Below are 57,671 nucleotides of genomic sequence, written 5' to 3'. Positions count from 1 at the left end.
GCGGTCGTGATGATCGCCGGAACGCGCGGCTCGTACGCCCTCGCCGGTGCCGTCACCGCGACCGGCCTCGCGGCGATGGCGCTGACGGCGCCGTGGATCGCGCGGCTCGTCGACCGGTACGGGCAGGCCCGGATCGCGGTCCCCGCCACGCTGTGCGCGGCCCTCGGGTCCCTGGCGCTGGTGCTGTGCGTGCGGACGGGCGCCCCGGACTGGACCCTGTTCGCCGCGTACGCCGCCACCGCCACGACGCCGAACACCGGCGGGATGTCACGGGCCCGCTGGAACCATCTGCTGAAGGGCGACCCGGAGCGGCTGCACACGGCGAACTCCTTCGAGCAGGCCGTGGACGAGCTGTGCTTCATGGTCGGGCCGGTCCTCGCGGCTTTCCTGTGCGGCACGCTCTTCCCGGAGGCGGGCACCCTCGTCGCGACGTTCCTGCTGGTGAGCGGGGTGCTGATCTTCACGGCGCAGCGTTCGACCGAGCCGCCGCCGCACCCGCGCACGGCCGCCGCGTCCCCGCTGCGCGCGCCCGGGGTGCCGCCGTTGCTGTTCTGCTGTCTGGCGCTGGGCGCGGTGTTCGGGGCGATGGAGGTGACGACGATCGCGTTCGCCGACGCGCGCGGGCACGCCTCGGCGGCGGGGCTGGTGCTCGCGCTCCAGGCCGCCGGTTCCTGCGCGGCCGGTCTGGTCTACGGGGCGGTGCGGCCGTCGGGCCCGGCCGCGCGCCGCCATCCCCGTACGGTCGCCGCGATGACCGTGCTGCTGATGTTGCCGCTGCTCGCGGCGGGCGCGGTCGGCTCGCTGCCGCTGCTGGCGGGCGCGCTGCTGGTGGCGGGGATGGCGACGGCCCCGACCATGGTCACGACGATGGCGCTGGTGCAGGAGCGCACCCCGGTGGGGCGTCTCAACGAGGGGATGACGCTGGCGGTGACGGGGCTGCTCGGCGGGATCGCCGTGGGCAGCGCGTCCGCGGGCTGGATCGCCGAGCACGTCTCCCCCACGGCCGGGTATCTGGTGCCCCCGGCCGCCGCGGCGACGGCGCTGCTGGTCTCGGCGGCGGCCACGGCACGCGCGGCGGGGGCGGCGGCGCGGACCGGCGGGCGGGACGCGGCGGCCCTGTCGGGGGCGGACTGAACGCGGACACCCCCTGGCGGACCGTGCCCGGAACGAGGGACCGGGCGCGGAAGGACGGACCGGGCCCGGAACGCAGCGAGCCCCACCCCTCGGAAGGGGTGGGGCTCGCTGTTCACATGGGGTGGTGGAGATGGCGGGAATCGAACCCGCGTCCAACGGTGCGGAACCAGGGCTTCTCCGTGTGCAGTTCGCTGTGATTTTCTCGGCCCCGGCGATCACGCGAACAAGTCGCCGACGGGCCCAGTCACTGTTTGGTTTCCCTCTTCACCCCGTGACCGGGATCAAGGTTTAGTCCCCTAGCTGATGCCAGGATCCGGGTCGGGAACAGCCCCGGGCTGACACTCCCCTAGTAAGGGGCAGTCGCCTCGTTTACCTGAATCAGGCAGCGAGGGCGAACTGCGTCGCCTTGGGAGAATCGCTCTTAACAGTGGCGATTATTTTTTTCGGCCTGTGGTTTACGAGATCATGGCCGCTTTCTCGACACGCTTCCCCTGCCTCGACATCCGCTGTCGAAACCGATCATCCCCATGTTGATTTTTCAAACCGCGCACCCTGCGAGGGGTGCTGTCGTGCTCCGCCATCCTACGGGAACACGGCGGGCCGATGCCAACGAGTTCCCGCGCCGCCGCCTTCCGTACCGCTACGCGCCGCGCTGGCGCCGCTTCGCCGCGGCGACCGCCCGGTCGGACTCCCGGCGGTCCTGCTGCTCGCGCAGGGTCTGCCGCTTGTCGTACTCCTTCTTGCCGCGCGCGAGCGCGATCTCGGCCTTGGCGCGGCCGTCCTTGAAGTACAGGGCGAGGGGCACGATGGTGTGGCCCGTCTCCTCCGACTTCACGGCCAGCTTGTCGATCTCCTCGCGGTGCAGCAGCAGCTTGCGCTTGCGGCGCGCGGAGTGGTTGGTCCAGCTGCCCTGGCTGTACTCCGGGATGTGGGCGTTGTGCAGCCACGCCTCGCCCCGGTCGATCTGCACGAAGCCGTCGGCCAGCGAGGAGCGGCCCTGGCGCAGCGACTTGACCTCGGTGCCGGTCAGGACGAGCCCGGCCTCGTAGACGTCGATGATCGCGTAGTCGTGCCGGGCCTTCTTGTTCTGCGCGATGATCTTGCGCTGGCCCTTGGTCTTGTCCGCCGCCGGCTTGCCCTGCTTCGGCTGGGACTCCTTGGGTACGTACATTCCCTTGCTCATAGTCCGGCCATTTTCGCACCTGAGGGGGCCGGAAGGGAAAGGCGATTACGGAGGCGGGCGCGCGGGCCCCCGCCCCGGCCGCTCAGCGGGCGTCCCCGCCGGTCCCCGCGTCCCCGGAACCCTCGGACGCGCCCTCGGAGGCGTCGCCGTTCCGGGCGTCCCCGGCGGCCTCGGCACTGTCCCCGTTCCTGTCCCCGTTCTCCGTGGCCGTGGTGTCCCCGAGCCCGCTCAGCACGGTCTCGGCGCGGTCCAGGGCGCCCGCGTCGGCCGTGACGTCGGCCTCCAGGTCGGGGGTGAGTCCGGTGCCGTCGACGCTGCGGCCGGAGGGGGTGCGGTAGTGGCCGACGGTGAGTTCGGCGACCGGGCCGCCGGGCAGCCGGCTCGGCATCTGGACGGAGCCCTTGCCGAAGGTGCGGGCGCCCACGACGACCGCGCGGCCCCGGTCCTGGAGGGCGCCGGTGAGCAGTTCGGCGGCGCTCATGGTGGAGCCGTCGACGAGCGCGACGAGCGGGCGTTCGGTGTCGCCGCCGGGGTCGGCGTGCAGGGCGCGCTGCTCGCCCCCGACGTCGTACGTGGCGACGAGGCCGCCGTCGAGGAAGGCGGAGGCGGTGGAGACGGCCTCGGTGACCAGGCCGCCGGAGTTGCCGCGCAGGTCCAGCACGATCCCGGCGTCGGCGGGGGCGGCGCGGACCGCGCCGCGGACGGCGTCGCCGACGCCCTTGGTGAAGGCGTCGACGCGGATGACGGTGACCCCGTCGGCGAGGGAGCGCACGGAGACGGAGTCGGCGGTGAGGCGGGCCCGGCGCAGGGTCTCGGTCCACGCGCGCGTGCCGCGTTCCAGGCCGAGGCGGACGGTGCTCCCGGCCCCGGCGTCCGTGGCGTCGCCGCGGAGTAAGGAGACGACGTCGGTGACGGGCCGGCCGTCGACGACGTGTCCGTCGACGCTGCGCAGGCGGTCCCCGGCGCGGACGCCGGCGCGCGCGGCGGGCGAGCCCTCGCGGACCTCCGTGACCTCGATCCGGCCGTCGCGCTCACGGCGCGCCTCCAGGCCGACGCCGGTGTAGCGGCCGTCGAGGGACTCGGAGAACTCCTCGTACTCCTCGGGGGAGTAGACCGCGGCCCAGCGGTCGCCGCTGCGGCTGACGGCCCGTTCGGCGGCCTCCAGCGGGGACGTGCCGTCGGCCAGCGCCTCCTCGGCGGCCCGGCTCACCGCCTCGGGCGGGGTGACGGGCGCCGTCGCGCGCGCGGTGTCGGCGGTGTCGCCGGTGTCGTCGCCGGGGAGCGATCCGGTGGCCGCGCCCGCGACCAGCACACTGGCGAACACCAAGGTCAGGGCGGCCCCGCGGCCGAAGCGGCGGGACGTACAGAGCGGGTCACTGCCTGACATGGCGGTGAGTCTAGGGGAACGCGAAGGGGCCGTACGGTGGCTTCACCGTACGGCCCCCTTGGCATGTCTCACACCTTCAGGTACTTGCGCAGCGCGAAGAAGGCCGCCAGGGCGGGCATCAGGAGGCTGGTCGCGAGGATGAGGGGGAGCTTCGTCAACACGGCGTCCCAGCCGATGAAGTTGATCAGGTTCAGCTTCTCGGAGAGGGCCAGGCCGTTGTCGATGATGAAGTACCGGGCCAGCACCAGGAATCCGCAGGCGACGGTGCCGCCGATGAGACCGGCGACGGCGGCCTCCGCGATGAACGGGGCCTGGATGTAGAAGCCGGAGGCGCCGACCAGGCGCATGATGCCGGTCTCGCGGCGGCGGCTGAACGCCGAGACGCGGACGGTGTTCACGATCAGCATCAGCGCGACCACCAGCATCAGCGCCATCACCGCGCGCGCCGCCCAGTTCATGCCGTTGAGAAGTCCGAAGAGGTTGTCCAGGATGCCCTTCTGGTCCTGCACGGACTGCACGCCGTCCCGCCCGTCGAAGGCGGTCGCGATCACCTGGTACTTCTCCGGGTCCTTCAGCTTGATCCGGTACGACTCCTGCATCTGGTCCGGCGTGAGGGAGCTGGCGAGCGGGGAGTCGCCGAACTGCTCCTTGTAGTGCTTGTAGGCGTCGTCCTGCGACTCGTACGTCACCTGGTCGACGACGCCCATCTTGCCGAGGTCGGTCTTGATCTGCTTCTTCTGGTCGTCGGTCACCGCGCCCTTGGCGCAGTTGGGGTCCGACTCGGCGTCGCTCTTGTTGCAGAGGAAGATCGAGACGTTGACCTTGTCGTACCAGTAGCCCTTCATCGTGGTGACCTGGTCGCTCATCAGGAGCGACCCGCCGAACAGGGCGAGCGACAGGGCGACGGAGACGACGACCGCGAAGGTCATCGTCAGGTTGCGGCGGAGACCGACACCGATCTCGGAGAGTACGAACTGGGCGCGCATGGCGTCTTCTTGAGGCCTTTCCGTGGACGGTGGCGGTCAGTGCTGGTAGCCGTAGACGCCGCGCGCCTGGTCGCGGACGAGGCGGCCCTGCTCCAGCTCGATGACGCGCTTGCGCATCTGGTCCACGATGTTCTGGTCGTGCGTGGCCATCACGACGGTGGTGCCGGTCCGGTTGATCCGGTCCAGCAGCTTCATGATGCCCACGGAGGTCTGCGGGTCGAGGTTGCCGGTCGGTTCGTCGGCGATCAGCAGCTTCGGCCGGTTCACGAAGGCGCGCGCGATGGCGACGCGCTGCTGCTCACCGCCGGACAGCTCGCCGGGCCTGCGCTCCTCCTTGCCGCCGAGGCCGACCAGGTCGAGCACCTGCGGCACCGACTTGCGGATCTCGCCACGGGACTTGCCGATCACCTCCTGCGCGAAGGCGACGTTCTCGGCGACGGTCTTGTTCGGCAGCAGCCGGAAGTCCTGGAAGACGGTGCCCAACTGGCGGCGCATCTGCGGCACCTTCCAGTTGGAGAGACGGGCGAGGTCCTTGCCCAGCACGTGCACCTGGCCGTGGCTGCACCGCTCCTCGCGCAGCACGAGCCGCAGGAACGTGGACTTGCCCGAACCCGAGGAGCCCACGAGGAAGACGAACTCGCCCTTCTCCACTTCGAGGGAGACATCCCTGAGTGCGGGGCGGGTCTGCTTGGGGTAGACCTTGGAGACGTTGTCGAATCGGATCACGGATGCACCACGGGTCGCCGGGGGTAGATGTGCGTGACCATACGCGAAGCGGGGAGCCGTCCGCAGGCATCGGTTGCGGTTGCGGGCGGCTTGTGCGTTTTTGTACGGCCGCGGTCTGTGAGACAGCTCCTGCCCGGACCCCGCGCTGAATCCGGCGGAACCTGGCAGAGTGGAGGGGAACGTTTGCGTTTCCACGGGCGTTGTGTACGTGGAACCGGTGCAAGGAGGGCGAGCGCATGACGTACGACCGGCTGGTGTGCGCTAACTGCGCCGCGCCCGTGAGTGAGGGCCGGTGCCCCGTGTGCCGCGCGAACCGTGAGCGGTTGCAGCAGGAGAACCACTTCGGGGGGCTGAACCCGATGGCCCTGATCGCGCTCCTGGCGGTGCTGGTGGCGGCGCTCGCGCTGCTCGCCCACCAGACCGCCTAGCCCGCGGGGGCCGAAGGACTGACCGTACGGCGTCGAAGGGGCCCGGAGCCGATCGGCTCCGGGCCCCTTCACGCGTCCCTGGACGGGCCGGCCGGGGTGGTCGCCGTCAGGCGGCCGCGCCGCCGCGGCCCTCGACCAGACGCGGCAGCACACGGAAGCCGACGCCGCCGACGATCATGGTGGCGGCGCCGATGATCAGGAAGGTGGTCTGTCCGGCGCCGGTCTCGGCCAGCTCCTTGCCGCCGCCCTGGGCGACGGTGTCCGAGGTGTCGGTCAGCGCGGAGCTGCCGGCCTCCTGGACGGAGGTGCCGTCGGGGGTGGTGCCGGTACCGCCGGTGACCGAGCCACCACCGGTCGCGGAGCCGCCCGTGGAACCGCCCGAGGCGGAACCGCCGGTGGAGCCGCCCGAGGTGGAACCGCCGGAGGTGCCGGTGCCGCCGGTGGTGGAGCCGCCCGAGGTGGAGCCGCCGGTGCTGCTGGACCCGCCCGTGGTGCCGGTGGAGCCACCGGTGCTGTTCGAGCCGCCCGTGGTCGAGGTGTCCCCGGTCGTGGAGGTCCCGCCCGAGGTGGTCGTGTCACCCGTGGTGGAGGTGTCGCCCGTGGTGGACGTGTCACCGGTCGTGGAGGTGTCCCCGGTCGTGGACGTGTCGCCCGTGGTCGAGGTGTCGCCCGTGGTCGAGGTCTCCCCGGTGGTCTCACCCGGGTCGTCGCAGTCGGGGTCCGCCACGATGTCGCAGGGGTCCGTCGGGTCGTCGGGGCTCTTGACGTTCGCGGTCGCCGTCTCGACGAGGCCGCTCTTGCCGCCCTGGTCGCCGGTGGCCGAGGCGACGCCGGCCACGGTGAGCGAGGCACCCGCGGCGATCACGGCGCCCGCGGCGATGCGCGCGACACGCACGCGCGTCTTCTTGGTCATAAGGTTGCTACCCCCAGTAGCCGGTTCGTCGGTGAGGGCCGCGTCCGGGGCCGTGGTCAACGGGGGTGGCAGACCTGCGCCGAGCCCCCCGGTCCACATGCGCCCCGGTGCTACGCATGCCGCGCATCACCCTTCCCACTTTTCGACGAAGCGTCAAGGTCATTGCGCGCGCAATGTCCAAGTCAGCACGCTTTGCCGGGCGTTGAAGCCGCGACTGTGACAGAGAACGCGGCGGGACCCTGGCACGACAAAGGCAACCACCCCCGCACCGGGGGCAGTTGCCTTGTCGACAAACTTACTTCTCCTGCTGCTTGCGCCAGCGAATTCCGGCCTCCAGGAACCCGTCGATCTCGCCGTTGAACACGGCCTCCGGGTTGCCGACCTCGAACTCGGTCCGCAGGTCCTTCACCATCTGGTAGGGGTGCAGGACGTACGAACGCATCTGGTTGCCCCAGGAGTTGCCGCCGTCGCCCTTGAGGGCGTCCATCTTGGCCTGCTCCTCCTGGCGGCGCCGCTCCAGCAGCTTGGCCTGGAGGACGTTCATGGCGGTGGCCTTGTTCTGGATCTGCGAGCGCTCGTTCTGGCAGGAGACGACGATGCCGGTGGGGATGTGGGTGAGGCGCACCGCGGAGTCGGTGGTGTTGACGCCCTGGCCGCCGGGACCGGAGGAGCGGTAGACGTCCACGCGCAGCTCGGACTCGTCGATCTCGACGTGGTCGGTCTGCTCGACCACGGGCAGCACCTCGACCCCGGCGAAGGAGGTCTGGCGGCGGCCCTGGTTGTCGAAGGGCGAGATCCGCACCAGGCGGTGGGTGCCCTGTTCCACGGAGAGCGTGCCGTAGGCGTACGGCACCTGCACGGCGAAGGTGGTCGACTTGATGCCGGCCTCCTCCGCGTACGAGGTCTCGTAGATCTCGGTCTTGTAGCCCTTCTGCTCCGCCCACCGCAGGTACATCCGCTGAAGCTTCTCGGCGAAGTCGGCGGCGTCGACGCCACCGGCCTCGGCGCGGATGTTGACCAGCGCCTCGCGGGAGTCGTACTCGCCGCTGAGGAGGGTGCGGACCTCCATCTCGTCCAGCGCCTTCTTCACGGCGGCCAGCTCGGACTCGGCCTCGGCGCGGGTGTCGGGGTCGTCCTCCTCCTCGGCCATCTCGAAGAGGACGGAGAGGTCGTCGATCCGGCCGCGCAGGGTGTCGGCCTTCCTGACCTCGGCCTGGAGGTGGGACAGCTTGCTGGTGATCTTCTGCGCCTCGTCCGGGTTGTCCCACAGGGACGGCGCGGCCGCCTGCTCCTCGAGCACGGCGATGTCGGCCCTCAGCCTGTCGAGGTCCAGAACGGCCTCGATCGACTCCATGGTCGAGGAGAGGGACTTGAGCTCTTCGGAAACATCGACGACTGCCACCCCTCCAGCGTAACGGCTCCACCGAGCGGCCCGGTCCCGCCGGTCCCGCCGGGGGTGCAGGGGGGGTGCGGCGGGTTGTGGGGGTCCAGGGGCGAGGCGTGCCCCGGCCGGGGAACGGCCCTCCGGCGTCAGGGGGGCGCCGGAGCCAGGGTCACGGGGACAGGGTCAAGGGGTCACGGTCACGGGGTCACGGGGTCACAGGGGACGAGTTCTTCGTGTCCTGGGGTGGGGTGTCCGGGGTGTCGTCCGAGGTCGCCGCCCAGGCGCCGATGCCGACCGCCGCGGCGACCGCGACCGCGGCGGCACCGAGGGTGATCCGGCGGCGGCGGGTGACGGCGCGGTTGCGGGCCGAGCCGGGGCGGGGGGCGCCCGTCGCGCGGGGGACGCGGGCGGTGCCGTGGGCGCCGCCCGCCAGTTCGTCGGGGGCGGGCACCCGCATCGAGGTGTGGGTGTCGCGGTTGGAGTCGGGCTTGGCGCCCGGCACCAGCGGCACCGACCCCCGCCGGGCGCGCCCCGCGGCCCGGTCCGGCCCGGCGGGCTCGCCCCGGTCGCCGCGTCCGGCCGTACCGTCCGACCCGGCGTCGGCCGTCTGGCCGGACACCTCGGCGTCGGGCTCGCCGACGTCCAGCGGGGGCATCCCGGCGAGCGTCGGGAGCTGCTCCCGCAGCCGGGCGGCCACCTCGGAGGCGCGCAGCCGGGAGGCGGGCGCCTTGGCCAGGCACTGCACGACGAGCTGCCACAGCTCGTCCGGGATGCCGGGCAGCGGGGCGACCGTCTCGGTGACGTGCCGCCGCAGCACCGCGCCGGGGTGGCCGCCGCCGAACGGGGTGAACCCGGCCAGCAGCTCGTACAGGACGGTGGCGAGGGCGTAGATGTCCACCGAGGCGCGCGGCGGGAGGCCCTCGACGATCTCGGGGGCGAGGTAGTCCGGCGTACCGATGATCTTGGTGGCGCGGGTCCGCTTCGGGGTGTCGATCAGCTTGGCGACCCCGAAGTCGGTGAGCAGCGCGCGGTGGGAGCCGCCGGGGCCGAGCGGGCCCCGCATGTCGAGGAGGATGTTCTCGGGCTTGACGTCCCGGTGCACGATCCCGGCCGCGTGGGCGGCGGCGAGGCCCTCGGCGACGTCCGCGACGATCGCGACGGCCGCCTCGGGCGCGAGCCGCCGGTCGCGGTCGAGGCGGCTGCGCAGGTCGGTGCCGCGCACCAGGTCCATGACGAGGGCGAGGTCGTTGCCGTCGACGACGAGGTCGCGGACGGAGACCACGTTCGGGTGCTCCAGGCCGAGCAAGGCGGTGCGCTCCTGGACGAAGCGGCCGACCAGTTCCTCGTCCGACGCGAGGTCCTCGCGCAGGAGTTTCACGGCGACGGGTCCGTCCGGCCCGTCACCCAGCCACACCGTTCCGGCGCTGCCCCGTCCGAGGATCTGGTGGGCGGTGTACCGGCTGCCGATCTTGCGTGCCAAGGCTGCTCCTACAGACGCGTGTGGCGACAAAAGTACGCGTCCGAGAGGGCGACCTTCACCGCGGAGGCCGAAATCACCCGTCGGATGTCGACAAATCCCCGAACTCACGTTCCGGAACGCCCGGCTTCACCCCGTCGGGCTCGGCTGTCCGTCTCAGGTGCCGGAGGTGCCCGAGCCGCCGCCCAGGTCGCCGATCCAGTCGCTGATGTTCTCGATCCAGCCGCCGACCGTGCTGAACATGTCGCCGAGCTGGCTCCAGTACCCCTTGCCGGTGCCGATCCAGTCCTGGAGCGGGGTCAGTTCCCAGACCAGCCAGCTCGCCACGAACAGGATGACGAGGGTGAACAGGCAGCCCTTGAGGCAGCCGAGGCCGGGGATCTTCATCGGGTTGGCGCTGCGCGGGCGCGGCTCGCGGCGCTGCCGGGGCTCGGGCGCGGGGCGCTGCGGCGGCTGCTGGGGCTGGGGCGCGTACCGCTGGGGCTGGGGCTGCGGCGGGGCGTACTGCTGCTGCGGCTGCTGCGCGGGATACCCGTAGCCCTGCTGGGGCTGGGGCTGCTGCTGCGGGGCGGGCCGCTGCGGCGGCTGCTGGGGGCGCGCGACCTGCCGCTGGGGGCGGCGGCGCAGCGGGTCCTCGTTCGGGTCGAGGTACTGGACCTGGGTCTGCTCGTTGCGGTCGCGGGCGGCGCGCAGCTGGTTCTGCCAGGGGTGCGGTTCCTCGGGGCGCGGCCCCTGCCCGCCGTCACCGGGCTGGTGGGCGGGGACGGGCGGCAGGACGGCCGTCGGGTCGGCGGCGCCCGAGGGGCCGCCGGTGTGCGGGAGGACAGCGGTGGGGTCGGCGGCGCCGGGCGGGCCGCCGGGTCCGGCGGTGTGCGGGAGCACGCTGGTCGCGGCGTTCGGGTCGTACGCGCCGGCGGGCGCCGCCGCGGGCGCGCCGGGGACGGGCGCGGGCGCCGGGTCGGGCGCGAGGAGGTGGGTGACGCCCTCGGCGGCGGCGATCTGCATCGAGTTGGCGTGCACGCCGATGCCCTCGGCGACGACGCGCAGGGCGCGCGCGAGGTTCTCGGCGCCGGGCCGCTCGTCGGGGTTCTTGCGCAGGCAGCGCTCGATGACCGTCCACAGCGGGTCGGGCACGGTGGAGGGGCGGCGCGGTTCGGCGCTGAGGTGCTGGTGGAGGACTTCGAGGGCGGACCCGCCGCTGAACGGGGGACGGCCGGTGACCAGCTCGTACATCAGGATGCCGGCGCCGTAGATGTCGACGGCGGAGGTCTGCGGGCGGCCCTCGGCGGACTCGGGGGCGACGTACGCGGGCGTGCCGACGAACTCGCTGGTGCGGGTGAGGCCCGGCGAGTCGGCGAGGCGCGCGATGCCGAAGTCGGTGAGCAGCGGGTGCATCTGGCCGCCGCCCTGCATGAGCAGCACGTTGGCGGGCTTGAGGTCGCGGTGGACGACGCCGTCGGCGTGGCTGGCGGCGAGCGCGTCGGAGATCTGCGCGGTGAGCAGCGCGGCGGCGACCGGGGTGAAGGGCCCGTTCTCACGGAGGTAGCGGTGCAGGTCGGGGCCCTCGACGAGGTCCATGACGAGCGCGAGCAGATCGCCCTCGACGACCAGGTCACGGACCCGGACGATGTTGGGGTGGGTCAGCCGCAGCAGCACGGAGCGCTCGCGCAGGAACCGCATCACGACGTCGGGGTCGCTCGCGAGCTCCTCCTTGAGGACCTTGATCGCGACGGTCTCGCCGGGCTGGCCGGGGACGGCCGCCTCGGCGCCCGCGGTCTCTCGCTGGCGGGCTCGCCAGACGGTGCCCGTGGCGCCGCGTCCGAGCGGCTCCTCGAGCAAGTACTTGCTGCCTACCGGCCGCACGTCATGCGCTCCCTGTTGCTTGCCTGCTGATGTCCCGCCGCCTGCCCGCGAGTGTTTCCGACCCACTGTAGTGCCGTGGCCCCGGCCTCGGGCTGTCGTCGTTCCACCGGTCGTCCGGTGCGCCCTCGTGTACGGCTACGCGTCCCGTGCCGTACATGTTCGAAGGAAAGACGCTCACCTCGGTCCGTTGGTTGCCGGAGACGGGCGTGACCGATCTCAAGCGGTCGCCGGTGCGTCACCTGTCCGGCACTTTTACGGGCAGAGCCGACCAATCAAGATCACTTGTCCTCCGGCGGCGGGCGCGTTGTCGGTGACAGGTGCGAGGATGCCTGGAGTACTGGCCGACGTGCTCGTGACGGGGTGGGGCAAGTCCGCGCCCCGGGGGCAGAAGGGACCGCTGACGGCGATGCAGATCCGGCTGACCGTCGTAGACCCGCAGGGCCCCGCCGCCGAGCCGCGCGAGCGAGCCGCGAGCCGCGACGTGCTGGTGACCGCGCCCGCGGGCACCGCGCTGGCGGCGGTGGCGTCGGCCCTGGCGGCGGCCGTCACCGGGGACGGGGGCGCTGCGCCGTCCGGGGGAGCCCAGCCCGTGCTGTACGCGGGTGCCGAGCGCCTGGACGCCCACCGCTGCACCCTCGGCGAGCCGCCGCTGACCGACGGGGCCGTGCTGTTCCTCGGCGAACCGGCCGACCCCGAGCCGCATCCGGAGGTGGACGACGCCCCGGCCCGGCTGCACGTGGTGGCGGGTCCGGACGCGGGCGGCGTCCATCTGCTGCACGGCGGGCAGGTGCGGGTGGGCCGTTCCGCCGACGCCGACGTGCCGCTGGACGACCCGGACGTGTCCCGGCTGCACTGCGCGGTGACCCTCTCCCCCGACGGCCGGGTGACCGTCGCGGACCTCGGCTCCACCAACGGCACCGTCCTGGACGGCGCCCGCGTCGGCACCCGCCCGCAGCGGCTCGCCCCGGGCGCGCTGCTGCGGGTCGGCGAGTCGGCGCTGCGGCTGGTCCCGCCCGGCAATCCGGGCGTGCGGCCCGCCACGACGCCGGACGGGGAGGGGCACGTGCGGGTGGCCTGCGCCCACACCGCCCAGACGTCCCCGGCCGCCCAGACCTCCCAGACCTCCCAGACTGCCGCGCGCGCCGACTCCGGCACCTCGGCCCCCGGCGCGCCTTCGCCGTACGGGACCCCTGCGCCGTACGACGGCGGCGGTACGGCGGGAAGGGCCGCGCCGTCCGGACCGGTGGTGGGCCCCGCGCGGCCGGAGGCGCCGCGTTCGCGGCTGCGGGTCAGCGGCGCCGGTACGCCCGCCGCGCCCACCGGCCACGCCTACGGCACCGTCGACTGGACCGGCGGCGCCGCGCCTTCCGCGCACTCCGCTCCCTCGCCCGCGGACCCGGCCTCGGATCACGCCGCCGGGTCGTCGCCGTACGTCGTCCCCGGTCAGGGCGGCGCGCCCCGGATCGAGCGGCACGGCGGCGGGCCTCCCCCGGCCGTCCCGCGCGGTGGGGCCACGGAGACCCACGGCGGCCGGTCGGGGCTCGGCTCGTTCGCGGAGCAGCAGGAGGCGCGCGGTCCGCACGTACCGCCCACCGGTGACGCCGGTGCCGCACGGGACGGTGGTGTGCCGGGCGGGCCCGACCTGCCGGCGGGCGCCCGCAGACGGGGCGGCCTGTCCGCCTGGGCGCGGCGGCTGACCGGCGGACGCGGCGGACCCCAGGAGGACTCCGGCCCGGACAGCCCGGACGAGCGCGCCCCCGACCGGGCCGCGCCCCGGACCGCCGGGGAGCCGGTCCGCTCCCCCGACACCTGGCCCGACCCGGCGGCGCTGCTGCTGACCGCGCTCGGTCCCGGGCCCCGCCTGTGGGAGCGCGGGCCGGGCCACCCGGAGGCGCTCACGGTCCGGCTGGGCACGGCCGACCGTACGGCGCCCGGCGACGCGCGCCCGCTGGCGGCCGTCCCGGTGACCGCGAGCCTGCGGGAGGCGGGCGCGCTGGGCCTGGCCGGACCGCGGCCCCGGCTCGCCGGGCTGGCCCGCGCGGTGCTGGCGCAGCTCGCCGCGCTGCACTCCCCGGAGACCCTGGAGATCGTCCTGATCAGCGTGGACCGCGCGCGGTCCGAGCGGGAGCGGGTCGCGGAGTGGGCCTGGCTCGGCTGGCTGCCCCACCTGCGCCCGGGGCACGGCCAGGACTGCCGGCTGCTGCTCGCCCTCGACCGCGACCAGGCCACCGCGCGCGCCGACGAACTGCTGCGCCGCCTGGAGGACCACCTCGCGGACACGAGGGACGCGAAGGACGCGCGGGGTGGGGAGGACACCGTGGCGGCGGCCGTCCCGGCGCCCCGCGACGGCGGCGCCCCGCGCCCCGCACGGGCCCGCGCGGACGGTCACGGCGACGGGCGTACCGGCGGCTCCGCGGGGACGCTCACGGTGGTCGTCGTCGACGGCGACCCCGGCGGCGCCGACCTGCGGGCGGCGACGGCGCGCCTGGCGGCGGCCGGTCCCCGCGCGGGCATCCATGTGCTCTGTCTGGCCGAGACGGCCGCCGCCTCCCCCTCCGCCCCGGTGGCCGACGTCTACGAGGCCGCCTGCGCGGCGGCGCCCACGTTCCGCGCGTGCGGCGCGGTCGCGCTGCTCAGCGGGGACGTGGCGACCGCGCTGCGCCTGCTGCGGGTGGCCCCGGCGGACGGACCCGACACGCTCTCCCCCGGCCAGGACCGGCCGGGTCCGGTGGGGCCGGGCACGGTCGGCTCCGTGGACGCGGTGTCCGCTGCCTGGGCCGAGCGGTTCGCGCGGGCCCTGGCGCCGCTGCGGCCCGACGGCGGCGGCGACCGCGCCCCGCGCGTCTCCGCCCCGCTGCCCCCGTCGGCGCGTCTCCTCGACGAACTCGGCCTGGCGCGGGCCACCCCCACCTCGCTGATGGCCCGGTGGGCGGACGCGGCGGACGACACCGGGGCGCTCGGCGGGCGGGCGTGCGCCGTGCTGGGCGCCGGTCCGCGCGGCCCGGTCGCCGTCGACCTCGCCGCCGAGGGCCCGCACCTGCTGGTCGAGGGACCGCCCGGCAGCGGGCGTACGGAGCTGCTGCGGGCGGTCGTCGCCTCGCTGGCCGCCGCCGAACGCCCCGACCGGCTGGGCATCGTGCTGCTGGACGGCCGCGACACGGTCGGCAAGGCGGGCGGCCCCGGCGACGGCCTGCGGGTCTGCACGGACGTCCCGCACGTCACCACCCACCTCACCGCCAACGACCCCGTCCGGATGCGGGAGTTCGCCCAGTCGCTCAGCGCGGAGCTGAAGCGGCGGGCCGAACTGCTCGGACGGTCCGACTTCACGGAGTGGCACACCGGACGGACGATGTCCGGCCGGATCGGACCGCAAAGGCAGCCGGGCGGAACGGGCGGCGGGGCAGGGGCAGGGGCAGGGGCAGGGGCAGGGCACGGGAACGGCGCGGGTCATGGCTCGGGTGCGGGTTCGGGTGCGGGTGCCGGTTTGGCCGCGGGTTCCGGAGCGGGCGCCGCCGCCGGCACGGGCACCGGCCTGGGCACCGGCTCCGGCTCTGGCTCTGGCTCCGGGGACATAGAGGCTCCGCCGAGTGCGACGCTGCGGCTGCGGCCGGATGCGGCGGCCCGGCGGGCGGCGGAGGCGCCGTCGCCGCTGCCGCGGCTCGTGGTGGTGGTCGACGACCTGGACGCCCTGGTGGCCCCCGCGCTCGGCTCGCCCGGCAGGCCCGCCGCCGGGTCGGTGACGCGGGCGCTGGAGGCGGTGGCCCGCGAGGGCGAGCGGCTCGGCGTGCACCTGGTGGCGGCGACCGGCCCCGGCGGCCGGACGGCGGAGTCGGAGGCGGTCCGGCAGGCCACGCTGCGGATCACGCTGGACGCGCCCGGCTCGGGCGCCGACGAACCGGCCCCCGGTCGCGGCCGGTTGAGCGGTCCGGACGGACGGCCGACCCCGTTCCAGGGCGGCCGGGTGACGGGCCGTATCCCGCGCACGGCGACGCTGCGGCCCACCGTGGTGCCGCTGGAGTGGCAGCGCATGGGCGACCCGCCGACCCGTCGGCCGGTCCGTGAACTGGGCAACGGCCCCACCGACCTCGCCCTCCTGGCGAGCGCCCTGGAGCGGGCGGCACGGGAGGTGTCGGCGGTGGAGGTGCCCTCCCTGCTCTGAGCCGCTGCGAGCGCCGCTGCGGGCCGCGCGGAGGAGCTACACGGAGCGGCCCGCGCTCCGTGCCGGGCAGCCCGCTGACCCCGCCGGGGGGCGCACTGTCCCCGCCGGACGGCGCGCTCCCGCTGCCGAGCAGCAGGCCCCCTCCCCCGCACGTGTCACGTCACCGTCCCGCCGCCCTCCGTTCACCCGGTGTCCCCCGAATGCCGTAGGCGAACGTAACCAATTCACTCCTTCGGCCGTTTCCGGGCCAGGTTCTGCCGCCCGCGCCGGAAGAAGGAGACATGCCCCGTTTCAGCATCGTCGTCCCGTCCCACGGGGTCGCGGGCCGTCTTCCCCTCGCCCTGGACTCCGTTCTGGCCCAGGACTTCGGGGACTTCGAGCTGATCCCGGTCTGCGACGGCCCCGGTGCCCCGGCCGCGGGGGTCGCCGCCGGGTACGCGGCACGGGACCCCAGGGTCCGCCCGGTGTTCTCGCCGCCGTCGGCGGGGCTGGCCGAGGCGCGCAACACCGGGGTGCGGGCGGCGACCGGCGCGTATCTGCTGTTCCTCGACGGCGACGACACCCTCGCTCCGGGCGCCCTGCGCGCGCTGGCCGACCGGCTGGCGGTGACGGGCGAGGTCGACGTCCTGTACGCCGAGCACGAGCGCGTCCCGTGGTGGGAGGGCGAGCCGGTCAACCCCGTTGCCGCGGGCTGGAGTTCGGCGCCGGACGGGGTGTTCACGCCGCGCGCGGCGCCCGAGGTGGCGGGGGTGCTGCTGCCCGCGTGGAGCGCGGTCTACCGCCGGGCGTTCCTCGTGGAGCGGCAACTACACTTCCCCGGCGGCCACTTCACGGATGTCGGGTTCGGCGGCCTGGTCACCCTGCACGCCGAACGGGCCGCGGTGCTGCGGGCGGTGGTCGTCCGGCACCTGCTGCGCCGCCAGGGCGACCGGCCGGCCCGGCCGGGTGCCCACCACGGCGAACTCCTCGACCAGGTCGAGCGGGTGTTAGGCGCGCGCCCTGAACAGGCGCTGCCGCACGGCCTCTTCGGTCAGCTCTTCGCCGCCGTCCTGTCGACGGCCGCCCGTCCGGCCCGGCTGCCCGCGGCCGACCGCCGCGCCTTCTTCCGCCGGGCGGGCGCCCTGTACCGGCAACACCTCCCGGCGGACCTCCCGCGCCCGCACGGCCGGACCGGCCTGCCGCACCGCCTGCTGGCGGCCGACGCGTACACCGCGTTCCGCGTGCTCGCGTACGCCCACCGGCTCGCGGCACGGGCACTCCGCCTCGCCTCCCGCCTCCCCCGCCACGTCACGGCGACCGGCCGCACCCGAGGCATCACACGGGTCGCACCAGTCGCACGGGTCGCACGGGTCGCACGGGTCGCGGCGGGTGTCGGCGGCCGTCTCCGCCGGATCGACCCGCGGCTCGCCGTCTACTGCGCGCACGGGGGCCGCGGTTACGTGTGCGGCCCGGCCGCGCTGCACGAGCGGGCCGCCGAACTCGCCCCGCGTCTGCGGTCGGTGTTCCTCGTCCGGGCGGACCACGCGCACGCCGTCCCGGAGGGCGTCGAGCACGCCGTGCTCGGCACCCGGCGCGCCCGGCGGCTGCTGACCCGCGCCAAGTACCTGGTCGGCGAAGGGGACTTCGCGCGGGACGTGGTGAAGCGGCCGGGCCAGGTACGGCTGCGGACCCCGCACGGCACCCCGTTGCGGACGACGGGCGTCGACCGGGCCGCGTACCCGGTGGCCGCCACGGCGGCCGGTGCGGGTGGCGGCCCCAGGGCGCTCCTCGGCGGCGCGGACCGCTGGGACTACGTCCTCTCCGCGAACCCGCACTCCACCCGGACCTGGGAGCGCGCCTTCCCGGGCGCCTACGAGCCGCTGGAGTACGGCTCCCCGCGCAACGACGTCTTCTACCGGGCCTGCGCCGAGGACGTGGACCGTATCCGGCGGGACCTGGGCGTGCCCGAGGGGAAGACGGCCGTGCTGTACGCCCCCGCCCACCGCGACCACCCCGTGCCCGCCGGTCCCGGCCTCGACCTGGCGGCGTTCTGCGCGGCGGCCGGTGAGGACGTGGTGGTTCTGCTGCACGCGCCCGGCGCGCACCCCCGCGCACGCAGCGTCGGCGGTCCTGGCGGGGACCGGGTCATCGACGTGTCCGCCCACCCTTGCGTCGAGGAGGTCTGCCTCGCCGCCGACGCGCTGGTCACGGACTACGCGTCGCTGATGTGCGACTACGCCCACCTGGACCGGCCGATCGTCCTGTACGCGGACGACTGGGAGGTCTGCGCGCGGACACGCGGCCTGTACGTCGACCCGCGTACGGTGCCGCCGGGCCCGGTGGCCCGCACTCCCGAGGAGCTGGCGACGGTCTTCCGCGACGGCGTGCACCGGGGTGCCCGGTCGGCGGCGCTGCGGTCCGCGTTCCGGGCCCGGTTCTGCCGGTTCGACGACGGCCGGGCCGCCGAGCGGGTGGTGCGCCGGGTGCTGCTGGGCGAGGACCGGGGGACCATCCCGCCCGTCCGTCCGCTGGGCGAGCGGATTCCGGCGCCCGCCGCCGTCCCCTTCGCAAGGAGCTGACCGCCGTGCCCCGCTTCAGCGTCGTCGTCGCCTGCCCCCGGGGGGAGCGGGGCTTCCTCCGCGCGTGCCTCGACTCGGTCCTGGACCAGCCGTACCGGGACGTCGAGGTGATCGCCGTGACCGACCGCTCCCCCGGCGGCTGCGGCCCGATCCTGGACGAGTACGTCCTGGGTGACCCGCGCGTGCGGGCCGTACGGCTGCCGCGGGACCTGGGTCCGGGCGGCCTGCGCGACGCGGGGCTCGCCCACGCGCGCGGCGAACGTCTGCTGTTCCTCGGGGCGGGCGACACCCTCACCCCGGGTGCCCTGGGCGCGCTGGCCGACCGGCTCGACGAGACCGGCGACCCGGACGTCCTGCTCTTCGACCACGCGCGGACGTCCTGGTGGGACGGCACCCGACGCGACCCCGCCGCACACCTCCTCGCCGCCCCCGGCGACAGCGACAGCGACGGCGACTTCGACGGCACCTTCACGGCGGCCGAGCACCCTGGTGTCCTCGGCCTGCCGGCGGTCGCGTGGAACAAGGCGTACCGGCGGGCGTTCGTCCTGGAGAACGGCTTCCGCTTCCCGCCCGGCGCGTACGGGCAGCTGTCCTGGACGTACGCGGTGCTGCTCGGCGCGCGCCGGATCGCCGCCCTGGAGCGGATCTGCGTGGATCACGTGGACCACCGCCCGCACCGGACGCCCGCCCCGGACCGTCCGCCGTACGGCCGCCCCGCCGCCGACGGCGACCACCCCGACCACGGCGACCCTTTCGACCTGCACGCCCAGTACGAGCGGGTCTTCGCCCTCCTCGACGCGCGCCCCGCGCTCGGGGCGTGGCGTCCCGAGGTGCACCGCCGGATGGGCGCGCACTGTCTCGCCCTGCTCGCCGACCCGGACGCGCTGCCGCGGTCCGCGCGGGCCGCGTTCTTCCGCCGCACGGCCGCACTGTCCGCCCGCCACCGTCCCCGGGGCGCACCGCTCCCGGCGGAGCTGCGGGTCCTGGAGGGGACGTACGCCGGGTTCGTCGCCCGGCGACTGGCGGCACGCGCGACGGGGGCGGCGAGGACGGTGGGGGCGGACCGGAACGGGGCGGTCCCGGACGGGGCGGGGCGGGCCGGGGCTGGGGCGCGTGCAGAGGTCGGGGAGCGCGCGCGCCGAGGCGTGCGAGCCGGTCGCACGCGGCGGGCGCCGGACCCGGACCTCGTGGTGTACGCGGCGGCCGGGTACCGGGGGGCGCTGGGCGATCCGGGGGCGGTCCACCGGGCGGCGCGCGTGATCGCCCCACGGCTGCGCGGGGTGTGGGTGGTGCGGGACGAGGCGTGTGCGGCCGGGCTGCCCGAGGGCACGGAGCACGTCCTGCTGGGCTCGCCCGAGCACCACCGGGTGGCGGCGCGGGCCGGGTTCGTCGTCACGGACCTCGACGGCGGTGACTTGGCGGGGCTGCCGGCCGTACCGGCGGGGCGGCCGGACGCCGTGCACATCCAGACGCATCGCGGCACCCCGCTGGCGTACCGGGGCGCGGACCTGCTGGAACGCCCCGGGGCGCGGCTCGGGGTGGACGTGCCGGAGCTGCTGCGGCGCGCCGACCGCTGGGACCACAGCCTGGTCGCCAACGCGCACTCGGAGCTGGTGTGGGAGCGGGCCTTTCCGTGCCGTTTCGCGGCGGCGCGCACCGGGAGCCCGCGCAACGACGTGCTGGTGAACGCGGGTCCGGAGGCGGTGCGGCGGGCCCGCGCGCGGCTCGGGGTCCCGGCCGGGAACACGGTCGTGCTGTACGCGCCGGCCCGCCGGGCGTACCGGCGCGGCGGGTATGTCGAGGCGTTCGACCCGGCCCGGCTCGCGGCCGACCTGGGCGCGGGGCACACCCTGGTGGTGCGGCTGCACCCGTCCCTGGCGGACGGTCCGGCGCGCGCGCTGGGCCTGGCCGAGCTGCACCGGCGCGGGGTGCTGGTCGACGCGACCGGCGTCGGTGACGCGGCGGAGGTGATGCTCGCCGCCGACGTCCTGGTGACGGACTACGCGTCCCTCATGTGCGACTACGTCCTGCTGGACCGGCCGGTCGTGGTGCACGCGCACGACGTGGACGCGTTCCGGGCGAGCCGGGGCCTGTACGTGGACGTGACCGCCGAGGGGCCGGGACACGTCACGCGCGCCTACGGCGAGCTGGCGGAGGTGCTGGTGTCGGGTGGCTGGCGGGACGCGGAGTCGGCGCGGCGGCGGGCGGCCTTCCGGGACCGGTTCCGCGGCCACGACGACGGCCGGGCCGCCGAGCGGGTCGTACGGACGCTGCTGCTGGGGCAGGAGATGCCCGCCGCCCCGGTCGCGGCCCCTCCGGCGGCGCCGGTCGTCGGCGGCGCGCGCGGGCTGTCTGTCCCGGTCCAGGCGAGGGCCGATCGGGCTCACTCGATGGGGTGAGAAGCGGCAAGGGCGTTGACCCGACGGGAACATACGGTCAATGCGGCCTTTCTCCCGTCCCCCGCGGACCCGTCAGGCGTCCCCGGCACACCCGGTGTGCCCGGCGCGCCTGGTGTGCCGGGCGTGCCCGGCCCGTCCGGGCCTCCCGGTCCCCGACGCCGTCGCGGCCCCATGAGCGTCGGTGTCCTGACCCGGCGTCCCGCGCGCGGCGCGACGGCGCTGTACGGCGGGCGGCTGTGGCGTCCGACGCCGTACCAGGTCTTCGGGTTCCTGTTCTGGCTGGTGATGTCGCTGGCGTACTGGCGGGTGCCGCTGTGCTGCGACGCGGGGCAGCACGCGGCGGTGGTGGAGCGGCTGCGGGCCGACCTGTTCGCGCCGCGCCACCCGACGGCCGACCTGCCGGGCGCGGGCAGTCCGTTCTACTCGCCGTACGCGTTCGCCGAGGGGGTGTTCGCCAGGCTGACCGGGTTCGGCGGCCGGGAGGTGCTGCGGGTCGCGGGGCCGGTGAACCTGCTGGTGCTGCTGACCGGCGTGGGGCGCTTCACGCGCGCGTTGACCGCCCGCCCGTGGGCGCCGGTGCTGGCGCTGGCCGCGCTGACCCTGCTGTGGGGCACCGAGCGGGTGGTGTGGAGCGGGTCGCTGGGCCTGCTGCCGCTGACCGGGACGCTCGGCGCGCCGGCGGTGTGCGCGATCGGTCTGACGTTCTGGGCGTGGGCGTGGACGGCCACGCGCGCGCGGGACGACCGCGCGGTGCGCTTCGTGGGCCCGGACGGCCTGCGCGGCTTCGCCGGGTACGTGGCCCTGGGCGCGCTGTACGGGCTGATCCTGCTCGTCCATCCGATCGTCGCCGTGTCGGCGGTCACCGGGGGCGTGGCGCTCGTGGCGGGCCGGCAGCGGGGCCGGTGCGCGGGGAAGGCGCTGCGCTGGGCGGCGACGGGCTGCACGGCGCTGCTGACGGCGGCGGTCTGGCCGTACTTCGACGTCCTCGCGCTGGTCGGCGACACCCGCCTGGACGCCTCGTACCGGCGCCTCTACGACGGTCTGGCGGGGCATGTCTGGCTGGCCGTGGCGGCCGGGCTGCCCGCGCTGTGGCTGCGGGCCCGCCGCGAGGGCGCGCGCGACCCGCTGGTGCTGATGTTCGCCCTGGACTGCCTGGTGGTGGCGTACGGCTGGGTCAGCGGCCGGTACGCGTACGGCTGGACCGTGGGGCTCGCCCTGGTGCCGCTCCAGTGGGCGGTGGCGGTGGAACTGGCGGCGCCCCGGCCGTGGCGGACGGGGCGCAAGGTGCTGGCCGCGCTCGCCGCGGGCGCGGCCTGCGCGGGCTTCCTGGTCGTGCACGCGGGGGCGGTGGTGCCGCGCTCGCTGGACCCGGTCGGTTTCGCGCAGCCGCCGCGCCCGCCCGCGTACGACTGGGCGGCGCGGCACATCGGGCCCGGCGAGGTGGTGATCGCGGACGGCTCGCGTGCCGCGCGCGCGATCGCCGGGTACGGCGCGAACCTGGTCGCGCCCGTCCGGCCGGACCCGGCGCTGGGCGAGCGGGAGCGGCTGCGGCGGGTAGCGGAGGTGCGCGCCTACCTCGCCCCGGACACGACCCGCGCCGCGCGCGCGGCGGTCGTCCACCGCCACCACGTCCGCTGGCTGCTGCTCACGCCCCGGCACGCGGTGCCCGAGGAGGCCGTGGTGGTGGCGTGGAGCAGGCGGACGGGTGAGGTGCTGGCGCGGGTCGGATGAGGACCGGATGCCGCCCGCCGCCGCCCGGCGCGGGCCGGGCGGCCGGGGCGGGCGGGTTACTCGACGACGAGGTCGACCTCGATGTTGCCGCGGGTGGCGTTGGAGTAGGGGCAGACCTGGTGGGCCTGCTCGACCAGCTTGCGGCCGGTCTCCTGGTCGACGGTGTCGGGCAGCTCGACGCGGAGGGTGACCTTGAGGCCGAAGCCCTCGCCCTGCTTGCCGATGCCGACCTCGGCGGTGACGGCGGCGTCGCTGACGTCGACCTTGGCCTGGCGGCCGACGACGCCGAGGGCGCCGCCGAAGCAGGCCGCGTACCCGGCGGCGAACAGCTGCTCGGGGTTGGTGCCCTGGCCGTCGCCGCCCAGCTCGACCGGCGGGGAGAGCTTGACGTCGACCTTGCCGTCGGAGGTGACCGCGCGGCCCTCGCGGCCGTGGGTGGCGGTGGCTACGGCGGTGTAGAGCGCGTCCATGTCTGAACCGTCCCTCTCGGAAGACTGTGTGCGGGGGGTGACCGGCCCTCGCGCTCGTCGCGTCCGGACCGCCTCACGGAGATAAGTAGAGCACACAATTCAATTGCACACAATCAAATGATGGGTGCGGAGCTACCCTGGTGGCATGACCTCGACGTCCACGCCCGCGGCCGCCTCTCCGACCGGCCCCGAGTCCGCCGCCCCGACCGGCTCCTCCGCCCCCGTGGCCGCTCCCGCCGCGCTCGGCTCCCCCGGCGGCGAGAACTGGCTGCTGCTGGACCGGCAGATCTGCTTCTCCCTGCACGCGGCCTCGCGCGCGTTCAACGGCCTGTACCGCGTGATCCTCAAGGACCTCGGGCTCACCTACCCGCAGTACCTGGTGATGCTGGTCCTGTGGGAGCAGCCGGGCGGGGAGGGCGCGGACGAGGGGGACGGCCGGAGCGCGGGGGACGTCGGAGAAGGGGTGCCGGTCAAGCGGCTGGGCGAGCGGCTGCGTCTGGACTCCGGGACCCTGTCGCCGCTGCTGAAGCGCCTGGAGGCGGCCGGTCTGGTGCGACGGGAGCGCAGCGCGCGCGACGAACGGTCGGTGCGGATCACGCTCACCGAGGAGGGGCGCGCGCTGCGCGAGCGGGCCCTGCGGGTGCCGCGCCGGATCGCCGCCGCCACCGGGTCCTCCCCGGAGGAGATCGACGCGCTGCGGGCCCGCCTGGACCAGCTGACCGACGTCCTCGACGCGGCGGCCCGCGAGGAGGAGCAGGCCGGGAGCCGGTGAGGGGGCGCGGTCGGCGGCGGGTGCGCCGGGCCGTCCGGGGCACGGCCGGACGGAGTTGTCCACAGGCCCGGCGGGGTCGGGCGGGGACTGCTTCACTGTGAGTCGGCTCCATCGCGGCCCCGGCACCGGGACCGCGCCGGGGCCGCGCACCGCCCGTGGCCCGGACCGCCGCCCACGGGCCGACCGACGAGGGGGAGGGCGGGAGATGACCTGGTTGATCACCGGGGGCGCCGGATACATCGGGGCGCACGTCGTGCGCGCGATGACCGGCGCAGGCGAGCGGACCGTGGTCTACGACGACCTCTCCACCGGGGTGGCCGCGCGGGTGCCGGACGGGGTGCCGCTGGTGCGCGGCTCGACGCTGGACGGCGAACTGCTCGCCCGCACCCTCGCCGGGCACGAGGTGACGGGCGTGGTCCACCTGGCGGCGAAGAAGCAGGTCGGCGAGTCCGTCGACCGGCCCCTGCACTACTACCGGGAGAACGTGGAGGGCCTGCGCGTCCTCCTGGACGCGGTCACCGCGGCGGGGGTCCCCTCGTTCGTGTTCTCCTCGTCCGCCGCGGTGTACGGGGCACCGGACGTCGACGTCGTCACGGAGGACACCCCGTGCGTCCCGATCTCGCCGTACGGCGAGACGAAGCTCGCCGGGGAGTGGCTGGTGCGCGCCACCGGCCGGGCCACGGGCCTGTCGACGGCCGCCCTGCGCTACTTCAACGTGGCGGGCGCGGCCCGCCCGGAGCTGGCGGACACCGGGGTCTTCAACCTCGTCCCGATGATCTTCGAGCGGCTCACCGAGGGCGCCGCGCCCCGCGTCTTCGGCGACGACTACCCCACGCCGGACGGCACCTGCGTGCGGGACTACATCCACGTGGTGGACCTGGCCGAGGCCCACGTCGCCGCCGCCCGCGCGCTGCGCTCCACGCCCGGCCGCGCCCTGACCCTGAACATCGGCCGCGGCGAGGGCGTGTCCGTACGGGAGATGATCGACCGCGTCGCCGCCGTCACCGGCCACGACCGCCCGCCCACGGTCACCGCCCGCCGCCCCGGCGACCCGGCCCGGGTGGTCGCCTCGGCCGACCGCGCCGCCACCCTCCTGGCCTGGAAGGCCACCCACGGCCTCCAGGACATGATCGCCTCGGCCTGGGAGGGCTGGCTGCGCCTCCACCCGGAGGCGGCGAGACGGTAGCCGCCCCCGCCCCCGTCTCCAGCGCCCCCGCCCCCGCCCCCGGCTACAGCGCCTTCAGCGCCTCCGCCGTCGCTCGTGCCAGCGCGGGGAGGTACCCCTTGGGCAGCTTGGGGCTGCGGATGACCACCGAGCGCCAGTAGAGCGGACCGGAGATCAGGTCGAGGGCGAGGTCGTCGTCGAGTCCGGCGCGCACCTCGCCGCGCGCCGCCGCCGCGGCGACGATCTTGAGGGCGACGCCTTCCTGCCCCTCCCGCAGCGCCTTCTGGAGGGCCTCGGCGATCTCGGGGTTGCGGGCGGCCTCGGCCTGGAGGTCGGGGATGATCTGCGAGGCCACGGGGTGCCGCAGGGCGCGGGAGGTCACCTCGTACAGCATCCGCAGGTCGGTCTCCAGGCCGCCGGTCTCCGGGGCGGGCAGTCCCTGCACGGCGATCGCGGCGACGATGTCCAGCACGAGGTGGAGCTTGGAGCGCCAGCGCCGGTAGACGGCGGTCTTGCCGACCCCGGCCCGCCGGGCGATGCCCTCGATGGACATGCGGGCGTAGCCGACGGTCGCCAGTTCCTCGAACACGGCCGCCCGGATCGCCTCGGTCACGTCCTCGCGGAGCACGGCCGCCCCGGCGGGGGCCCTACGGCGCGGACGCGTCTGGGGTCCGTCGGCGTTGGTGGTCATACGGACCAGCATAGGGCGTCACGACGATACGGTCCCGTCCCCACGCACCCACCCACATCCGCCCGCTGTCGCCCGCGCCCGCAAGCCACGGCGAGCCCTCGGAGCCCCCGCACCCCACCCCGCCCACCGTGACGACGAAACGGTTGCGTTCCGACGCCCCGACGGCCTACGCTCACGTTGCGACGATACGGTCCCGTCCCGACGTAAGAGAACGTGAAGAGAAACGTAAGAGAACGCCGGACGACGGCGGCGACGCCGGACGCGTGAACCCCCACCCCCCGAGTGAAAGCAGCGGATGTGAGCCAGGTCCTCCACACACCGCCCCCGACCCGGGCCGAGGCCCCCGAAGACCTCGCGGCGCTCGCGGCCCGGTACGGCCTCGCCGTCAGCGGCGCCCGCCCCTCCCTGCCCGACTACGTCCGGCAGCTGTGGGCGCGCCGCCACTTCATCACCGCGTTCTCCACCGCCAAGCTCACCGCGCAGTACAGCCAGGCACGGCTGGGCCAGGTGTGGCAGGTGATGACCCCGCTGCTGAACGCCGCCGTGTACTACTTCATCTTCGGCGTGCTGCTCCAGACCAAGAAGGGCGTGCCGGACTACATCCCGTTCCTGGTGACGGGCGTGTTCATCTGGACGTTCACCCAGAGTTCGATCATGGCGGGCACCCGCGCGATCTCCGGCAACATCGGCCTGGTGCGGGCGCTGCACTTCCCGCGGGCCGCGCTGCCGATCTCCTTCTGCCTCCAGCAGCTCCAGCAGCTGCTGTTCTCGATGGCCGCGCTGGTGCTGATCCTGCTCGTGGTGGGCGTGCCGCCGGCCGTGTCCTGGGTGCTGGCGGTCCCCGCGCTGACCCTCCAGTTCGTCTTCAACGCGGGCGTGTCGATGATCCTGGCCCGGATCGGCGCGAAGACCCCGGACATCGCCCAGCTGATGCCGTTCGTGCTGCGGACCTGGATGTACGTGTCGGGCGTGATGTGGAGCATCGACAACCTGCTCAGCCAGCACACGGACATGCCGCCCTGGGTGGCCGACGTGCTGCGCGCCAACCCGGCCGCCGTCTACATCGACCTGATGCGGTTCGCGCTGATCGACAGCTTCCACGCCGACCAGCTCCCGCCGCACGTGTGGGCCTGGGCCGTCGGCTGGTCGCTGCTGGCGGGCGTCGGGGGCTTCATCTACTTCTGGAAGGCTGAGGAGACCTACGGCCGTGGCTGACACCGTCCCGCCCACCGGGCCCACCGACCTGGCGCGCCTGCGCGACCAGCGGATTCCGACCGTCGTCGCCGACGGCGTCGACATCGTCTACCGGGTCAACGGCACCGGCGGCGGCCGGGGTTCGGCCACCGCCGCCCTCAACCGCATCGTGCGCCGCAAGAAGACCGAGAAGGCCTCCGGCGTCCGTACGGTGCACGCCGTGAAGAACGTGTCGTTCGTCGCGCACAAGGGCGAGGCGATCGGCCTGATCGGCACCAACGGTTCGGGCAAGTCGACGCTGCTCAAGGCGGTCGCGGGCCTGCTGCCGGTGGAGCGGGGCCGTATCTACACCGACGGCCAGCCCTCCCTCCTCGGCGTCAACGCGGCCCTGATGGGCGATCTGACCGGCGAGCGGAACGTCTACCTCGGCGGTCTGGCCATGGGGATGAGCCGGGAGCAGATCAAGGCCCGCTACCAGGAGATCGTCGACTTCTCCGGCATCAACGAGAAGGGCGACTTCATCTCGCTGCCGATGCGGACGTACTCCTCCGGCATGGGTTCGCGGCTGCGGTTCTCCATCGCCGCCGCCAAGGACCACGACGTCCTCCTCATCGACGAGGCCCTCGCCACCGGTGACGCCAAGTTCCGCCAGCGCTCCGCGGACCGTATCCGGGCCATGCGGGAGCACGCGGGCACCGTCTTCCTGGTCAGCCACAGCAACAGCTCGATCCGGGAGACCTGCGAGCGCGTCCTGTGGCTGGAGCGCGGCGAACTGCGCATGGACGGGCCGACGGAGGAGGTCATGGAGGCGTACGAGGCCTTCACCGAGCCGAAGAAGAAGCCGCGTCCGAAGACGGCGGCGAAGGACTGACGGCGCGCCGCCCCCACACGGGCACGGCCGCCCCCACAAGGGCGTCAAAGAAAAGGGGGGTGCCCCCGGCCTCGGCGGCCGGGGGCACCCCCCTTTCCTCATGTGCTCGGCGTGGCCGCTACGAGTGGGCGCGCAGCAGCGTGCGCATGGTGCGCATCGCCACCGACAGGTTCGCCAGGTCGAAGGTCTCCGAGCCCTGGATCTCGTCCAGGGTGGTGCGGGCGCGGCCGAGGAGCGCCGCGTTCTTCTCGTCCCAGGCCTTGAACCGCTGCTCGGGCGTCGCGGTGCCGTTGCCGACGGCGAGGACGTCGGCGGTGAGCGCCGCGTGGGCCGCGTACAGGTCCTCGCGGATGGAGGCGCGGGCCATCGACTGCCAGCGGTCGGCTCGCGGCAGCTCGATGATGCGGTCCATGAGCTGGGTGATGTGCAGCCGGTCGGCGAGGTCGTAGTAGACCTCGGCGACGTCCATCGGGTCGCGGCCCGTGCGGTCGGCGACCGACACGATGTCCAGCGCGGGGAACGCCGACGAGAACCCGGCCACCCGGTGGGCGAGTTCGTCGGGGACGCCCGCGGCGGTCAGCTCGTCGCAGATCTTCTGCCACCACTCCAGGTCCGCGCCGCGCAGCAGCTTCGTCAGCTGCGACCAGACGTGCCCGACGCGCTCGGAGAAGAAGTCGACCGTCTCGGCCAGCTCCAGCGGCTGCGGCCGGTTGTTCAGCAGCCAGCGCGTGCCGCGCTCGACGAGGCGGCGCGAGTGCAGGCGGATACGGGTCTGCACCTCGGCGTCGACGGTGTTGTCGAGGCCCTCGACGGCGTCCCACACCGACGCCGACCGGAAGATGGTCCGCGCGGCGGTCTGCGCCCGCACGATCTCCTCCAGCGAGGCGCCGGTCTCCTCCCGCAGCCGGTGCAGATAGGTCGTACCGCCGGTGTTGACGGTGTCGTTGACGAGGACGGTCGTGGTGATCTCGCGGCGCAGCGGGTGGTTCTCGATCTGCTCCGCGAACCGCTCGCGCAGCGCGGTCGGGAAGTAGGCGAAGAGCAGGCCGCGCAGGTAGGGGTCGTCGGGCAGCGTGGTGTGCAGCAGCTCGTCCGAGACCGTGATCTTGGTGTACGCCATGAGGACGGCCGTCTCCGGCCCGCTCAGGCCCTGGCCCGCGCCGAGCCGCTCGCGGATCTGGCGGTCGGTGGGCAGGAACTCCAGCGCCCGGTCGAGGTGCCCCTCGCGGACCAGGTGGCGCAGGAAGCGCTGCTGGGCGTGGAGCATGTCCTTGGACTGGGCGAGGGCGTTGGCGATGGCCGTGTTCTGCGCGTAGTTGTTGCGCAGGACGAGCGCGCCGACCTCATCGGTCATCTCGGCGAGCAGCTTGTTGCGCTGCTTGACCGTCATGTCGCCCTCGGTGACCAGCCCGTTGAGCAGGATCTTGATGTTCACCTCGTGGTCGGAGGTGTCGACGCCCGCGCTGTTGTCGATGGCGTCGGTGTTGATCTTGCCGCCGCCGCGGGAGTACTCGATCCGGCCGAGCTGGGTCAGGCCGAGGTTGCCGCCCTCGCCGACGACCCGGGCGCGCAGGTCGGCGCCGTCGACGCGGATGGCGTCGTTGGCCTTGTCGCCGACGTCGGCGTGCGACTCGGTGCTCGCCTTGACGTAGGTGCCGATGCCGCCGTTCCACAGCAGGTCGACCGGGGCGGCCAGGATGGCGCGCATCAGGTCGGCGGGGGTGGTCTTGGCGACGCCCGCCTCGATGCCCAGGGCCTCGCGGATGTGGGCGTTGACGGGGATCGCCTTGGCGGAGCGGGGGAAGACGCCGCCGCCCGCGGAGATCAGGCTCTCGTCGTAGTCGGCCCAGCTGGAGCGGGGCAGTTCGAACAGGCGGCGGCGTTCGGCGTAGGAGGTGGCCGCGTCGGGGTTCGGGTCGATGAAGATGTGCCGGTGGTCGAAGGCGGCGACCAGGCGGATGTGCTCGCTGAGCAGCATGCCGTTGCCGAAGACGTCGCCGGACATGTCGCCGATGCCGACGACCGTGAAGTCCTCGACCTGGGTGTCGACGCCCAGTTCGCGGAAGTGGCGCTTGACGGACTCCCAGGCGCCGCGCGCGGTGATGCCCATCGCCTTGTGGTCGTAGCCCGCGGAGCCGCCGGAGGCGAAGGCGTCGCCGAGCCAGAAGTCGTAGGACTGGGCGACCTCGTTGGCGATGTCGGAGAACGTCGCCGTGCCCTTGTCGGCGGCGACCACGAGGTAGGTGTCGTCCTCGTCGTGCCGGACGACGTCGGAGGGCGGGACGACCTCTCCGGCGACCATGTTGTCGGTGATGTCGAGGAGCGCGGAGATGAAGGTGCGGTAGCTGGCGATGCCCTCGGCGAGCCAGGCGTCGCGGTCGGCGGACGGGTCGGGCAGCTGCTTGGCGACGAACCCGCCCTTCGCGCCGACCGGCACGATCACGGTGTTCTTCACCATCTGCGCCTTGACCAGGCCGAGGATCTCGGTACGGAAGTCCTCGCGCCGGTCGGACCAGCGCAGCCCGCCGCGCGCGACCTTCCCGAACCGCAGGTGGACGCCCTCGACGCGCGGCGAGTACACCCAGATCTCGAACGCGGGGCGCGGCGCGGGCAGGTCGGGGATGGCCTGCGGGTCGAACTTCATGGAGACGTAGTCGTGCGGGGCGCCGTCGGTGGCCTTCTGGAAGAAGTTGGTCCGCAGGGTCGCCTTGATGACGGTGAGGAAGGAGCGCAGGATGCGGTCCTCGTCGAGCGAGGCGACCTGGTCGAGCGCGGCCTCCAGCTCCTCCAGCAGCGCGTCGGTGATCTCCAGCCCGGCGCGCTGCCGGTCCGGCGACATCCGCGCCTCGAAGAGGGAGACGAGCAGCCGCGTGGTGTGCACGTTGGTGCGGAGGGTGTCCTCCATGTAGTCCTGGCTGAACGTGGACCCGGCCTGCCGCAGGTACTTGGCGTACGCGCGCAGCACCATCGCCTGCCGCCAGGTCAGCCCGGCGCCCAGCACGAGGGCGTTGAAGGTGTCGTTCTCGGCCTTGCCGGTCCAGGTCGCGGCGAACGCCTCCTGGAACCGCTCGCGGGCGTCGTCGCCGAAGTGGTCGCCGCCCGCGCCGCCGAGCGGTGTGGGCATGCGCAGCCCGAAGTCGTAGATCCAGGCGACGCTGCGGTCCGCGCAGCGCAGTTCGTAGGGCCGCTCGTCGATGACCTCGACGCCGAGGCGGTTGAGGACGGGCAGGACCGCCGACAGGGAGATCGCGTCGCCCTTGCGGTAGATCTTGAAGCGGCGTTCGTCGGGGGCGGCGCCGACCGGCTCGTACAGGCTGAGGGAGAAGTTCCGTTCCTCCGAGAGCCGTTCGAGGTGGACGAGGTCGGCGACGGCGGCGCGCGGGGTGTGGTCGGCCTTGTAGCCCTCGGTGAAGGCGTTGCCGTAGCGGCGCAGGAGTTCGGCGGTGCGCTCCTCGCCGAGTTCGGCGTTGAGGGCGTCCTGGAAGGCGTCGGCCCAGGAGCGGGCGGCCTCGACGAGGCGGACCTCGAGGCGGTCGCGGTCGGTGTCGGACAGCTCCGGCAGGACGGTGCCCTGCGGGACGCGGACCACGAAGTGCAGCCGGGAGAGAATCGATTCGGTGTTCCAGGCGGTGAAGTCGACGCTGTTGCCGCCGAGTTCCTCCTTGAGGATGTCGATGATCCGCAGCCGGACGCCGGTGGTGTAGCGGTCGCGCGGGAGGTAGACGAGCGCGGAGTAGTAGCGGCCGTACTCGTCCTTGCGCAGGTACAGCCGCAGCCTGCGGCGTTCCTGGAGGTAGAGCACGGAGGTGACGATGGCCTGGAGTTCGTCGACCGGGGTCTGGAACAGCTCGTCGCGCGGGTAGGTCTCCATGATCTGGAGGAGGTCGCGGCCGTCGTGGCTGTTGCGGGAGAACCCGGCGCCCTTGAGGACGCCGTCGACCTTGCGGCGGACGACGGGCACGCGCAGCACGGACTCGGTGTAGGCGGCGGACGAGAACAGGCCGAGGAAGCGGCGCTCGCCGACGACGTTGCCCTCGGCGTCGAACTTCTTGACGCCGACGTAGTCGAGGTAGGAGGGCCGGTGCACGGTGGCGCGGCTGTTGGCCTTGGTCAGGACGAGCAGCTTGTGCTCGCGGGCCTTGGCGCGGGCGTCGGCGGGCAGCCGCTCGAAGGAGGGGGAGACGGGGTGGTCGTCGCCCTCGGTGTGGTGCGGGTCGGCGCGCAGGATGCCGAGGCCGGTGCCGGGCACGGGGGCGAGGGAGTCGTCCTCGCGGAGCTGGTACTCGCGGAAGCCGAGGAAGGTGAAGTGGTCGTCGGCGAGCCAGCGCAGCAGTTCGCGGGCCTCCTCCACCTCGGGGGCGGCGAGGTCGCCGGGGACGGGCTCGCCGGGGAGGCCGTCGGCGACCCGCAGGGCGGCCTCGCGCATCTTCTCCCAGTCCTCGACGGCCTCGCGGACGTCGGACAGCACCCGCAGCAGGTCGGCGGTGATCTGCTTGAGGTCGGCGCGGTCGGACTCGCGGTCGGTCTCGACGTGGATCCAGGACTCGACGTGCGCGTCGTGCGGGAGTTCGGCGCCGGGGGGCGTCGGCTTCAGGATCTCGATCAGCCGGCCGGCGACGTCGCGGCGGACCACGATCTGCGGGTGGATGACGAGGTGGATGCCCCGGCCCTGCCGGGTCAGCTCGTTGGTGACGGAGTCGACCAGGAACGGCATGTCGTCGGTGACGACCTCGACGACGGAGTGGCTGTTGGTCCAGCCGTTCTCCTCGACGGTCGGGGTGTGCACCCGGACGTTCGCCGTGCCCTGGGGGCGGTTCTCGGCCAGCCGGTAGTGGGAGAGGGCCGCGCCGAAGACGTCGACCGGGTCGCGGTCGCCGAGGTCCTCCTGGGCGGTGTGCAGGTAGTAGCGCTGGAGGAACGACAGCACGGACTCGTGGTCCGGGGTGCTCGGAGTGTCCGGGGTCCCCGGACCGCCCTCGCCCGTCGTCCCGGTCGGTAGATGGCCCCCGACCGGGCTGTTCTCAGCGACCCGGGCCGCCCGTTCGAGCAGCTCGGCCTTGGCTTCGTCCAGCTTGGTCTGCATTGTCCTCTGGCTCCTGTCGCGCGCCGTTGCGTGACGTAGAAAGAAGTACGGTCTCTTCCCCTGTGACGTGACGCCGAGACGCGGGGTGTCCGGTCTGTTCCGACGCTATGCCGCACGGAGAGATGAGCGGGGGGTTATCAGCCATATTCAGGGCTTTCCCGGGATGTGACGCTGCTCTCGGCGCCACCGGTGTCCCGGGGAGACACGGCCCGGATTCCGGCGGGATGCCGCCGGTGTCCTGGTGGGGCCTGGTGCCGCCCTGTCGAGGTCCGGGGTCCGGGGGGAGTCCCGTGGCCCGGTGCTGTGCGGCGTCGTGGCGACGCCCGGCGTCCTGGGGGCGTCGGTGCCCCGTCCCGCCCGCGAGGACCAGCGACCGTCGCCCGGCGGCGGATGTCGTCCGCCTGCGCCGGGCGCGGGGCAGGGGCAACCGCACCCCCGCGAGCTATCGCGCTGATCACGCCACCAGGCTATCGCCCCGCCCCCGGGCCCCGTCATGAGCCGTATGTGTACAAAACCGGGGGTGGAAGTTTGACGTTCTGCACAGATGCGGAGGCACTCTGGAGGCGTACCCGGGCGCCCGCCGCGGGGCGGGTGTACAGGGGGTGCGTCCGTGTACGGCGGGCGGGCGACGGCAGGGGCCTGTGCGGCGTACGCGGCGTGCGGGAGCGGGGGCTCGCGCGGCCCGTCCGGGTGCCCGGCACGCGCACGACGGCAGGACCGTATGGCAGTCAGGACCGCAGGACCGTAGGGCAGTACAGCACCGCAGGACAGTACGGCAGGACGTGACCGGCCCGATCAGGAGGTGCACCGGGATGACCACCAAGATCCTCATCGTCACCGGGGACGCAGCGGAGTCGCTGGAAGTCCTCTACCCCTACCAGCGGCTGCGCGAGGAGGGCTACGAGGTCCACATCGCCGCCCCCGCCCGCAAGCAGCTCCGCTTCGTCGTGCACGACTTCGAGCCCGGCTTCGACACCTACACCGAGAAGCCCGGCTACACCTGGCCCGCCGACCTCGCCTTCTCCGAGGTGGAGCCCGGCGAGTACGCCGCCGTGGTGATCCCGGGCGGGCGGGCCCCGGAGTACCTGCGCAACGACCCGGAGCTGCGCAAGATCGTGAAGTCCTTCTTCGACGCGGACAAGCCGGTCGCGCAGATCTGCCACGGCCCGCTGCTCACGGCCGCGGTGGACGGTCTGACCGGACGCCGGGTCACCGCCTATCCGGCGCTGGAGCTGGACATGCAGGGCGCGGGGGCGACCTTCCAGGACGCGGAGGCGGTCGTGGACGGCACGCTGATCTCCGCCAGGGCCTGGCCGGACCACCCGGCGTGGATGCGGGAGTTCCTGACGGTGCTGCGGGAGAAGGCGCCGGTGACGTGAGCCGAGGGCGGCGGCGGGGGGGGGTGGCGGGCGCCGGGTGTCAGGCTCCGGCCGCCATGTCCTTTGCCGTCGCCACGGCCTCCGCCAGCGTGTCGACCACGGGCACCCCGGCCCCTTCCAGGCTGGCCCGGCTGTGCGAGCCGCCGGTGTAGAGCACGGCGCGCGCCCCCACGTGCAGGGCCGCCACCGCGTCGTCGACGGCGTCGCCGATGACCACGGTGCGCGCCGGGTCGACGGCGGCGAGGGCGTTCAGGTGGCGCACCATGTGCTCGGCCTTGCTGCCGCCGGAGGGACCGGTGCGCCCGTCGACGCGGAGGAAGTGCGGTTCGATGCCGAAGCCGCGCACCAGCGGGACCAGGTCCTCGTGCCCGTACATGCTGAGCAGGGACTGGCTGCGCCCGGCCGACCGCCACCCGGCGAGCAGCTCCGCGGCGCCGTCGGTCAGCCGGCAGCGCACCCGGTGCTCGGCGTAGGCGCGGTGGAACGCCTCGTCCATGACGAGCCATTCGGCGTCGGTGGGCAGCCGGCCGAGCAGCCGCTCGTAGAACTTCGGGACCGGCACGCAGTACAGCGCGCGGTAGCGCTCCAGCGTGATCGGTTCCAGGCCCAGTTCGACGAAGGCCGCGTTCGTCGCTCCAATGATGGCGTCGTTGTCGTGGAACAGCGTGCCGTTCCAGTCCCAGACGATGTGCGCCGCTGACTGCGTCCCCATACCGGCCAACGTACCCGCCGCCACCGACAGCCCGTCCTCAGCCCCCCGCGCCCACCAGGTCGGGGATCTCCTGCGGGGCGTACCAGAGCAGTTCGCGGTCCTCGGCGCCGTCCACCACGTCCTGCGCGTCGTCGTCGCCCTCGTCCGCCGCGGCGAGCGCCCCGGCCGCGGCGGTCACGTCGGTCTCGGCGTCCCCGGCGTCGACGTGCACGGCGGCCGCCTTCGCGAGGCGTACGGCCCCCTCCGCGACCCGGACCTGGCCCAGGTCGGCGGGGTCGAGGTCCTCGCCGGCCCCGGCGGCGACGGCGCCGTCGGTCACGTCCACGGCGAGCACAACGCGCCGCCGGGGCGCGGCCGGGTCCGCCGCCAGCAGCCGCAGCGCGGCGAGCGCGGCCCGGCCGAGGGCGGCGTACTCCAGTTCCTCCAGGTCGTCGGTGCGGCACCACGCGCGCAGCGCGGGCGTCACGGCGTACGCGGTGAGCGGTCCGGACGGCCCCAACTCCCCCGTGCTGTGCGCCTCGGCGAGACCGGGGAGGGTCAGGGGGACGTAGACGCGCATGGCGGGCCGCTCCTTCGTGGTTCTCGGGGTCCGGGCGCCGGGGTGATCGGGGCCGGGTGCGGGTGCGGGTGCGGGGAACGAGGTTCAGGATACGGGCCGGGGGTCCCCTTTCGAGTCCCCGTCCGCCGCCCCGGAAGCGTCCACCCGACGCCCGGAAATTCACCCCCTGCACCGCCTCTGCCTGGGCTTTTCGCGCCACGACCATCCTGATAGGTGAATTCCCCCACCCTCGCTCAGCAACTCTCCGCTCACTTGCCATCACACAGCGCAACCCCATACAAGATCGGCAACGGAAAGTTACCGCCCGGTAGAGGCAATGGTCCGGGCCCGTCGAACGGGGACACCCATGAACAAGGTCATGACGAGGACGCAGCCCGCCCCCGGCACCCGCCCGCCGGCCCGCCGCGACACCCGCCGCCCGGCCGGCACCCCGCCCCGCGCGCCCTCCGGCGGCGCACCCCGCACCGCGTCCGGCGGCGGACGCCCGCCCGGCTCCCCGGGGACCACCCGCCCCGCCCGCACCCGCCCCTCCGACAACCGGCCCCCGACCGGCAGCGGCACCACACCCGCGGCGGCCCCTGCACGCACCGCTCCCCCCGCCCCCGTCGCCCCCATCCGGCCCGCTACGCCCGGCCCCGCGCCCAGGGTCCCCGAGCAGAGCCCCCGCCACCCCCACCGCCCCCTCGGGCCGCCGGCCCCGGACGGACAGCTCCTCCCACAGCCCCGCCTCCCCCAGCCAGGCCCTCCGCAGCCCGGCCTCCCCCAGAGCGGTCTCCCCCAGCCCGGTGGCCCCCGCCCCACCGACCTCTTCGCGGACCGTCTGCTCGCCGTCCTCAGCGGCCGCCGCCCCGTCCACTCCATGCTCCGCCACACCGTCGGCCACGCCTACGACGATCTCGCGGACCTCGCCGAGCACGGCCCGCTGCGCTGCGCGCACGGCGTCGTCCCCGTCGTCCAGGACGTCGGCTACTACGTGCCCCGCAGCGGCGCCCTGGAGGTGTTCGCCCGGATCGGCGCGGGCGACCGGCTGCGCGCGATGGCGTTCCGCCTGGAGCTCGGCCGCGACCGGCGCTGGCGCTGCACCGCCGTCGAACTCGGCGGGCCCCGAGGTCCGCGCCGCGAGAACGACTGAACCGGCCACCGCCACGCACGACAACGGGCCGGGCCACCCGAAGGTGACCCGGCCCGCGACGCCGACGCTGTGCGCGCCCCGGCTACTTCTTCCGGCGGCGGCCGGTCTTCGCCTGCTTGCGCCGCTCCGCGCGCGTCAGACCGTCCGCCTCGGACCGCACGGGCTCCTCGTCGTTGTCGAAGTCGCCCTCGATGGTGCCGCCCTCGCCGTCCACCGTCGGCGCCGAGAAGTGCAGGTTGCGCCGCTGCGGGGCGTCGAGCCCCTTGGCGCGGATCTCCGGGCGCGACTGCGCCGGGACGACGTCCTGCTTCTCCATGTCGACCGGGGTGGCGTCCTCGACCGGGACCTCCTCGACCTGCTGCTCCACCTGGACCTCCAGGTTGAACAGATAGCCGACGGACTCCTCCTTGATGCCGTCCATCATCGCGGAGAACATGTCGAAGCCCTCGCGCTGGTACTCCACGAGCGGGTCCTTCTGCGCCATCGCGCGCAGACCGATGCCCTCCTGGAGGTAGTCCATCTCGTAGAGGTGCTCACGCCACTTGCGGTCCAGGACCGACAGCACGACCCGCCGCTCCAGCTCGCGCATGATCTCGGAGCCGAGCTGCTTCTCGCGCGCCTCGTACTGGTCGTGGATGTCGTCCTTGATGGACTCGGAGACGAACTCGGCGGTCAGACCCGCGCGGTCACCCGCCGCCTCCTCCAGCTCGTCCACGGTGATCTTCACCGGGTAGAGCTGCTTGAAGGCACCCCACAGCCGGTCCAGGTCCCAGTCCTCCGCGAAGCCCTCGGCGGTCTCCGCCGACACGTACGCGTCGATGGTGTCGTCCATGAAGTGGTGGATCTGCTCCTGGAGGTCCTCGCCCTCCAGGACCCGCCGCCGCTCGCCGTAGATGACCTCGCGCTGACGGTTGAGGACCTCGTCGTACTTCAGGACGTTCTTACGGGTTTCAAAGTTCTGGGTCTCGACCTGCGACTGGGCCGACGCGATCGCGCGCGTGACCATCTTGTTCTCGATCGGGACGTCGTCCGGCACGTTCGCCATCGACATCACGCGCTCGACCATCTGCGCCTTGAACAGCCGCATCAGGTCGTCGCCCAGCGACAGGTAGAACCGGGACTCGCCCGGGTCGCCCTGACGGCCGGAACGACCGCGCAGCTGGTTGTCGATACGACGCGACTCGTGCCGCTCGGTGCCCAGCACGTAGAGACCGCCGAGGTGCTCGACCTCGTCCTTCTCGGCCTTCACGGCCTCCTCCGCGCGCTGCAACGCGGCCGGGAGGGCGGCGGCCCACTCCTCGATGTGCTCCTCCGGGTCGATGCCGCGCTGCCGCAGCTCCGCCTCCGCGAGGTCCTCGGGGTTGCCGCCGAGCTTGATGTCCGTACCACGGCCGGCCATGTTCGTCGCCACCGTCACGGCGCCCTTGCGGCCCGCCTGGGCGACGATCTGCGCCTCACGCTCGTGGTGCTTGGCGTTCAGCACCTCATGCTGCACCCCGCGCTTGCTGAGCTGCTGCGACAGGTACTCGGACTTCTCGACCGAGGTCGTGCCGACCAGGATCGGCTGGCCCTTCTCGTGCTTCTCGGCGATGTCGTCGACGACCGCCTCGAACTTCGCGACCTCGGTGCGGTAGATCAGGTCCGACTGGTCCATGCGGACCATCGGCTTGTTCGTCGGGATCGGGACGACACCGAGCTTGTAGATCTGGTGGAACTCGGCGGCCTCGGTCATCGCCGTACCGGTCATGCCGGAGAGCTTGCTGTAGAGGCGGAAGAAGTTCTGGAGGGTGATCGTGGCGAGGGTCTGGTTCTCGTCCTTGATGTCCACCCCCTCCTTCGCCTCGATCGCCTGGTGCATGCCCTCGTTGTAGCGGCGGCCCGCGAGGATACGACCGGTGTGCTCGTCGACGATCATGACCTCGCCGTCGATGACGACGTAGTCCTTGTCCTTCTTGAACAGTTCCTTCGCCTTGATGGCGTTGTTCAGATAGCCCACCAGGGGCGTGTTCACCGACTCGTACAGGTTGTCGATGCCCAGCCAGTCCTCGACCTTGGCGACACCGGACTCGTGGATCGCGACGGTGCGCTTCTTCTCGTCGACCTCGTAGTCGCCGGTCTCCTCGATGCCCTTGAGCGGGTTGCCCGGCTCACCGCGCTTGAGGCGCACGACCAGCTTCGCGAAGTCGCCGTACCACTTCGTCGCCTGGTCGGCCGGACCCGAGATGATCAGCGGCGTACGCGCCTCGTCGACCAGGATCGAGTCGACCTCGTCGACCACCGCGAAGTTGTGGCCGCGCTGCACCAGCTCGTCCTTCGACCACGCCATGTTGTCGCGCAGGTAGTCGAAACCGAACTCGTTGTTCGTGCCGTACGTGATGTCGCACTCGTACTGCTCGCGGCGCTGCGCCGGGGTCATGTTGGCCAGGATGCAACCGACCGACAGGCCCAGGAACTTGTGGACGCGGCCCATCATCTCGGAGTCGCGCTCGGCCAGGTAGTCGTTGACCGTGATCAGGTGGACGCCGTCACCGGACAGCGCGTTCAGATACGCGGGCAGGGTGCCCACCAGCGTCTTGCCCTCACCGGTCTTCATCTCGGCGACATAACCGAGGTGCAGGGCCGCGCCGCCCATGAGCTGCACGTCGTAGTGACGCTGGCCCAGGACGCGCTTGGCGGCCTCACGCACCGTGGCGAACGCCTCCGGCAGCAGGTCGTCCAGGGACTCCCCGTCGGCGTACCGCTGCTTGTACTCATCGGTGAGGGCCCGCAGCTCGGCGTCGGAGAGGTCGACGAAGTCCTCTTCGATGGAGTTGACCTGGTCCGCGATGCGGTGCAGCTTGCGCAGGATCTTGCCTTCGCCTGCACGCATGATCTTCGAGAGGACGGACACGGGGGTTGGTCTCCTTGCCGGTCGGGCCTGGGACGGTCGGGATCGGATTCGACTTGCTGAGCAACGGCCATCGTATGCGAGGACCCCGCCACGCCGGGAGGCCTGCTGTCACGCGGACCGCACACCGCTCCCGGCACCGCCGGATCTCCTCACACAGGGACAACGTCCGGGCCCCGCCGATGGTGCCGCGTCCACCCGACGAATTGCGCGAATCGTGATCACGCACTCACACACGGCAAAGACGTGGCGCCCACCCCGCCCCGCGCGCAGAATCGCCCGATGGAGCCCGTCACCCTCACCGCCGACCGCCTCGTCCTGCGCCCCTTCGGCCCCCACGACGCCGACGCCGTGCACGCCGCCGTCCAGGACCCCGACATCCAGCGCTGGACCACCATCCCCTCCCCCTACCTCCCCGAACACGCCGCCGCCTTCACCGCACACACCGCCCCCGAAGGCTGGGCCGACGGCTCCATGTTCACCTTCGGCGTCTTCCTACGGGACACGGAAACGGCCGGAACGGCACCGGAGAACGGGAGCGAGCCCGACGACGTACGTGCCGGGAGCGAACCCGTCGACGCGCGTTCCGGGAGCGAACCCGTCGGTGCGCGTGCCGGAGGCGGCACGCGCGCGAGCCACGCCACGACGGCCCCGGCGGAAGACGCCGCGCGCGCACGGAACGCCACCGACACCGCCCTGGTCGGCGCCCTCAGCCTCACCATGCGCTCCCTGGGCACCGCCGAGATCGGCTTCTGGACCGCGAAGGAGCACCGCGGCCGCGGCTACACCACCGAGGCCACCCTCACCGCCGTCCGCTGGGCCTTCACCCGCCTCGCCGTCGACCGCGTCGAATGGCGCGCCGAGGTCGGCAACACCGCCTCCCGCACGGTCGCCGCACACGCCGGCTTCACCCTGGAGGGCACCCTGCGCTCCGCCATCAACAACAAGGGCGTACGACGCGACTGCTGGATCGGCTCCCTCCTCCCCTCCGACCTCGGCCTGCCCTCCACCGCCCCCTACCTCCCCGCGACCGCCTGACACCCTGGGACGACCCGGCACGGCACCGCTCCCCGGCCGACTGTCAGACCCACCGCCTATCGTTCCCCCATGACGACCCCGCCGCCCACCGCCCAGCTCTCCGCGGACGATGCCCGCCGGATCGCCCTCCGCGCCCAGGGCTTCCTCGGCACCCCCGACCGCCGGGCCGGAGTCCGCGGCGTCCTGCGCCACCTCGGGGCCGTCCAGCTCGACACCATCTCCGTCCTCGCCCGCTCCCACGAACTGATCCCCTACGCCCGCCTCGGCGCCGTCGGCCGCGCCACCGTCGAGGACGCCTACTGGAACCCCGCCCCCACGACCGGCACCGGCCCCGCCCGCCCCCACGCCTTCGAGTACTGGTCGCACGCCGCGTGCATCCTCCCCATCGAGGAGTGGCCCCACTTCGCCTTCCGCCGCCGCGCCTACCGCGCCCGCCCGCACTGGAACCACGACCTCCCCGACGGCACCTACGACCAGGTCGTCAAGCAGCTGCGCACCGAGGGCCCCCTCACGGCGACCGAACTCGGCGGCGCCAAGAAGACCAGCGAGTGGTGGGACTGGTCGGGCACCAAGGTCGCCGTGGAACGCGCCCTGATGTACGGCGAGGTCGTCTGCGTCGAACGCCGCGGCTGGAAGCGCGTCTACGACCTGGCCGAGCGCGCCGTTCCCGCCGACCTGCTGCACGACACGCTCGACGACACCGAGTGCCTGCGCCGCCTGGTCGCGCTCGCCGGCCAGTCCCTGGGCGTCGGCACGCGCGCGGACATCGCCGACTACCACCGCCTCAAGGGCGAACAGGTCGACGCCGTCATCGCCGACTCCGGCCTCGTCCCCGTCACCGTCGAGGGCTGGTCGAAGCCCGCCTGGGCCGACCCGGCCGCCCTGGAGACCACCCCGCGCGGACGCCACCGCACGACCCTGCTGTCCCCCTTCGACTCCCTGATCTGGGAACGGGCCCGCACCGAACGCCTCTTCGGCTTCACCCACCGCCTGGAGGCCTACGTCCCCAAGCCCAAGCGCATCCACGGCTACTTCGCGATGCCCGTCCTCGCGGGCGGGCGCCTGGTCGGCCGTGTCGACCCCGCGCGCGAAGGCCGCACGCTCGTCGCCCGCCAGGTCGGCCTCGCGGGCCCCAGAGCCGTCCCCGCCGTCGCCCAGGCACTGGTCGAGGCCGCGCGCTGGGTCGACTGCACCGACGTACGGGTGGAACGCGTGGACGCCCCGGAACTACGCGAACCCCTCACCCGGGAACTCGCGCACGCCCTGGCCTGACACAGAAGGCACGTCCGACGCGACGCAACGCGGCAGGCGCGGCGCGGGCGGGCGCGGCGCGAATCGTGCACAGGGCGGGAGGGAACCTCCGGCACAGGGCGGGAGAGAACCTCAGCGAATCTCGAGAATCTTCTCCCGCATCGCATAGACCACCGCTTCCATCCGGGAGTGCAACTGCAACTTCTCCAGAATGTTCCGCACGTGGTTCTTCACGGTGTTCTCGGAGATGAACAACTCCTTGGCGATGTCGCGGTTGTTCATCCCCGTGGCGACGAGCTTCAGCACTTCCAGCTCACGGTCCGTCAACCGCGGCGCCGGAACGAGCCGCCGTTCGTCGGTCCGCTGGATCATCGACTTGAACTCGGTGAGCAGTTTCGACGCCATTGACGGACTGATCTGAGACTGCCCGTCCGCGACCGCGCGAATGGCCGTCGCCACCTCGTCCGTGGAGATCTCCTTCAGGAGATAACCCGTCGCTCCCGCCTTGATCGCGTCGTAGAGGTCGGCCTCCTCGTCGCTGATCGTCAACATGATGATCTTCGCGCTGGGGGCCACCTCCTTGATCGAGGTGCACGCCTCGATGCCCCCGCGCTTCGGCATCCGCACGTCCATCAGCACGATGTCCGGCAGCAGGTCCGCCGCCTTGTCGACGGCCTCCGCCCCGTCCCCCGCCTCACCGACGACCTGGATGTCCTCTTCCGCGGCGAGGACGATCTCCAGCCCCCGGCGGAACAGCGCGTGGTCGTCCACGACGAGCACCCTGATCGGCTCCTCGCGGGGAGCAGTGTCCGCGTCCGGGCCCATGCCGACGACACCCTCGTGGGCGCCACCGACCTGCATCGGTCCGAAGCTGTCCGCCATCGTTCCTCCCCCTGAAGGCCGCGGCCGAGGTCCCGGGCCGGCGCCAACGCAAGGCAACGACCCACCGGTTGAGCCGTTACCGCCATGATTCCATGCCCCGACGACAACCCGGTGACAACGTGATGCCGGAAGGGGCGCGCACGGGTGCCCCCGGGGGCGCACACGCGCTCCCGGGGGCACCCGTACCGCTGTCACCCGGCCTGATCAGCCGCCGAGCGCGCCGCCCGCCTCGGGGGAGTGCGCCTGCGTGACCATCGGGTCCGTGTTGAGGTGGATCACGCCGTAGTCGTACGCGTGCCGCCGGTAGACGACGCTGGGTTCCTTCGTCTCGGAGTCGACGAAGAGGTAGAAGTCGTGTCCGACCAGTTCCATCTCGTAGAGGGCCTGGTCGAGGGTCATCGGGGCGGCCACATGGGTCTTCTCGCGGACCACGAGGGGGCCGTCGCCCTGCACCTCCAGCGATCCGATCTTCTTCGTCGGGACGCCGCCGGGCTCCTGGGCCGGGACGGGCAGGCCGTTGCTGCCGTCGAGGGTCGCGACGCCCGGGACGTGGTCGGGCACCTCCGCCGCCGTGATCCGGCGCGCGCCGCGCCGGGTGTACCGCTTGTCGTGCTGCTTGCGCAGTTGCGCGTCGAGCTTCTCCGCCGCCAGGTCGAGAGCCGCATACGGGTCGTTGGCCGCCGCCTCCGCACGGATGACCGGACCGCGGGAGCGGAGGGTGATCTCCACCCGGTCGCAGCGGTCGGCCTGACGGGGGTTGGGCTCCTTGGACACCTCGACGTCGAGGCTGATCACCTTGCCGTCGAGCTTCTGGATCTTCTCCAGGTTCAGCTTCTCGGCCACGTGCTTGCGGAACCGCTCGGGCACCTCGGTCTTGCGGCCCTTGACGACGATGTCCACGCAGAACTCCGTTCCCGGATCACTCCGCATCAACGGCGGAGCATCTCCCTTTTGCACCAGGCTCCGGTGAGCTCCGGAACCTCGGACTCGGTGACGTCCACCTCCTCCTCCCCCATGGGCGAGATCTCCACCCCAGGTGCTGCGGGTGAATACCGATAAGCGCAGCACGGCATTCGGATTCGAGAGGTGTGGCCTGCGGCTTTCCCTCACAACCGAACATATCTCGCCCGGACGGATGTCGTCACCCTCTACTGCGCCGTACCTCCGTTCAGGTGAATTGACCCTCTCATTACCTGCAACGACACAAGTCCCCCGTCAGTTCCGGTTTATTTCGAAGGCGACCGGTGGAGCCGCGACCACGGCCGCGCACAGCACTCCGTCGGCCCGTCCGGCCCCTCGGAGCCCCTGCGCCGACACCCCGCCCGCACCTCCTTCCGCCGTCCGGGACACTCGTACTCCTCTGCCTTCCCGGGCGACGCCCACATACACGGGCCCGTCCACGCCATCCGCGCCATCCACGCCCTCAGCCCCCGCCGATCCCCCCGCCGCCCTCGCCGTACGCACCGCGCGCGCCGCCTCCGCGAGGGAGGCGCCCGTCGTCATCAGGTCGTCGACCAGCACCACCGCCCCACCCTCGCGCAACACGCGCACCCCGCCGGACACGACCCCGAGCGCCCCACGCAGGTTCTCCGACCGCTCCCACGCGGTCAGCCCCGCCTGATCGGCCACCGGACGCCGCTGCCGCACCACCGCCGCCACCCGAGCAGGCACCCCTGCCGCCCGCAGCTCCGCCGCGGCGGCCCGAGCGATCCGCCGCACGGGGTCATGGCCGCGGGAGCGGGTGGCTCGGGGGGTGGAGGGGACGGGGACCAGAAGGATCTCGGGGGGTGGGGGCCCCTCCCCCCTCCCCCACCCCACCCCACCCCCCGCCGCCTCCCCCCTCGAACAGGCCACCACCCCCGCCCACACCGCCCCCGCCAGCACCGCCCCCAGCGGCCTGCTCAGTGCCAGTGCCCCGCGTTCCTTGTGGGCGAGCAGGACGGCGCGCACCTCGTCGGCGTACGGTGCCGCTGCGTGGACGGCGGGCAGTCCCCGCGGTGCGGGGTCGGGCCGGACCCGGCGCGGTGCGGTGCCTCCGAGGGCGGTGTGGCAGTCGGGGCAGAGCACCGTGCGGGCGCGGCCGCAGCCCGCGCAGTCGGCGGGCAGGACCAGGCCGGAGAGGTCCTGCCACCACCGTCGAACGCTGTTCACGGGGTCTACTGTGCCGAGTTCGCGGGGGCTCCGACAGCCCTGTGGATAACTACTGGCGGCTACGGTTGACTGCGGGCGGCTACGGGCGGGCGGCTGGTCTCATCCGGGGTAGAAGGCGACGGAGGCCTTTTCCTCCAGGGTTCGCCAGCCGCTTCCTCCGGGGAGCCAGAGCAGGCCTCCCTTGGAGGTGGCGAAGAGGGGGGCGTCGGTGTCGTCGGCGGCGGCGATGCTGGTGACCTCGGTGAGGCCGGGGAGGGTGCCGGTCTCGGGGATGGAGCCGTCGCACTGGACGTACTGGACCTGTTCGACGCCTCCGGCTTGGCGGCCGACGACGACGAGGCGGCTGTCGCCGGCCCAGGACATGGTGGTGACCTGTTCGAGGTCGGGGGTGGCGGAGCGGAGTTCCTGGACGGAGACGACGGGGCGTTCGCCGGTGAGGTCGCGTTCGATGCGGCCGATGAGGAGGGACTGTTTGCCGCCCTTGTCGACGACGAGGGCGATGCGGACGCCGTCGGCGGCGACGCGAACGGCGTTGATGCGTCCGTCGAGGCTGGGGGTGAGGACTTCGAGGGGGTCGCCGCCGCCCTTCTCCAGGAGGAGCAGGCGGGGGTCGGCGGGGTCGCGGTCGGCGGTCCACAGGTCGCCCTGGCCGTCCCAGCTGGGGGTGGTGAGCCGGTCGTTCTCGGTCTTGCCCTTGCTCTGGAGGACGGGCTCGCCGAGGGAGCTGCTGGCGACGGTGGTGGTGACGTAGAGGGCCTTGCCGTCGAGGGAGACTCCGGCGGCGGTGTGTTCGTCGCGGGCGACGGCGACGGAGCGTACGGCGGTGGCGCCATCGCCGAGGGCGCCGGGGACGGGTTCGGAGCGGGCGCTGTCGCCGCTGTCGGTGGTGCGCAGGAGACGGTGGCGGCCGTCGATGAAGTACAGGTAGTCGGGGTGGGTCTCGGCGCCGCGTTCGGCGACGGCGATGGCGCGGTCGCCGGTGAGGTTGCAGAGGCGGCGGTCTCCGGCGCGGAGTTCGACCTCGTCGAGGGTGGCGTTGAGGCTCTTGAGGGTGAACAGGAGCTGGGCGGCCATCTCGTCGCACTTGCCCTGGCCGATGCCGGCGGCCTTGTCGTTGAGGGGCACGGTGAGTTTGTTCTGGTCGTCGGGGGTGAGGGAGGCGACGCCCTTGGCGAGGGCGGTGCCGGTGGGGAAGCTGGAGCGGACGACGGGGCGCAGCCAGCTGGTGGGTCCGGCGAGGAGGGAGCGGACCATCTGGGTCGTGGGGTCGACGCGTTCGCGGACGTAGATGGGGTCGGCGACGGCCATGGGCTGGCCGGACCCGGCGGAGGTGGTGTCGGACGCGAAGTAGTACTTGTTGAGCGACATGTAGTTGCGCTGGAAGTCGGACTTGCCCATGACGACGCCTTCGGGCGGTACGTCGATGCGCCACTGGCCGCTCTTCTTATCGCGCGCGAGGTGCACGCTCTGGTTGTAGTCGCCGGAGGCGGGCGTGTAGGCCTGCTGGGCGTCGACGGTGGCGACGCGGGTGCCGGTGAGGCGGAACGTGTAGTCGGTGGCCTCTTCGCGGGTGCCGGCGCGGTCGGCCTGGGTGCCGGGGCCGTCGACGAGGACGGTGGTGGCGCTCTCGGGCTGCCATTTCTGGGCGGCGTCGGGGGTGAGGTACTGGCGTGCGGTGGAGTAGCGGGGGTCGTCGCTGGTGAGGGCTTCGAGGAAGCCCTGGAGGATCTCGGAGGGGGGCGCGTCGTCGCGGGGCGGCATGGCGAAGACGCGGACCTGGGTGTCCTGGCGGGGGGTGGACTCGACGCCGCGGAGGTCGCCGCCGTCGGGCATGGAGGCGCATCCGGCGAGGAGGACGGCACCGCAGACGGCGTACGCGAGGACGTGCGCCGGAGTGCGTCCCGTCGTGCGGGCTCGGGTGCGCGCCGGGGTGTGTGGTGCCGGGGTGTGCTCCGGCGTGCGGCGGCTCGCCCGCTGGTCACCGCCCACGGAATGCCTCCCCCTGCTCCTTCGAGCCGTCCGTGCGTCCCTGGCGGGCCGCGCTGTGCTGCTCCTGCTCCTGCCGCTGCCGGTCGCCGTCGCCGGTCCGACCGTTGCTGCCGCTGCCACTGCCGCTGCTGCCGTTGCCGGCGCCGTCCGCGACATCCGTACGGGAAACCGTGTCCGTACCGGAGGCCGTGTCCGTACGCCGGCTCGTGGCGTCGTCGTCCGCGGGGCGGGGGCGGGTGCCGGAGGCGGGGCGGGGGACGACGCGGGCGCCGTTGCCGGGCAGGGCGGTGGGGTCGGCGGTGGGGGCGACGGGGTTGTGGCGGGGTGCGAGGGGCGCGCGTGCGGCCGCGCGCTGTTCGGCGGCGGGCTGTACGGGCACGGTGGCGCTCTTCTCGCCGCCCGCGCGCGGCAGTCCGGCCTCGTTGAGGCCGCGGTTGCGGCGGGAGTCCTTGGGTTCGAGGGGGATGGGTGAGCCGCGCAGGGGCTCGTCGGCGGTCCGGGGCAGGGTGAGCCGGAACTGGGAGCCGCCGCCGGGTTCGCCCCAGGCCTGGAGCCAGCCGCCGTGCAGGCGCGCGTCCTCCAGGGCGATGGAGAGGCCGAGTCCGGTGCCGCCGGTGGTGCGGGCGCGGGCGGGGTCGGCGCGCCAGAAGCGGCTGAAGACGCGGGTGGCCTCGCCGGGCTTGAGGCCTACGCCGTAGTCGCGTACGGCGACGGCGACGGCGCCGCCCGCGGAGGCGAGGCGGACGACGACGTCCTTGCCCTCGCCGTGTTCGACGGCGTTGACGACGAGGTTGCGCAGGACGCGTTCGACGCGGCGGGCGTCGGCCTCGGCGACGACGGGCTGGAGGTCGCCGCGGACGCGGACGGTGGTGCCCTTGCGTTCGGCGAGGGGCGCGGCGCCGCTGACGACGCGGCGGACGACGACGCGCAGGTCGATGGGTTCGGCTTCGAGGGCGGCGGCTCCGGCGTCGAAGCGGCTGATCTCCAGCAGGTCGGCGAGGAGGGACTCGAAGCGGTCGAGCTGGTCGGCGAGGAGTTCCGCGGAGCGGGCGGTGACGGGGTCGAAGTCCTCGCGGGCCTCGTGGATGACGTCGGCGGCCATCCGGACGGTGGTGAGCGGGGTGCGCAGTTCGTGGGAGACGTCGGAGACGAACCGGCGCTGCATGCGGGAGAGGTCCTCCAGTTGCTGGATCTTCAGCTGGAGGTTCTGCGCCATCTTGTTGAAGGCCTCGCCGAGGCGGGCGATGTCGTCCTCGCCGGTGACCTTCATCCGTTCCTGGAGGCGCCCGGCGGAGAGCCGTTCGGCGATCCCGGCGGCCATCCGGACGGGGGTGACGACCTGCCGTACGACGAGCCAGGCGATGGCGCCGAGGAGGACGACGACGAAGAGTCCGGCGGTGGCGAGGGTGCCCTTGACGAGGCTGAGGGACTTCTCCTCCTGGGTGAGGGGGAAGAGGTAGTACAGCTCGTAGGGGTCGCCGTTGGGGTCGTTGACCTGTTTGCCGATGACGAGGGCGGGCTGGGGTTCCTTGTCGTTGCTGTAGATGATGCGGCTGTAGCTCTGGGCGGCGCCGGGGTCGCTGTTGACGCGGGCGCGGAGGTCCTCGGGGACGCTCTTGTTGGGGTCGACGAAGCCGGAGGCGCGGGGTCCGCGTCCGCCGCCGCTGTCGTCGCCGGGGGGCAGGGTGACGACGTCGAAGGCGCCTTGTCCGCCGCTGGACAGCGAGGAGACGAGTTCGCTCATCCATTCGATGACGTTCTGGGTGCCGTCCGCGCCGGGGGTGCCGTCGTCGGCGGCGGTCCCGGCGAATTCGTCGGCGTTCTGCTTGGCGACGGAGAAGCCGCCGGTGGCCTGGCTCTGGGAGGCCTTGACCTTGGCGTCGAGGAGGCCGTTGCGGACCTGCCCGATGACGACGAAGCCGAGCAGCAGGACGACGCCGAGCGACATGAGCAGGGTGGTGGCGACGACCTTGAGCTGGATGTTGCGCCGCCACAGCCGCATCACGGGCAGCAGCGGCCTGCGTATCCAGCGCAGCAGGAGCCGCAGCACGGGGCTGTTGCGGACGCCGCCGTGCAGGAGTCCGCCCGCGAGGAGGTGCCCGAAGCGTGAGCCGTTCTTCCGCGGGCCGACAGGCCGCTCCGGTCGGGCCCCGGACCGGCCGGGGGCCGAAGCGGCGCTGTCCCCGGACATGTCAGCTCGGTCCGGCCTTGTAGCCGACACCTCGGACGGTCACGACGATCTCCGGCCGCTCGGGGTCCTTCTCGACCTTGGAGCGCAGCCGCTGGACGTGCACGTTGACCAGCCGGGTGTCCGCAGCGTGCCGGTAGCCCCACACCTGTTCGAGGAGGACCTCGCGGGTGAAGACCTGCCAGGGCTTGCGGGCGAGGGCGACCAGCAGGTCGAACTCCAGCGGGGTGAGGGCGATGGAGTGTCCGTCGCGCTTGACGGAGTGCCCGGCCACGTCGATGACGAGGTCGCCGATGGCGAGCTGCTCGGGGGCGGGCTCCTCCGACCTCCGCAGCCGGGCCCGGATGCGGGCGACCAGCTCCTTCGGCTTGAACGGCTTCACGATGTAGTCGTCGGCGCCGGACTCCAGGCCGACGACGACGTCGACGGTGTCGCTCTTCGCCGTGAGCATCACGATGGGTACGCCGGACTCGGCGCGGATCAGGCGGCACACCTCGATGCCGTCCCGGCCTGGCAGCATCAGGTCGAGCAGCACCAGATCGGGCTTCGCCTCGCGGAACGCGGCCAGCGCCTTGTCACCGTCGGCCACGAAAGACGGCTCAAAACCTTCACCACGCAGCACGATGCCGAGCATCTCGGCCAGTGCGGTGTCGTCGTCGACGACCAGGACTCGTCCCTTCATAAACGACATCATCCCATTCTCATAACGGTGAAGGCGGTGCAGGTGAGCAGGGTCACCAGCCCGTGACGATAGTCGTAGAGAACGGTCACTGTCTGCCCCTGCCCTCCGCCGCCGATGTCCCGACGAGACATCGGTGGCGCAGTACAGACCGACCGGTCACCTTGCGCCACGGGCACTCCGAGCGCCCGGCTCCCGGTTCCGGGCGCCCGGCTCCCGGCCTTTCGGAGGGGTCCCGGAAACCGCGGAAGGGCCCGGAAGCCTCGCGGAAGGGCCCGGAAGCCTCGCGGAAGGGCCCGCAAGCCTCGCGGAAGGGCCCGGAAGGCCTCTCGACCCGATCACCACGACATCGCGGCCCGGAGATCCCCGCACCGCACGGCCATCATCCCCGCGCCCCGCACCCCGGCGCATCCGAGAGCCCCCCGGCCGCCGCCTGCCGCGCCCGGCACCCAGCCGCACAGTTGCCCAGGCGCACAGTTCCGAGCCGCCCGCCGAACCGCCGCCTCAGGCCGCCCCGCCGCTCGCCTCCCGCCACCGCCCTTCCTTACGGCGCCCCCCACGGCCCCGCCCGCAACGACAGGCCGACGATCGGCGCCGCCGGAATCAGCCCCCCGCCACGCCCTCCCCCGCCCGCGCCCGGGACCGCGCGCACAGCTCGGCCAGTCCGGCGCCGGTCACCGGTGAGAGGACGCCCTCCTCGGTGACGATCGCCGTGATCAGCTCGGGCGGGGTCACGTCGAACGCCGGGTTGTAGGCCTGCGTGCCCAGCGGGGCGACGGCGAGCCCGCCGCCCGGCCCGGATGCGGGCGCGTGCGGTGCGGCCAGCTCGGTCACCTCGTGGCCGGGCCGCTGCTCCACCTCGACGGCCGCGCCGTCGGGCGTCGCGAGGTCGATCGTCGTGACCGGCGCGACCACGACGAACGGCACGTGGTGGTAGCGGGCGAGCACGGCGAGGGGATAGCTGCCCACCTTGTTGGCGACGGAGCCGTCGGCGGCGATCCGGTCGGCGCCGATCAGCACCGCGTCGACCTCCCCGGCCGCGAACAGCGACCCGGCCGCGTTGTCGGTGAGCAGCGTGTACGCCATCCCGTTGCGGGCCGCCTCGTACGCCGTGAGCCGGGCGCCCTGGAGCAGCGGCCGGGTCTCGTCGACCCACAGGCGCCGCAGCCTGCCGACCCGGTGCGCGGCGAGCGCCACGGCGAACGCGGTGCCCTCGCCGCCGGAGACCAGTGCGCCGGTGTTGCAGTGGGTGAGGACCCGGTGGCCGCCGCCGGGGAGGAGTTCGTCGAGGAGCGTGAGGCCGTGCGCGGCCATGCGGGCGCTGGCCTCGGCGTCCTCCCGGTGCAGCTGACGGGCGGCGGTGAGCGCGGCGAGGGCGGCCTGGTCGGGGCCGCCGTCGGCGAGTGCCGCGCGGTAGGCGTCGCGGGCGCGGTGCACGCCGAGGGCGAGGTTCACCGCGGTGGGCCGGGCGCTCTCCAGGGCGGAGGCGGCCTCGTCCACGTCGAAGTTGCGGGCGGCGGCGAGCGCGACGCCGTACGCCCCGGCGATGCCGAGCAGCGGTGCCCCGCGCACGGCGAGCGACCGGATCGCCTCGACCAGCGTCGACGCGTCCGTGCAGACCAGTTCCACCTCCTCGGCGGGCAGCCTCGTCTGGTCGAGGAGGACCACGACGGGGCCCTCGGGTGGTTCCTCCCAGCGGATCGCCGGGATGTCGTCGGGCCGCTTGTCCTCGCCTGGGTGCGCGTACTGATCAGCCATGCCGTCAGTGTGCCCGCAATCCGTCGGACAATTGAAGGTGCGCAGCCCCGACCTCGGCCGGTCGGTCCTTGACCTCCCCATGGCACGATGGCTTCCAACCTGCCGCCGCGCCCGCGGTCGGGCACCGTGAAGGAGCGACGATGAACGACACTCCGGGCTGGGCCTCGCCCGGATCCGCCCCGTCCGACGGACAGGAGCCCGGGACGTCCACGTCTGCCGACTCCGCCGCCCGTCCCGGCGGCGCCCCGTCGGCGGAGCGGCCTTCCGCGATCCCCGCCCAGCCGGCCGACCAGGCACCCGCGGGCACCGCGCAGGCGGACGGCCAGAAGCCGACGCCACCGCAGCGCCCCGCCGACAACACGTCGCCCGAGCCGGAACCCGGCCCCCAGACCGCCCGGACTCCCGCACCCGCCCCCGCCCAGGACGCACCCCCGGCCGACGCCGCGGACGGCCCTGCCGCCCCCAACGCCCCCGCCGCTCCGGGCGCGAAGTGGTCCACGCAGCAGCCCCCGCCCGCCCAGTGGTCCGCCCCCACCGGAGGCCAGGCCCCGGAGCAGCCCGCGGGCCAGGCACCGCCGCCCCCGCCCGGCCCCGGCTGGGGCCCCCGCCCACCGGCCGGCCCCGACCAGCCCGGCGGCCCCACGGGCCACCCCGGCTACGGCACCCACCCCGGCTACGGAACTCAGCCCGGCCACAACAGCCGTCCCGGCTACGGCGCCCCCGGTGGCTGGGGCGGTGGCGGCTGGGGCGGGCCCCCGCCCGCCGCGAAGCCCGGCGTCATCCCGCTGCGCCCGCTGGGTGTGGGCGAGATCCTCGACGGCGCGGTCTCCACGATGCGCACCTACTGGCGCACGGTCCTCGGCATCTCCCTGACGGTCGCCGTCGTGGTCGAGGTCGTCGTGGTCCTGCTGCGCGGCCTGGTCCTGGACGAGAGCACGAGCACCACGGCCCTCACCGACCCGAGCGCCACGCTCGACGAGCAGACCAGCGCCCTGGGCGACGTGCTGATCAACTCGGGTGCCGTCCTGCTCGTCAGCCTGATCGGCACGATCGCGGCGACCGCCCTGCTCACGGCCGTCACCAGCCGTGCGATCCTCGGCAAGCCGGTGACCACCGGCGAGGCCTGGCGCGACGCCCGCCCGCAGCTGCTGAAGCTGTTCGGGCTGATCTTCCTCATGCTGCTGATCGTGTCCGGTGTCGCCGTGGTGTTCATCCTGCCGGGCGCCCTGGTCGGCGGCGCCGCGCGCGACGCGCTCACGGCCCTGGGCAGCATCGGCTCCGTCGTCGCGGCCGTCTCGCTGATGGTCCGCCTGTCGCTGGCGTCGCCGGTGCTGATGCTGGAGAAGCAGGGCATCAGGCAGGCGTTCGTCCGGTCGATGAAGCTGGTGCGCGGTTCGTGGTGGCGGGTCTTCGGCATCCAGGTGCTGTCCCTGATCATCGCCAACGTCGTCGCCATGATCATCGGAGTGCCTTTCGCGCTGCTGGGCGCGGCCCTCGGTGACGGCGGCCTCAGCGCCTTCGCGGACGGCAGCACCGACCTCGGCTGGACGTACCTCGTCGTCAGCGGCATCGGCTCGGTGATCGGCTCCCTGATCACCTTCCCGATCACGGCGGGCGTGGCCGTCCTCCTCTACGTCGACCAGCGCATCCGCCGCGAGGCCCTCGACCTCGACCTGGCGCGCGCCGCGGGCGTGCAGGGCTACGGCGGTCCCGCGCCCGGCGCCACCCCGGGGAGCTGATGCGGTGAGCCCGGCGGGGGGATTCCTCACCGCACCACCGGCAGGCGCACCCGAGCCGACGCCGCCCGACGACGCGGGGGCGGCCCACGCCGTCCTGTCCCGCACCGACGACCTGACCCGGTCCGCCGCGTCCGCAGTACGCGCACTGGTTCGGGGCGGGCAGGGCACCCCGCTCTCCGTGCGGGCCGCCGACGACGGCCCCCCGGTCACCGTCCCGCGCGACCCCGCCCGCGAGGCGGCCGAACGCGAACTGGCCAAGCGGCTGTACCACGACAACGACCCCGGCCTCCTCGAACGGGCCCTGAACGCGTTCTGGGACTGGCTCGACGGCCTCCTCGGCGCCGCCTCCACCGCCACGCCGGGCGGTGTGCTCGGCCTGCTGGCCGTGGTCCTGGCGGTCGCCGCCGTGGCAGGCGCCCTCTGGTGGCGCCTCGGCACCCCTGGCCGCGGCGCCGCCCCGACCGCCGCCCTGTTCGAGGACCGCCCGCGCAGCGCCGCCGACCATCGCGCGGCCGCCGAGGCGCACGCCGCCCGGGGCCACTGGAACCAGGCCGTCCAGGAACGCATGCGCGGCCTCGTCCGCGCCCTGGAGGAACGCGCCCTCCTGGACGACCATCCCGGCCGCACCGCCGACGAGGCGGCCACCGAGGCGGGCCGTACGCTCCCCACCCGGGCCGCGCCGCTGCGCCGCGCCGCCCGCGCCTTCGACGACGTCACGTACGGCGGCCGCACCGCCACCGAAGAGACGTACCGCGACCTCGCGGACCTGGACCGCGCCCTGGACACCACCCGCCCCGCGCTCACCCCCACCGGCCCGAGCAGCAGGCCGAGCACCCCGAGCACGACCGGCACCACGACGGACACGACCCGCCCCACGAGCCGGGACACCCCCCGATGACCGAACCGACCACCACCCCCACCGGCCCCAGGCCCGCCACTCCCCCGGCAGCCCCCGATGCCGATGCCGGTTCCACCGTCGACGCCAACGTCGATGCCGAAGCCAACGTCGATGCCAGCACCGCCCCCGCCCCCACCTCGACCTCCCCCACCACCCGCCACCTGTGGACCCGCTCGCGAGGTCTCCTCATCGGCCTCGGCATCCTCCTGGCCGGTGCCACCACGCTCGCCGTCCTGCGCTCCGACGCCCTGCACGGCGCCCTCGACCCGCGTTCCGCCGACCCCAACGGCAGCCGCGCCGTGGCCGAACTCCTCGCCGACCGGGGCGTCTCGACACGCGTGGTCACCACCCTCGCCGCGGCCCGTGCCGCCGCGGCCCCGGACACCACCCTCCTGGTCGCCTCCCCCGACCTCCTGACGCTCCGCCAGCAGAGCCGACTGCACGAGGCCGTCACCGCGGGCGGCGGCCGTACGGTCCTCGTCGCCCCCGGCACCTGGTCCGTGGAGACCTTGGCCCCCGGGGTCACCGCGGACCCGGCCGCCAGCCGCTCCACCACCCTCGCCCCCGGCTGCGCCCTGCCCGCCGCGCGCCGCGCGGGCAGCGCCGACACCGGCGGCGTCCGCTACTCGACGACCCACCTCGACGTCGACGAGTGCTACCCCAGCAACCGCCTCGCCACCCTGGTCCGCATCCCCGCCACACCGACACCCCCGACGGGCACGGAGACGGGCACCGGCACGGACACCGCCGCCCCCACCCGTACACCCGGCTCCGGCGACACGATCGTCCTCGGCGCCCCCGACATCCTCCTCAACGACCACCTCGACCAGCACGGCAACGCCTCCCTCGCCCTCCAACTCCTCGGCACACGGCCCCATCTGGTCTGGTACCTCCCCTCCCTCACCGACTCCTCCGCCGCCGCACCGCACGAGCAGCGCGACCTCTTCGACCTGCTGCCGTCCGGCTGGCTCTGGGGCACCCTGCAACTCCTCGTCGCCGCCGTGCTCGCCGCCCTCTGGCGGGCACGCCGCTTCGGCCCCCTCGTACCCGAACGACTCCCCGTCGCGATCCGCGCCTCCGAGACCACCGAAGGCCGCGCCCGCCTCTACCGCAAGGCCGACGCGCGCGACCGCGCCGCCACCGCTCTTCGCTCCACGACCCGCACCCGCCTCGCCCCTCTCGTCGGCGTCCCCGTCCCCCGGGCCCACACGCCCGAGGTCCTCGTCCCCGCCCTGTCCGCCCACCTCCACGGCGACGGGCACTCCCTGCACACCCTCCTCTTCGGCCCGCCCCCGGCCGACGACCGGGCGCTGACCGCCCTCGCCGACCACCTCGACGCCCTCGAAAGAGAGGTACGCCGTCCATGATGGACCCGACCACTGACAACGCCGCGCCGACCGGGGACCCGAGCGCCGCCCGCGCCGCCCTGGAGGCCCTGCGCGCCGAGATCGCCAAGGCCGTGGTCGGCCAAGACCCCGCCGTCACCGGACTCGTCGTCGCCCTGCTGTGCCGCGGACACGTCCTCCTCGAAGGCGTCCCCGGCGTCGCCAAGACCCTCCTCGTGCGCGCCCTCGCCGCGACCCTCGACCTCGACACCAAGCGCGTCCAGTTCACCCCCGACCTGATGCCGAGCGACGTCACCGGCTCCCTCGTCTACGACACCCGCAGCGCCGAGTTCTCCTTCCAGCCCGGCCCGGTCTTCACCCATCTCCTCCTCGCCGACGAGATCAACCGCACCCCGCCGAAGACCCAGTCCGCCCTCCTCGAAGCGATGGAGGAACACCAGGTCACGGTGGACGGCACCCCCCGCCCCCTGCCCGAGCCGTTCCTGGTCGCCGCGACACAGAACCCCGTCGAGTACGAGGGCACCTACCCCCTCCCCGAAGCCCAACTGGACCGCTTCCTCCTCAAACTGACGGTCTCTCTCCCCTCCCGCCAGGAGGAGATCGACGTCCTGACCCGCCACGCCTCGGGCTTCGACCCGCGCGACCTGCGCGCCGCCGGCGTACGCCCCGTCGCGGGCCCCGCCGACCTGGAGGCCGCCCGCGCCGCCGTCGCGAAGACGACCGTCTCCCCCGAGATCACCGCATACGTCGTCGACATCTGCCGTGCGACCCGCGAGTCGCCCTCCCTCACTCTCGGCGCCTCCCCGCGCGGCGCGACCGCGCTCCTGTCGACGGCCCGCGCCTGGGCCTGGCTGACCGGCCGGGACTACGTCACCCCCGACGACGTGAAGGCCCTCGCCCTGCCGACCCTCCGCCACCGCGTCCACCTCCGCCCGGAGGCCGAGATGGAGGGGGTCACCGCCGACTCGGTCATCACCGCCCTCCTCGCCCACGTCCCCGTCCCCCGCTGATGGCCCTCACCGGACGCACCGCGCTCCTCGCGGCCCTCGGCTCCCTGCCCGTCGGCCTCTGGGCCCCCGACTGGACCGGCCTCCTCGCCGTCAACGCCCCACTCGCGCTGGCGTGCGCCTGCGACTACGCCCTCGCCGCCCCCGTACGCCGTCTGCGCCTCACGCGCTCCGGCGACACCTCCGTACGCCTCGGCGAGACCGCCGACGTCACCCTCACGCTGACGAACCCGTCCCGCCGCCCCCTGCGGGCCGCGCTGCGCGACGCCTGGCCCCCGAGCAGCCTCCCGACCGCCACGGACACCATCACCTCCCGCCACGACGTGGCCGTCCCCGCCGGGGAACGCCGTCGTGTCACCACCCGTCTCACGCCCACCCGCCGCGGCGACCACCACCCGGACCGCGTCACGATCCGCTCCTACGGCCCTCTGCGGCTCGTCTCCCGCCAAGGCACCCACCAGGTCCCGTGGACCGTACGCGTGCTCCCCCCGTTCAGCAGCCGCAAGCACCTCCCGTCGAAGCTGGCCCGCCTGCGCGAACTCGACGGCCGCACCAGCCTCCTGACCCGCGGCGAGGGCACGGAGTTCGACAGCCTGCGCGAGTACGTCCCCGGCGACGACACCCGCTCCATCGACTGGCGTGCCACCGCCCGCCACTCCACGGTCGCCGTCCGCACCTGGCGCCCCGAACGCGACCGGCACCTCCTCCTGGTCCTCGACACGGGCCGCACCTCAGCGGGCCGTGTCGGGGACACGCCCCGCCTGGACGCCGCCATGGACGCGGCGCTCCTGCTCGCCGCCCTGGCCGCCCGCGCCGGCGACCGCGTCGACCTCCTCGCCTACGACCGCCGCGTCCGCGCCCTCGTCCAAGGCCGCACCGGCCGCGACACGCTCCCGTCTCTGGTTGACGCGATGGCCGCCCTGGAGCCCGAGCTGATCGAGACGGACGCCCACGGCCTCACCACCACCGCTCTGCGCACGGCACCCCGCAGTTCCCTTGTCGTCCTGCTGACCTCCCTCGACGCGGCACCCGTCGAGGAGGGTCTCCTCCCGGTCCTCCCGCACCTCACACGACGTCACACCGTCGTGGTCGCCTCGGTGGCCGACCCGCACATCGCCCGCATGGCCACCTCCCGCGGCACCCCCGACGCCGTGTACGAGGCCGCTTCCGCCGCCCAGACCCAGACGGAACGCCTGCGCACCGCCGACCAGCTCCGCCGCCACGGAGTCACCGTCGTCGACGCCACCCCCGACGCCCTGCCCCCCGCGCTGGCAGACACCTACCTCTCCCTCAAATCAACAGGCCGCCTGTAAAAACGAAAAAGGGGCTCCCCCCGAAACCGAAAGGGAACCCCTGAAAAAAACCGCGCTAAACGCAGAAAACCCCGCACCATAACGGTGCGGGGTTTCCCACAATGATTGTTCGGCGGCGTCCTACTCTCCCACAGGGTCCCCCCTGCAGTACCATCGGCGCTGTAAGGCTTAGCTTCCGGGTTCGGAATG

Annotated in this window: 40 protein-coding genes, 1 rRNA gene and 1 other RNA gene (1 of these 42 running past the window's edge); 19 read left to right on the top strand and 23 right to left on the bottom strand. The window is 73.7% G+C overall.

All coding sequences use genetic code 11. The features are described 5' to 3' along the window. Positions 1–1,134: the 3' portion of an MFS transporter gene (locus ACIQPQ_RS35675; protein ID WP_401312619.1), read on the top strand. The gene continues 108 nt to the left of window position 1, outside the view; only the last 1,134 of its 1,242 coding nucleotides appear in the window; the start codon falls outside the window, past its left edge; it ends in the stop codon at positions 1,132–1,134. Positions 1,135–1,256: 122 nt separating this feature from the next. Here ACIQPQ_RS35675 and ssrA read toward each other — a convergent pair. From ssrA to ftsE, 5 genes are all read right to left on the bottom strand, one after another. Next, positions 1,257–1,661: a transfer-messenger RNA gene (gene ssrA / locus ACIQPQ_RS35670) on the bottom strand. A 113-nt stretch (positions 1,662–1,774) separates the two neighbouring features. Further along, positions 1,775–2,305 (bottom strand): SsrA-binding protein SmpB, encoded by a 531-nt coding sequence (gene smpB / locus ACIQPQ_RS35665; RefSeq protein ID WP_383780655.1) that lies wholly within the window; start codon positions 2,303–2,305, stop codon positions 1,775–1,777. A gap of 94 nt (positions 2,306–2,399) precedes the next feature. After that, positions 2,400–3,704 (bottom strand): S41 family peptidase, encoded by a 1,305-nt coding sequence (locus ACIQPQ_RS35660; RefSeq protein ID WP_401312616.1) that lies wholly within the window; start codon positions 3,702–3,704, stop codon positions 2,400–2,402. A gap of 68 nt (positions 3,705–3,772) precedes the next feature. Further along, a complete protein-coding gene (gene ftsX, locus ACIQPQ_RS35655) occupies positions 3,773–4,690 on the bottom strand; it encodes a permease-like cell division protein FtsX (protein ID WP_383780611.1) in 918 nt (305 codons plus the stop codon). Positions 4,691–4,726: 36 nt separating this feature from the next. After that, positions 4,727–5,416 carry a cell division ATP-binding protein FtsE gene (gene ftsE / locus ACIQPQ_RS35650; protein WP_383780613.1) on the bottom strand — a complete coding sequence of 230 codons (690 nt, stop codon included), beginning with the start codon at positions 5,414–5,416 and terminating at the stop codon, positions 4,727–4,729. 236 nt (positions 5,417–5,652) lie between these two features. Here ftsE and ACIQPQ_RS35645 point away from each other — a divergent pair, with 236 nt between their 5' ends. Then, on the top strand, positions 5,653–5,844 hold the full coding sequence (locus ACIQPQ_RS35645; RefSeq protein ID WP_401312611.1) for a hypothetical protein: 192 nt from the start codon (positions 5,653–5,655) through the stop codon (positions 5,842–5,844). 106 nt (positions 5,845–5,950) lie between these two features. Here the strand turns inward: ACIQPQ_RS35645 and ACIQPQ_RS35640 are convergent, their stop codons facing one another. The 4 genes from ACIQPQ_RS35640 to ACIQPQ_RS35625 all read right to left on the bottom strand — a co-directional run bounded on the left by ACIQPQ_RS35640 (position 5,951) and on the right by ACIQPQ_RS35625 (position 11,481). Continuing rightward, the gene (locus ACIQPQ_RS35640; protein WP_401312608.1) at positions 5,951–6,757 is read right to left on the bottom strand and encodes a hypothetical protein; all 807 of its coding nucleotides are present in this window, start codon (positions 6,755–6,757) and stop codon (positions 5,951–5,953) included. A 295-nt stretch (positions 6,758–7,052) separates the two neighbouring features. Further along, positions 7,053–8,159: a peptide chain release factor 2 gene (gene prfB / locus ACIQPQ_RS35635; RefSeq protein WP_383780622.1), complete on the bottom strand. Its 1,107-nt coding sequence runs from the start codon at positions 8,157–8,159 to the stop codon at positions 7,053–7,055. Positions 8,160–8,346: 187 nt separating this feature from the next. Continuing rightward, positions 8,347–9,621 (bottom strand): serine/threonine-protein kinase, encoded by a 1,275-nt coding sequence (locus ACIQPQ_RS35630; RefSeq protein WP_401312606.1) that lies wholly within the window; start codon positions 9,619–9,621, stop codon positions 8,347–8,349. A 153-nt stretch (positions 9,622–9,774) separates the two neighbouring features. Beyond that, a complete protein-coding gene (locus tag ACIQPQ_RS35625; RefSeq protein ID WP_401312603.1) occupies positions 9,775–11,481 on the bottom strand; it encodes a serine/threonine-protein kinase in 1,707 nt (568 codons plus the stop codon). Between the two features lie 406 nt (positions 11,482–11,887). Between ACIQPQ_RS35625 and ACIQPQ_RS35620 the strand changes: the two genes are divergently transcribed. From ACIQPQ_RS35620 to ACIQPQ_RS35605, 4 genes are all read left to right on the top strand, one after another. After that, positions 11,888–15,640, top strand: coding sequence for an FHA domain-containing protein (locus ACIQPQ_RS35620; protein WP_401312723.1), 3,753 nt, complete (start codon positions 11,888–11,890; stop codon positions 15,638–15,640). 281 nt (positions 15,641–15,921) lie between these two features. Further along, positions 15,922–18,198 carry a CDP-glycerol glycerophosphotransferase family protein gene (locus tag ACIQPQ_RS35615; protein WP_401312600.1) on the top strand — a complete coding sequence of 759 codons (2,277 nt, stop codon included), beginning with the start codon at positions 15,922–15,924 and terminating at the stop codon, positions 18,196–18,198. Positions 18,199–18,203: 5 nt separating this feature from the next. Beyond that, the gene (locus ACIQPQ_RS35610) at positions 18,204–20,597 is read left to right on the top strand and encodes a CDP-glycerol glycerophosphotransferase family protein (RefSeq protein ID WP_401312597.1); all 2,394 of its coding nucleotides are present in this window, start codon (positions 18,204–18,206) and stop codon (positions 20,595–20,597) included. A 171-nt stretch (positions 20,598–20,768) separates the two neighbouring features. Further along, entirely contained in the window at positions 20,769–22,328 is a 1,560-nt protein-coding gene (locus tag ACIQPQ_RS35605; RefSeq protein ID WP_401312594.1) for a hypothetical protein, read from the top strand. 56 nt (positions 22,329–22,384) lie between these two features. Here ACIQPQ_RS35605 and ACIQPQ_RS35600 read toward each other — a convergent pair whose 3' ends face one another. Continuing rightward, entirely contained in the window at positions 22,385–22,798 is a 414-nt protein-coding gene (locus tag ACIQPQ_RS35600; RefSeq protein ID WP_383780640.1) for an organic hydroperoxide resistance protein, read from the bottom strand. A gap of 145 nt (positions 22,799–22,943) precedes the next feature. Between ACIQPQ_RS35600 and ACIQPQ_RS35595 the strand changes: the two genes are divergently transcribed. Both ACIQPQ_RS35595 and galE read left to right on the top strand, forming a co-directional pair. Then, on the top strand, positions 22,944–23,570 hold the full coding sequence (locus tag ACIQPQ_RS35595; protein WP_401312592.1) for a MarR family winged helix-turn-helix transcriptional regulator: 627 nt from the start codon (positions 22,944–22,946) through the stop codon (positions 23,568–23,570). A 205-nt stretch (positions 23,571–23,775) separates the two neighbouring features. After that, complete coding sequence (galE, locus tag ACIQPQ_RS35590) at positions 23,776–24,756, top strand: UDP-glucose 4-epimerase GalE (protein WP_401312589.1); 981 nt, start codon at positions 23,776–23,778, stop codon at positions 24,754–24,756. Positions 24,757–24,799: 43 nt separating this feature from the next. Here galE and ACIQPQ_RS35585 read toward each other — a convergent pair whose 3' ends face one another. Then, on the bottom strand, positions 24,800–25,426 hold the full coding sequence (locus ACIQPQ_RS35585; RefSeq protein ID WP_401312587.1) for a TetR/AcrR family transcriptional regulator: 627 nt from the start codon (positions 25,424–25,426) through the stop codon (positions 24,800–24,802). A gap of 297 nt (positions 25,427–25,723) precedes the next feature. On the opposite strand from ACIQPQ_RS35585, the gene ACIQPQ_RS35580 reads away from it, so the two are divergent. Together ACIQPQ_RS35580 and ACIQPQ_RS35575 are read left to right on the top strand one after the other, a co-directional pair. Then, positions 25,724–26,641 carry an ABC transporter permease gene (locus ACIQPQ_RS35580; protein WP_401312584.1) on the top strand — a complete coding sequence of 306 codons (918 nt, stop codon included), beginning with the start codon at positions 25,724–25,726 and terminating at the stop codon, positions 26,639–26,641. After that, the gene (locus ACIQPQ_RS35575) at positions 26,634–27,491 is read left to right on the top strand and encodes an ABC transporter ATP-binding protein (RefSeq protein ID WP_401312582.1); all 858 of its coding nucleotides are present in this window, start codon (positions 26,634–26,636) and stop codon (positions 27,489–27,491) included. Before ACIQPQ_RS35580 ends, ACIQPQ_RS35575 begins: the two co-directional genes overlap by 8 nt. A 118-nt stretch (positions 27,492–27,609) precedes the next feature. On the opposite strand, the gene ACIQPQ_RS35570 is transcribed toward ACIQPQ_RS35575, so the two are convergent. Beyond that, a complete protein-coding gene (locus ACIQPQ_RS35570; protein ID WP_401312580.1) occupies positions 27,610–32,574 on the bottom strand; it encodes an NAD-glutamate dehydrogenase in 4,965 nt (1,654 codons plus the stop codon). 812 nt (positions 32,575–33,386) lie between these two features. Between ACIQPQ_RS35570 and ACIQPQ_RS35565 the strand changes: the two genes are divergently transcribed. Then, complete coding sequence (locus ACIQPQ_RS35565; RefSeq protein ID WP_401312577.1) at positions 33,387–33,953, top strand: DJ-1/PfpI family protein; 567 nt, start codon at positions 33,387–33,389, stop codon at positions 33,951–33,953. A 40-nt stretch (positions 33,954–33,993) separates the two neighbouring features. On the opposite strand, the gene ACIQPQ_RS35560 is transcribed toward ACIQPQ_RS35565, so the two are convergent. Together ACIQPQ_RS35560 and ACIQPQ_RS35555 are read right to left on the bottom strand one after the other, a co-directional pair. Beyond that, positions 33,994–34,665 carry an HAD family hydrolase gene (locus ACIQPQ_RS35560; RefSeq protein WP_401312575.1) on the bottom strand — a complete coding sequence of 224 codons (672 nt, stop codon included), beginning with the start codon at positions 34,663–34,665 and terminating at the stop codon, positions 33,994–33,996. A 37-nt stretch (positions 34,666–34,702) separates the two neighbouring features. Next, on the bottom strand, positions 34,703–35,224 hold the full coding sequence (locus ACIQPQ_RS35555; RefSeq protein WP_401312572.1) for a DUF6912 family protein: 522 nt from the start codon (positions 35,222–35,224) through the stop codon (positions 34,703–34,705). Between the two features lie 346 nt (positions 35,225–35,570). On the opposite strand from ACIQPQ_RS35555, the gene ACIQPQ_RS35550 reads away from it, so the two are divergent. Beyond that, positions 35,571–36,356, top strand: coding sequence for an Rv3235 family protein (locus ACIQPQ_RS35550; RefSeq protein ID WP_401312570.1), 786 nt, complete (start codon positions 35,571–35,573; stop codon positions 36,354–36,356). Positions 36,357–36,438: 82 nt separating this feature from the next. On the opposite strand, the gene secA is transcribed toward ACIQPQ_RS35550, so the two are convergent. Further along, positions 36,439–39,246 carry a preprotein translocase subunit SecA gene (gene secA, locus ACIQPQ_RS35545; RefSeq protein WP_401312567.1) on the bottom strand — a complete coding sequence of 936 codons (2,808 nt, stop codon included), beginning with the start codon at positions 39,244–39,246 and terminating at the stop codon, positions 36,439–36,441. Between the two features lie 279 nt (positions 39,247–39,525). Here secA and ACIQPQ_RS35540 point away from each other — a divergent pair, with 279 nt between their 5' ends. Both ACIQPQ_RS35540 and ACIQPQ_RS35535 read left to right on the top strand, forming a co-directional pair. Next, a complete protein-coding gene (locus ACIQPQ_RS35540) occupies positions 39,526–40,281 on the top strand; it encodes a GNAT family N-acetyltransferase (protein ID WP_401312564.1) in 756 nt (251 codons plus the stop codon). 69 nt (positions 40,282–40,350) lie between these two features. Beyond that, positions 40,351–41,553 (top strand): winged helix-turn-helix domain-containing protein, encoded by a 1,203-nt coding sequence (locus ACIQPQ_RS35535; RefSeq protein WP_401312561.1) that lies wholly within the window; start codon positions 40,351–40,353, stop codon positions 41,551–41,553. Positions 41,554–41,664: 111 nt separating this feature from the next. Here the strand turns inward: ACIQPQ_RS35535 and ACIQPQ_RS35530 are convergent, their stop codons facing one another. From ACIQPQ_RS35530 to mtnA, 7 genes are all read right to left on the bottom strand, one after another. Continuing rightward, complete coding sequence (locus ACIQPQ_RS35530) at positions 41,665–42,414, bottom strand: response regulator (protein WP_383780687.1); 750 nt, start codon at positions 42,412–42,414, stop codon at positions 41,665–41,667. 204 nt (positions 42,415–42,618) lie between these two features. Continuing rightward, positions 42,619–43,314 (bottom strand): ribosome hibernation-promoting factor, HPF/YfiA family, encoded by a 696-nt coding sequence (hpf, locus tag ACIQPQ_RS35525; RefSeq protein WP_383780684.1) that lies wholly within the window; start codon positions 43,312–43,314, stop codon positions 42,619–42,621. Between the two features lie 315 nt (positions 43,315–43,629). After that, the gene (locus ACIQPQ_RS35520; RefSeq protein ID WP_401312557.1) at positions 43,630–44,565 is read right to left on the bottom strand and encodes a ComF family protein; all 936 of its coding nucleotides are present in this window, start codon (positions 44,563–44,565) and stop codon (positions 43,630–43,632) included. Positions 44,566–44,664: 99 nt separating this feature from the next. Then, complete coding sequence (locus ACIQPQ_RS35515; protein WP_401312721.1) at positions 44,665–46,398, bottom strand: LpqB family beta-propeller domain-containing protein; 1,734 nt, start codon at positions 46,396–46,398, stop codon at positions 44,665–44,667. A 145-nt stretch (positions 46,399–46,543) separates the two neighbouring features. Then, on the bottom strand, positions 46,544–48,745 hold the full coding sequence (mtrB, locus tag ACIQPQ_RS35510) for an MtrAB system histidine kinase MtrB (protein WP_401312554.1): 2,202 nt from the start codon (positions 48,743–48,745) through the stop codon (positions 46,544–46,546). Between the two features lies 1 nt (position 48,746). Then, positions 48,747–49,436, bottom strand: coding sequence for a two-component system response regulator MtrA (gene mtrA / locus ACIQPQ_RS35505; protein WP_383780672.1), 690 nt, complete (start codon positions 49,434–49,436; stop codon positions 48,747–48,749). A 588-nt stretch (positions 49,437–50,024) separates the two neighbouring features. Next, complete coding sequence (gene mtnA, locus ACIQPQ_RS35500; RefSeq protein ID WP_401312550.1) at positions 50,025–51,179, bottom strand: S-methyl-5-thioribose-1-phosphate isomerase; 1,155 nt, start codon at positions 51,177–51,179, stop codon at positions 50,025–50,027. A 140-nt stretch (positions 51,180–51,319) separates the two neighbouring features. Here mtnA and ACIQPQ_RS35495 point away from each other — a divergent pair, with 140 nt between their 5' ends. From ACIQPQ_RS35495 to ACIQPQ_RS35475, 5 genes are all read left to right on the top strand, one after another. Beyond that, the gene (locus ACIQPQ_RS35495) at positions 51,320–52,918 is read left to right on the top strand and encodes a hypothetical protein (RefSeq protein ID WP_401312547.1); all 1,599 of its coding nucleotides are present in this window, start codon (positions 51,320–51,322) and stop codon (positions 52,916–52,918) included. Between the two features lie 145 nt (positions 52,919–53,063). After that, on the top strand, positions 53,064–53,816 hold the full coding sequence (locus tag ACIQPQ_RS35490) for a DUF4129 domain-containing protein (protein WP_401312718.1): 753 nt from the start codon (positions 53,064–53,066) through the stop codon (positions 53,814–53,816). Then, complete coding sequence (locus ACIQPQ_RS35485) at positions 53,813–55,183, top strand: DUF4350 domain-containing protein (RefSeq protein WP_401312544.1); 1,371 nt, start codon at positions 53,813–53,815, stop codon at positions 55,181–55,183. The genes ACIQPQ_RS35490 and ACIQPQ_RS35485 overlap by 4 nt, the downstream gene beginning before the upstream one ends. Beyond that, positions 55,183–56,172 carry an AAA family ATPase gene (locus ACIQPQ_RS35480; RefSeq protein WP_401312541.1) on the top strand — a complete coding sequence of 330 codons (990 nt, stop codon included), beginning with the start codon at positions 55,183–55,185 and terminating at the stop codon, positions 56,170–56,172. Before ACIQPQ_RS35485 ends, ACIQPQ_RS35480 begins: the two co-directional genes overlap by 1 nt. Then, a complete protein-coding gene (locus ACIQPQ_RS35475; protein WP_401312538.1) occupies positions 56,172–57,482 on the top strand; it encodes a DUF58 domain-containing protein in 1,311 nt (436 codons plus the stop codon). The genes ACIQPQ_RS35480 and ACIQPQ_RS35475 overlap by 1 nt, the downstream gene beginning before the upstream one ends. A 107-nt stretch (positions 57,483–57,589) precedes the next feature. Here the strand turns inward: ACIQPQ_RS35475 and rrf are convergent. Next, positions 57,590–57,671 (bottom strand): 5S ribosomal RNA (gene rrf, locus ACIQPQ_RS35470); the annotation flags it as partial.

Origin of the sequence: Streptomyces sp. NPDC091281 (genome assembly GCF_044757425.1) — a bacterium.
Taxonomy (GTDB): domain Bacteria; phylum Actinomycetota; class Actinomycetes; order Streptomycetales; family Streptomycetaceae; genus Streptomyces.
This window is presented reverse-complemented; position numbering and strand designations above follow the sequence as displayed.

What these genes read in the sequence shown, in the direction of transcription:
- ACIQPQ_RS35645 (WP_401312611.1), top strand. Translation starts at nt 5,653, where the DNA reads ATGACGTACGACCGGCTGGTGTGCGCTAACTGCGCCGCGCCCGTGAGT.
- ACIQPQ_RS35550 (WP_401312570.1), top strand. Translation starts at nt 35,571, where the DNA reads ATGAACAAGGTCATGACGAGGACGCAGCCCGCCCCCGGCACCCGCCCG.
- ACIQPQ_RS35485 (WP_401312544.1), top strand. Translation starts at nt 53,813, where the DNA reads ATGACCGAACCGACCACCACCCCCACCGGCCCCAGGCCCGCCACTCCC.
- mtrA (WP_383780672.1), bottom strand. Translation starts at nt 49,436, where the DNA reads ATGATGTCGTTTATGAAGGGACGAGTCCTGGTCGTCGACGACGACACC.
- ACIQPQ_RS35595 (WP_401312592.1), top strand. Translation starts at nt 22,944, where the DNA reads ATGACCTCGACGTCCACGCCCGCGGCCGCCTCTCCGACCGGCCCCGAG.
- ACIQPQ_RS35620 (WP_401312723.1), top strand. Translation starts at nt 11,888, where the DNA reads ATGCAGATCCGGCTGACCGTCGTAGACCCGCAGGGCCCCGCCGCCGAG.
- ACIQPQ_RS35570 (WP_401312580.1), bottom strand. Translation starts at nt 32,574, where the DNA reads ATGCAGACCAAGCTGGACGAAGCCAAGGCCGAGCTGCTCGAACGGGCG.
- galE (WP_401312589.1), top strand. Translation starts at nt 23,776, where the DNA reads ATGACCTGGTTGATCACCGGGGGCGCCGGATACATCGGGGCGCACGTC.
- ACIQPQ_RS35555 (WP_401312572.1), bottom strand. Translation starts at nt 35,224, where the DNA reads ATGCGCGTCTACGTCCCCCTGACCCTCCCCGGTCTCGCCGAGGCGCAC.
- mtrB (WP_401312554.1), bottom strand. Translation starts at nt 48,745, where the DNA reads ATGTCCGGGGACAGCGCCGCTTCGGCCCCCGGCCGGTCCGGGGCCCGA.
- ACIQPQ_RS35495 (WP_401312547.1), top strand. Translation starts at nt 51,320, where the DNA reads ATGAACGACACTCCGGGCTGGGCCTCGCCCGGATCCGCCCCGTCCGAC.
- ACIQPQ_RS35600 (WP_383780640.1), bottom strand. Translation starts at nt 22,798, where the DNA reads ATGGACGCGCTCTACACCGCCGTAGCCACCGCCACCCACGGCCGCGAG.
- ACIQPQ_RS35640 (WP_401312608.1), bottom strand. Translation starts at nt 6,757, where the DNA reads ATGACCAAGAAGACGCGCGTGCGTGTCGCGCGCATCGCCGCGGGCGCC.
- ACIQPQ_RS35615 (WP_401312600.1), top strand. Translation starts at nt 15,922, where the DNA reads ATGCCCCGTTTCAGCATCGTCGTCCCGTCCCACGGGGTCGCGGGCCGT.
- ftsX (WP_383780611.1), bottom strand. Translation starts at nt 4,690, where the DNA reads ATGCGCGCCCAGTTCGTACTCTCCGAGATCGGTGTCGGTCTCCGCCGC.
- mtnA (WP_401312550.1), bottom strand. Translation starts at nt 51,179, where the DNA reads ATGGCTGATCAGTACGCGCACCCAGGCGAGGACAAGCGGCCCGACGAC.
- ACIQPQ_RS35515 (WP_401312721.1), bottom strand. Translation starts at nt 46,398, where the DNA reads ATGCCCGACGGCGGCGACCTCCGCGGCGTCGAGTCCACCCCCCGCCAG.
- ACIQPQ_RS35560 (WP_401312575.1), bottom strand. Translation starts at nt 34,665, where the DNA reads ATGGGGACGCAGTCAGCGGCGCACATCGTCTGGGACTGGAACGGCACG.
- ACIQPQ_RS35585 (WP_401312587.1), bottom strand. Translation starts at nt 25,426, where the DNA reads ATGACCACCAACGCCGACGGACCCCAGACGCGTCCGCGCCGTAGGGCC.
- ACIQPQ_RS35540 (WP_401312564.1), top strand. Translation starts at nt 39,526, where the DNA reads ATGGAGCCCGTCACCCTCACCGCCGACCGCCTCGTCCTGCGCCCCTTC.
- ACIQPQ_RS35535 (WP_401312561.1), top strand. Translation starts at nt 40,351, where the DNA reads ATGACGACCCCGCCGCCCACCGCCCAGCTCTCCGCGGACGATGCCCGC.
- ACIQPQ_RS35565 (WP_401312577.1), top strand. Translation starts at nt 33,387, where the DNA reads ATGACCACCAAGATCCTCATCGTCACCGGGGACGCAGCGGAGTCGCTG.
- ACIQPQ_RS35530 (WP_383780687.1), bottom strand. Translation starts at nt 42,414, where the DNA reads ATGGCGGACAGCTTCGGACCGATGCAGGTCGGTGGCGCCCACGAGGGT.
- smpB (WP_383780655.1), bottom strand. Translation starts at nt 2,305, where the DNA reads ATGTACGTACCCAAGGAGTCCCAGCCGAAGCAGGGCAAGCCGGCGGCG.
- ACIQPQ_RS35480 (WP_401312541.1), top strand. Translation starts at nt 55,183, where the DNA reads ATGGACCCGACCACTGACAACGCCGCGCCGACCGGGGACCCGAGCGCC.
- ACIQPQ_RS35475 (WP_401312538.1), top strand. Translation starts at nt 56,172, where the DNA reads ATGGCCCTCACCGGACGCACCGCGCTCCTCGCGGCCCTCGGCTCCCTG.
- ACIQPQ_RS35605 (WP_401312594.1), top strand. Translation starts at nt 20,769, where the DNA reads ATGAGCGTCGGTGTCCTGACCCGGCGTCCCGCGCGCGGCGCGACGGCG.
- ACIQPQ_RS35660 (WP_401312616.1), bottom strand. Translation starts at nt 3,704, where the DNA reads ATGTCAGGCAGTGACCCGCTCTGTACGTCCCGCCGCTTCGGCCGCGGG.